This window comes from Rothia sp. HC945, assembly GCF_051370785.1.
Classification (GTDB): Bacteria; Actinomycetota; Actinomycetes; order Actinomycetales; family Micrococcaceae; genus Rothia.
The window spans coordinates 1557133-1614803 of the sequence record NZ_JBFCSN010000001.1; the positions used below are offsets into that span (position 1 = coordinate 1557133).

48 protein-coding genes (1 of these 48 running past the window's edge) are annotated in these 57671 nt (G+C 65.2%); 29 read left to right on the forward strand and 19 right to left on the reverse strand.

Annotated elements, in window-relative coordinates; translation table 11 throughout:
• The 5 genes from AB0Y14_RS06900 to AB0Y14_RS06920 all read left to right on the forward strand — a co-directional run.
• A protein-coding gene (locus tag AB0Y14_RS06900; RefSeq protein ID WP_436588441.1) for an amino acid adenylation domain-containing protein crosses the window boundary here: on the forward strand, positions 1-4709 show its end. The gene continues 6013 nt to the left of window position 1, outside the view; the window shows 4709 of its 10722 coding nt (coding positions 6014-10722); its start codon lies beyond the left edge, outside the window; the stop codon is at positions 4707-4709.
• A gap of 132 nt (positions 4710-4841) precedes the next feature.
• The gene (locus tag AB0Y14_RS06905) at positions 4842-5054 is read left to right on the forward strand and encodes an MbtH family protein (RefSeq protein WP_436588442.1); all 213 of its coding nucleotides are present in this window, start codon (positions 4842-4844) and stop codon (positions 5052-5054) included.
• On the forward strand, positions 5051-6055 hold the full coding sequence (locus AB0Y14_RS06910) for an ATP-binding cassette domain-containing protein (protein ID WP_436588443.1): 1005 nt from the start codon (positions 5051-5053) through the stop codon (positions 6053-6055). Before AB0Y14_RS06905 ends, AB0Y14_RS06910 begins: the two co-directional genes overlap by 4 nt.
• Complete coding sequence (locus AB0Y14_RS06915; protein ID WP_436588444.1) at positions 6052-6849, forward strand: ABC transporter permease; 798 nt, start codon at positions 6052-6054, stop codon at positions 6847-6849. The genes AB0Y14_RS06910 and AB0Y14_RS06915 overlap by 4 nt, the downstream gene beginning before the upstream one ends.
• 26 nt (positions 6850-6875) lie before the next feature.
• Positions 6876-7685, forward strand: coding sequence for a 4'-phosphopantetheinyl transferase family protein (locus tag AB0Y14_RS06920; RefSeq protein ID WP_436588445.1), 810 nt, complete (start codon positions 6876-6878; stop codon positions 7683-7685).
• A 140-nt stretch (positions 7686-7825) separates the two neighbouring features.
• Here the strand turns inward: AB0Y14_RS06920 and AB0Y14_RS06925 are convergent, their stop codons facing one another.
• On the reverse strand, positions 7826-8653 hold the full coding sequence (locus tag AB0Y14_RS06925; RefSeq protein WP_436588446.1) for a helix-turn-helix domain-containing protein: 828 nt from the start codon (positions 8651-8653) through the stop codon (positions 7826-7828).
• Positions 8654-8835: 182 nt separating this feature from the next.
• Between AB0Y14_RS06925 and AB0Y14_RS06930 the strand changes: the two genes are divergently transcribed.
• Together AB0Y14_RS06930 and AB0Y14_RS06935 are read left to right on the forward strand one after the other, a co-directional pair.
• Positions 8836-9615 (forward strand): SDR family NAD(P)-dependent oxidoreductase, encoded by a 780-nt coding sequence (locus tag AB0Y14_RS06930; protein WP_436588447.1) that lies wholly within the window; start codon positions 8836-8838, stop codon positions 9613-9615.
• A 39-nt stretch (positions 9616-9654) separates the two neighbouring features.
• A complete protein-coding gene (locus tag AB0Y14_RS06935; protein ID WP_436588448.1) occupies positions 9655-10491 on the forward strand; it encodes an NAD(P)-dependent oxidoreductase in 837 nt (278 codons plus the stop codon).
• A gap of 175 nt (positions 10492-10666) precedes the next feature.
• On the opposite strand, the gene AB0Y14_RS06940 is transcribed toward AB0Y14_RS06935, so the two are convergent.
• From AB0Y14_RS06940 to AB0Y14_RS06960, 5 genes are read right to left on the reverse strand one after another with little or no spacing between them, the layout of a single operon-like run.
• A complete protein-coding gene (locus AB0Y14_RS06940; RefSeq protein WP_436588449.1) occupies positions 10667-12589 on the reverse strand; it encodes a BglG family transcription antiterminator in 1923 nt (640 codons plus the stop codon).
• A 16-nt stretch (positions 12590-12605) separates the two neighbouring features.
• On the reverse strand, positions 12606-14063 hold the full coding sequence (locus AB0Y14_RS06945) for a glycoside hydrolase family 1 protein (protein WP_436588450.1): 1458 nt from the start codon (positions 14061-14063) through the stop codon (positions 12606-12608).
• Positions 14060-14425 carry a PTS lactose/cellobiose transporter subunit IIA gene (locus tag AB0Y14_RS06950; RefSeq protein ID WP_436588451.1) on the reverse strand — a complete coding sequence of 122 codons (366 nt, stop codon included), beginning with the start codon at positions 14423-14425 and terminating at the stop codon, positions 14060-14062. The genes AB0Y14_RS06945 and AB0Y14_RS06950 overlap by 4 nt, the downstream gene beginning before the upstream one ends.
• A gap of 5 nt (positions 14426-14430) precedes the next feature.
• Complete coding sequence (locus tag AB0Y14_RS06955; RefSeq protein WP_436588452.1) at positions 14431-15789, reverse strand: PTS sugar transporter subunit IIC; 1359 nt, start codon at positions 15787-15789, stop codon at positions 14431-14433.
• Entirely contained in the window at positions 15786-16112 is a 327-nt protein-coding gene (locus AB0Y14_RS06960; protein ID WP_129316417.1) for a PTS sugar transporter subunit IIB, read from the reverse strand. Before AB0Y14_RS06960 ends, AB0Y14_RS06955 begins: the two co-directional genes overlap by 4 nt.
• A gap of 420 nt (positions 16113-16532) precedes the next feature.
• On the opposite strand from AB0Y14_RS06960, the gene AB0Y14_RS06965 reads away from it, so the two are divergent.
• The 4 genes from AB0Y14_RS06965 (at position 16533) to AB0Y14_RS06980 (ending at position 20551) form a co-directional block, all read left to right on the forward strand.
• Complete coding sequence (locus AB0Y14_RS06965; protein ID WP_436588453.1) at positions 16533-16700, forward strand: hypothetical protein; 168 nt, start codon at positions 16533-16535, stop codon at positions 16698-16700.
• 97 nt (positions 16701-16797) lie between these two features.
• Entirely contained in the window at positions 16798-17331 is a 534-nt protein-coding gene (locus AB0Y14_RS06970) for a Dps family protein (RefSeq protein WP_436588454.1), read from the forward strand.
• Between the two features lie 267 nt (positions 17332-17598).
• Positions 17599-19236 carry a class I adenylate-forming enzyme family protein gene (locus AB0Y14_RS06975; protein WP_436588455.1) on the forward strand — a complete coding sequence of 546 codons (1638 nt, stop codon included), beginning with the start codon at positions 17599-17601 and terminating at the stop codon, positions 19234-19236.
• Positions 19237-19312: 76 nt separating this feature from the next.
• Positions 19313-20551: an acetate/propionate family kinase gene (locus AB0Y14_RS06980; protein ID WP_436588456.1), complete on the forward strand. Its 1239-nt coding sequence runs from the start codon at positions 19313-19315 to the stop codon at positions 20549-20551.
• Positions 20552-20564: 13 nt separating this feature from the next.
• On the opposite strand, the gene AB0Y14_RS06985 is transcribed toward AB0Y14_RS06980, so the two are convergent.
• Positions 20565-22046 (reverse strand): MFS transporter, encoded by a 1482-nt coding sequence (locus AB0Y14_RS06985; RefSeq protein ID WP_436588457.1) that lies wholly within the window; start codon positions 22044-22046, stop codon positions 20565-20567.
• Between the two features lie 112 nt (positions 22047-22158).
• On the opposite strand from AB0Y14_RS06985, the gene AB0Y14_RS06990 reads away from it, so the two are divergent.
• From AB0Y14_RS06990 to AB0Y14_RS07000, 3 genes are all read left to right on the forward strand, one after another.
• Entirely contained in the window at positions 22159-23082 is a 924-nt protein-coding gene (locus AB0Y14_RS06990; protein WP_436588458.1) for a helix-turn-helix transcriptional regulator, read from the forward strand.
• A 126-nt stretch (positions 23083-23208) separates the two neighbouring features.
• Positions 23209-24132 (forward strand): class A beta-lactamase, encoded by a 924-nt coding sequence (gene bla, locus AB0Y14_RS06995; protein ID WP_436588459.1) that lies wholly within the window; start codon positions 23209-23211, stop codon positions 24130-24132.
• Between the two features lie 176 nt (positions 24133-24308).
• The gene (locus tag AB0Y14_RS07000; RefSeq protein WP_436588460.1) at positions 24309-25490 is read left to right on the forward strand and encodes an ABC transporter ATP-binding protein; all 1182 of its coding nucleotides are present in this window, start codon (positions 24309-24311) and stop codon (positions 25488-25490) included.
• Between the two features lie 52 nt (positions 25491-25542).
• Here the strand turns inward: AB0Y14_RS07000 and AB0Y14_RS07005 are convergent, their stop codons facing one another.
• The gene (locus AB0Y14_RS07005; RefSeq protein ID WP_436588461.1) at positions 25543-26661 is read right to left on the reverse strand and encodes an ROK family protein; all 1119 of its coding nucleotides are present in this window, start codon (positions 26659-26661) and stop codon (positions 25543-25545) included.
• Between the two features lie 250 nt (positions 26662-26911).
• Here AB0Y14_RS07005 and AB0Y14_RS07010 point away from each other — a divergent pair, with 250 nt between their 5' ends.
• The 6 genes from AB0Y14_RS07010 (at position 26912) to AB0Y14_RS07035 (ending at position 33299) form a co-directional block, all read left to right on the forward strand.
• The gene (locus AB0Y14_RS07010) at positions 26912-28180 is read left to right on the forward strand and encodes an extracellular solute-binding protein (protein ID WP_436588462.1); all 1269 of its coding nucleotides are present in this window, start codon (positions 26912-26914) and stop codon (positions 28178-28180) included.
• A 47-nt stretch (positions 28181-28227) separates the two neighbouring features.
• Positions 28228-29154, forward strand: a complete 927-nt coding sequence (locus tag AB0Y14_RS07015) for a carbohydrate ABC transporter permease (RefSeq protein ID WP_436588463.1) — start codon at positions 28228-28230, stop codon at positions 29152-29154.
• Positions 29154-30074, forward strand: coding sequence for a carbohydrate ABC transporter permease (locus AB0Y14_RS07020; RefSeq protein WP_436588464.1), 921 nt, complete (start codon positions 29154-29156; stop codon positions 30072-30074). Before AB0Y14_RS07015 ends, AB0Y14_RS07020 begins: the two co-directional genes overlap by 1 nt.
• A gap of 45 nt (positions 30075-30119) precedes the next feature.
• Positions 30120-31793 carry a glycoside hydrolase family 13 protein gene (locus tag AB0Y14_RS07025; RefSeq protein ID WP_436588465.1) on the forward strand — a complete coding sequence of 558 codons (1674 nt, stop codon included), beginning with the start codon at positions 30120-30122 and terminating at the stop codon, positions 31791-31793.
• Between the two features lie 20 nt (positions 31794-31813).
• Positions 31814-32443, forward strand: a complete 630-nt coding sequence (locus AB0Y14_RS07030) for a DJ-1/PfpI family protein (RefSeq protein ID WP_436588466.1) — start codon at positions 31814-31816, stop codon at positions 32441-32443.
• Between the two features lie 190 nt (positions 32444-32633).
• Positions 32634-33299 carry an HAD-IA family hydrolase gene (locus AB0Y14_RS07035; protein WP_436588467.1) on the forward strand — a complete coding sequence of 222 codons (666 nt, stop codon included), beginning with the start codon at positions 32634-32636 and terminating at the stop codon, positions 33297-33299.
• A 513-nt stretch (positions 33300-33812) separates the two neighbouring features.
• Here the strand turns inward: AB0Y14_RS07035 and AB0Y14_RS07040 are convergent.
• From AB0Y14_RS07040 to AB0Y14_RS07070, 7 genes are all read right to left on the reverse strand, one after another.
• A complete protein-coding gene (locus tag AB0Y14_RS07040) occupies positions 33813-35051 on the reverse strand; it encodes a hydroxymethylglutaryl-CoA synthase (protein WP_436588468.1) in 1239 nt (412 codons plus the stop codon).
• Positions 35052-36098: a hydroxymethylglutaryl-CoA reductase gene (locus AB0Y14_RS07045; protein WP_436588469.1), complete on the reverse strand. Its 1047-nt coding sequence runs from the start codon at positions 36096-36098 to the stop codon at positions 35052-35054.
• A gap of 11 nt (positions 36099-36109) precedes the next feature.
• Complete coding sequence (gene fni / locus AB0Y14_RS07050) at positions 36110-37213, reverse strand: type 2 isopentenyl-diphosphate Delta-isomerase (RefSeq protein ID WP_436588470.1); 1104 nt, start codon at positions 37211-37213, stop codon at positions 36110-36112.
• Positions 37210-38400 carry a phosphomevalonate kinase gene (locus AB0Y14_RS07055; protein WP_436588471.1) on the reverse strand — a complete coding sequence of 397 codons (1191 nt, stop codon included), beginning with the start codon at positions 38398-38400 and terminating at the stop codon, positions 37210-37212. Before AB0Y14_RS07055 ends, fni begins: the two co-directional genes overlap by 4 nt.
• Positions 38397-39389 (reverse strand): diphosphomevalonate decarboxylase, encoded by a 993-nt coding sequence (gene mvaD / locus AB0Y14_RS07060; protein WP_436588472.1) that lies wholly within the window; start codon positions 39387-39389, stop codon positions 38397-38399. The genes AB0Y14_RS07055 and mvaD overlap by 4 nt, the downstream gene beginning before the upstream one ends.
• Entirely contained in the window at positions 39386-40357 is a 972-nt protein-coding gene (gene mvk / locus AB0Y14_RS07065) for a mevalonate kinase (protein ID WP_436588473.1), read from the reverse strand. The genes mvaD and mvk overlap by 4 nt, the downstream gene beginning before the upstream one ends.
• A 322-nt stretch (positions 40358-40679) precedes the next feature.
• Positions 40680-41954: a glucarate dehydratase family protein gene (locus tag AB0Y14_RS07070; RefSeq protein WP_436588474.1), complete on the reverse strand. Its 1275-nt coding sequence runs from the start codon at positions 41952-41954 to the stop codon at positions 40680-40682.
• A 285-nt stretch (positions 41955-42239) separates the two neighbouring features.
• On the opposite strand from AB0Y14_RS07070, the gene AB0Y14_RS07075 reads away from it, so the two are divergent.
• Complete coding sequence (locus AB0Y14_RS07075; RefSeq protein ID WP_436588475.1) at positions 42240-43025, forward strand: YoaK family protein; 786 nt, start codon at positions 42240-42242, stop codon at positions 43023-43025.
• Positions 43026-43088: 63 nt separating this feature from the next.
• Here AB0Y14_RS07075 and AB0Y14_RS07080 read toward each other — a convergent pair whose 3' ends face one another.
• Positions 43089-44444 carry a gluconate:H+ symporter gene (locus tag AB0Y14_RS07080; RefSeq protein ID WP_436588476.1) on the reverse strand — a complete coding sequence of 452 codons (1356 nt, stop codon included), beginning with the start codon at positions 44442-44444 and terminating at the stop codon, positions 43089-43091.
• A gap of 174 nt (positions 44445-44618) precedes the next feature.
• Here AB0Y14_RS07080 and AB0Y14_RS07085 point away from each other — a divergent pair, with 174 nt between their 5' ends.
• The 5 genes from AB0Y14_RS07085 to AB0Y14_RS07105 all read left to right on the forward strand — a co-directional run bounded on the left by AB0Y14_RS07085 (position 44619) and on the right by AB0Y14_RS07105 (position 50662).
• Positions 44619-45524, forward strand: a complete 906-nt coding sequence (locus tag AB0Y14_RS07085) for a LysR family transcriptional regulator (protein ID WP_436588477.1) — start codon at positions 44619-44621, stop codon at positions 45522-45524.
• A 114-nt stretch (positions 45525-45638) separates the two neighbouring features.
• A complete protein-coding gene (kdgD, locus tag AB0Y14_RS07090; protein WP_436588478.1) occupies positions 45639-46592 on the forward strand; it encodes a 5-dehydro-4-deoxyglucarate dehydratase in 954 nt (317 codons plus the stop codon).
• Positions 46589-48160 (forward strand): aldehyde dehydrogenase (NADP(+)), encoded by a 1572-nt coding sequence (locus AB0Y14_RS07095; RefSeq protein WP_436588479.1) that lies wholly within the window; start codon positions 46589-46591, stop codon positions 48158-48160. Before kdgD ends, AB0Y14_RS07095 begins: the two co-directional genes overlap by 4 nt.
• Positions 48161-48184: 24 nt before the next feature.
• On the forward strand, positions 48185-49516 hold the full coding sequence (locus AB0Y14_RS07100) for an enolase C-terminal domain-like protein (protein WP_436588480.1): 1332 nt from the start codon (positions 48185-48187) through the stop codon (positions 49514-49516).
• Positions 49517-49525: 9 nt separating this feature from the next.
• On the forward strand, positions 49526-50662 hold the full coding sequence (locus tag AB0Y14_RS07105; protein WP_436588481.1) for an L-talarate/galactarate dehydratase: 1137 nt from the start codon (positions 49526-49528) through the stop codon (positions 50660-50662).
• Here the strand turns inward: AB0Y14_RS07105 and AB0Y14_RS07110 are convergent.
• Positions 50655-51974: an MFS transporter gene (locus tag AB0Y14_RS07110; protein ID WP_436588482.1), complete on the reverse strand. Its 1320-nt coding sequence runs from the start codon at positions 51972-51974 to the stop codon at positions 50655-50657. The two genes, AB0Y14_RS07105 and AB0Y14_RS07110, sit on opposite strands and share 8 nt — an antisense overlap.
• A 72-nt stretch (positions 51975-52046) precedes the next feature.
• On the opposite strand from AB0Y14_RS07110, the gene AB0Y14_RS07115 reads away from it, so the two are divergent.
• Positions 52047-52952, forward strand: a complete 906-nt coding sequence (locus tag AB0Y14_RS07115) for a LysR family transcriptional regulator (protein ID WP_436588483.1) — start codon at positions 52047-52049, stop codon at positions 52950-52952.
• Between the two features lie 212 nt (positions 52953-53164).
• Positions 53165-54136, forward strand: a complete 972-nt coding sequence (locus AB0Y14_RS07120; protein WP_436588484.1) for a hypothetical protein — start codon at positions 53165-53167, stop codon at positions 54134-54136.
• Positions 54137-54217: 81 nt separating this feature from the next.
• Here the strand turns inward: AB0Y14_RS07120 and AB0Y14_RS07125 are convergent, their stop codons facing one another.
• Positions 54218-55288 (reverse strand): lipoate--protein ligase family protein, encoded by a 1071-nt coding sequence (locus AB0Y14_RS07125; RefSeq protein ID WP_436588485.1) that lies wholly within the window; start codon positions 55286-55288, stop codon positions 54218-54220.
• Positions 55289-55840: 552 nt separating this feature from the next.
• Between AB0Y14_RS07125 and AB0Y14_RS07130 the strand changes: the two genes are divergently transcribed.
• Positions 55841-56410, forward strand: coding sequence for a GNAT family N-acetyltransferase (locus AB0Y14_RS07130; RefSeq protein WP_436588486.1), 570 nt, complete (start codon positions 55841-55843; stop codon positions 56408-56410).
• A 39-nt stretch (positions 56411-56449) separates the two neighbouring features.
• On the opposite strand, the gene AB0Y14_RS07135 is transcribed toward AB0Y14_RS07130, so the two are convergent.
• Entirely contained in the window at positions 56450-57457 is a 1008-nt protein-coding gene (locus AB0Y14_RS07135) for a hypothetical protein (protein ID WP_436588487.1), read from the reverse strand.
• Between the last annotated feature and the right edge of the window lie 214 nt (positions 57458-57671).

Below are 57671 nucleotides of genomic sequence, written 5' to 3' on the forward strand. Positions count from 1 at the left end.
ACGGCGTCGACTCTGTCATCGTTCGGGTGGTGGCCCCTGGAGGGGCTGAGACCGCCCAGCTCGCGGCTTGGTTGGTGACCGATCGTGAGCTCGAGGTGGTGCTGTCCGAGGCGGCTCGGCTCCTGCCCTCGTACATGCTCCCGACGCGTCTGACGCGCATTGACTCGGTCCCTCTGACGGCGCACGGCAAGGTTGATGATTCCTCTCTGCCGGATCCGCAGGACCGGGCGAGCGACTCCGCCCCCAGAAACGAGCACGAGCGGAAGGTATGCGACCTCATGGGAGAGGTCTTGGGGATCTCCGGGGTGGGTCCCGAGGACGACTTCTTCGCCCTGGGCGGGCATTCGTTGCTGGCTGTCTCGCTCGTGGGGCGGTTGCAACACGAGCTGGGCCTCGACGTGCCGTTGCGCGCGGTCTTTGAGGGTGGGTCCCCTCGTCGGCTGCTCTCGCTGGCTTCCGCGCCCGGTCGCCCTCTCCGGGATGAGGATGCCGGAGAACGCGGCACCGACACCGCACCGGATGTCGTGCGGGAGGTGCTCGACCAGCCCTTGGCGGATTGGGCGAAGGAGCATCCGCGTGACTCCGTCGACCCCATGCCGCTGACTGCCGGCCAGCACCGCCTCTGGTTCCTGAACCGCCTCGATCCCGAGAGCGCCGAGTACAACGTGGTCCTGCATGTGCGGCTCGACGGTGAACTCGACACCGGGGCGATGGCGGCCGCCGTGGACGATCTCGTCGCTCGGCACGAGGTGTTGCGCACGAGCTACCCTGCGGAGCTTTCTGGGGACAGCGGTGAGCCGATTCCGGTTCAGCGCGTCCACGATCCCGTGACGGGAGTGCTTGGAGAGACGCCCCTGGATCTTTCGTCCGGCTTCGATCTGACCCGCCAGACACCTTTGCGCGCCGCGCTGGTCCGTCTCGGCGAGAACAGCTGGCGGCTGGAATTGGTGATTCACCATATCGCCACGGACGGCGCGTCCCTCGGCCCTCTGGTCCGGGATCTCGGCGCAGCCTACGCCGCCCGACTCTGCGACGAGACCGCTCTCCTCCGCCCCCTGCGGGTCCAGTTCGGCGACGTCGCACGCCGGGAACGGCACGCTGTGGCCCAGCGGGATGATGCCGGCCGCGCCGAGGACGCCGCCCTGGAGCGCTGGGCGGACCGCCTGGCCGGCATCCCAGAAGAGCTTCAGCTGCCTTTCTCGGGCAGGGGCGCGGAGTCGGCGCGCCAGCCCGCGGGACAGGTGTCCTTCGCACTTCCCGCCGGGTTGGCGGCCCACATCGCGGAGCTCTCCGCGGCCCGGTCCGCGAGTGGCTTCCACGTTTGGCTCGCGGCCCTGGCGGGGTATTTTCGCCGCATCGGGGCTGGGCCCGACATCGTGCTCGGCACTCCTTCGGCCGGACGGCGAGACCCGGATATGCAGGATCTCATCGGGTTCTTCGTGAACACGCTGCCGATCCGTCTGCCGTTGGACGGCGAGTCCGCGAACTTCTACGACGCCGTCGATATCGCCCGGGGCCAGACTCTGGACGCGCTCGAGGACGAGCACGTGCCGTTCGAACGTATTGTGGAGCGTCTTGAGCCGGAGCGGCGGCTGGGCCGGCATCCGATCTTTCAGACCATGCTCTCGGTCGAGGAACCCTCCGATGTGAAGCTGGATCTGCAAGGCGTGACGGCAACCGTCCTGGACCCTGGGACCACGGGCGACGCGAAAATGGACCTGTCTTTCACCCTGCGTCCGGGCAGGGAGCCGGCGGAAGAAATCGGCGGCGTATTGGAGTACAACGCCGCGAAGTTCACCGCGGCCTCCGCCCGCAGGCTGGTGGAAGGGTGGATCCAGTTCGTTGCGGAGGCCGTTCAGCAGCCGGAGAGGCCTGTTCTCGAAACTCCCCTGACGGGGCTGGCGTCTCCGCTGAGGCCCTGGCCGTACCGTGGATCGGTGCACGAGACTGCTACCGCCCGCCCCGGTGCGGAACAGCCGCAATCCTTGACGGAGGCGACGGACACTTCCGACGTTTTCGACGCGACACTGCGCCAGGTCCCCGACCATACGGCCCTGGTCGCACCGGACAGGACCCTCACCTTCTCCGCAGTGGACGAACGCGTCCGTCAGCTGGCCAACGGGCTCACCGCCGAGGGAGTTGAATCCGGCGACGTCGTCGCCCTGTGTCTGCCGCGGTCCGCCGACACGATGGCCGGGGTGTTGGCCGTGTGGCGAGCCGGCGGCGTCGCGCTTCCCATAGACATCTCCCTGCCGGAGACCCGGGTGGCCGACATGCTGGCCGTTTCGGGGGCACGCCTGGTCATTCACAGCGACGAAGAACCTCCCGCCGGCTTGAGTTCGTCCTCGTCCCTGGCCCGCGACGCCGCCGGCCTCGGAGGAATATCCGGGCAACGAGTGCTCGGCATCGCGGCGTTGATCGAGTCCGGGCGGCCGACCCGGGAAGCGGATATCGCGGCCGGACGGACGTCACGTGCCGTCCACAACCGCCCGGACCAGGCCGCTTACGTGATCTTCACTTCGGGGACCACGGGCAGGCCCAAGGCCGTCCAGGTCCCGCACCGTGCCCTGAACCATCTGCTGGTATCCCACCTCGGGACGATCATCCCGAACCCGCGGGAGCAGCGGGTGCGGCTGGCCCACACCACCGGGGTGGGCTTCGACGCCGCTATGGATCCCGTCCTCTGGCTGTTGGCGGGCCACGAGGTGCATCTGGTCGGCGACGAGACCCGACGCAATCCGGAGGCCCTCGCGACCCTTTTCGCCGACCGGGGCATCACCGCGTGGGAAAGCACGCCGAGCTACGTCAGCGCACTGACCGCGCATTCCCGACTGCCCGATCTGCTCGCATCACAGACGGTGGAGAACCCGTTTACCCTTCTGTTGGGCGGAGAACCGGTGGATCCCGGCCTGTGGACCTGGCTGCGTGGATTCAGCGGTGTCCGCGCGTGGAACCTCTATGGCCCCACAGAGGTGGGGGTCGATGCGCTCGTCGCCGATGTGTCAGCGGATCCTCGGCCCGATCTCGGTTCGCCGACCGCGTCCACGCGGGCGTATGTCTTGGACGATCGGCTCCGACCGGTGCCGGACGGGGCCACGGGTGAACTGTGGCTGGCCGGTCCGCAGCTGGCCGACGGCTACGCCGGTCAGCCGTCCATGACCGCCTCGTCCTTCTCACCCGACCCGTTCTCCAAGGACGGCAGCCGCATGTACCGTACCGGCGATCTGGTGCTCGTGGAGCGGCCCGATGACGGTGGCGACGAACCACCCAAGCCACCCCTCGATGAGCACGGAGCACACCGCCGGCTCCGAGATCTCGCCCCACGCATCCGCACGCTCGGGCGAGCCGATTCGCAGGTCAAGATCCGGGGCTACCGGGTGGAACCGACCGAGGTCGAGGCTCTGCTGCGCGCCGAGGCCGACGTCGCCGAAGCCGTGGTCCGGGCCCGCGAGACACACCGTGGGACCGAGTTGATCGCCTGGATCGTTCCGCAGGGACGCCAGTGCGATGATTCGCAGGAGTTCTCCACAGAACTGCTCCACGAGCTCGGACGCCAGCTGCCCGGCTACATGGTCCCGGCCACGGTCCAGTGCCTGGCCGAAATCCCCTTGACGCCTCACGGAAAGGTCGACGACGCCGCTCTCCCCGAGCCGGAACGGTTGAGCCCTGCTCGACCGGGCCGCGCTCCGAACACTCCCGCCGAACGTTCAGTGGCGCGGGCCTTCGAAACCGTCCTGGGAGTCACCGAGGTCTCGGCGACGGAGTCGTTCTTCGCCCTCGGCGGCCATTCGTTCCTCGCTCAGCCCACGATTGCGGCCGTCAACTCGGAGCTCGGTTCCGAGCTCCCGGTCCAGGCCATCTTTCAGGGGCCCACGGTGGAGGCTCTGGCGGCGCTGGCCGAATCGGGGCGGCATGAAGTCTCCAATAGCCTCCGACCGGTGCTTCCGCTGCGTTCCGAAGGGCACGGCACACCGATCTTCGCTGTTCACCCAGTGAGCGGCCTGTCCTGGGCATTCTCCGCGCTCCTGTCACATCTGGAGACGGAGCGACCGCTCTTGGGGCTTCAGATGCACGGCCTGGCCCCGGATGAACCCGAGATCACGGAACCGGCGTCGATGCAGGAGCTCGTCTCCCGGTACATCACCACGATTCAGGAAGAACAGCCTCAGGGGCCGTACCACCTGGTCGGATGGTCGCTCGGAGGCCGGCTGGCCCACAGGATCGCCGCCGAGTTGCAGCACCGCGGTCACCAGGTGTCGACTCTCGCGGTGATGGATGCCTATCCGGAAGGAGATTCCGCGGCCGCCTTGGAGACCGACCAAGACCTCTGGCGAAGCCTCCTCACAAATATCGGAGCCGAGGTCCCGGAGGACGAGGTGCTCGACGTTCATCGCGTCGCGGAGCTCATGGAAGAGGCGGGAAGCTCTCTGGCGGCCGTTCCGGAGGCAGTCATGGACACGATCATCCGGAGGTTCCGCACCATTGCGGGTCTCCTGGACACTGCGCCCATCCCCGTTGTCGACGGAGACATGCGCGTCATGGAGGCGACGCACAACGTCCCTGCGGGGCGCCCCACCCCGGATTCGTGGTCGTCCTATGTGAACGGGCACGTGACCGTGGACAAAATCCCGGCGGCACATGCGGACATGCTCACCCCCGAGTCGGCACGCCACGTGGCGGCCGCCCTTCAGCGGTGGGGAACCCTGTGAGCCCCGGGCGGGGTCCGAGGGTGCGCATCAGAAGGCGTCACGGCAATCCGATTGCGCAACCGCTCCGAACTGACTATGTACCTGCCTGACCTGATCGGGACCCAAGAACAACCAGCTATCCCAAGGAGTCCGATGATGTTGAATCCATTCGATCGCGACGACATTGCCTTCAGGGTCGTCATCAACGACCTGGGCCAGCACTCGCTATGGCCCGATTTCTCCGCTGTGCCTGACGGCTGGGTCGCAGTCTACGGGCCGGCGGAACGTCAGGAATGCCTGGACTACGTGGAAGCGCACTGGCCGGATATCACCCCGAGCGCAGAGCGCGACAGGGCCATTTCATGAGCCCCGGCTCCCTGACGGAACCGCGCGGCCCCATGATCTCGCTCCAGTCGCTCCGCAAGAGTTTCGGACAATTTCGTGCGCTCGACGGCGTCGACCTGGAGGTGTCCGCCGGAACCGTGCAAGGGCTGCTCGGCCCGAATGGGGCCGGCAAGACCACGACGGTACGGGTGCTCACCACGCTGCTGAATCCCGACGGCGGCGACGCCGTGGTCGACGGATACAGCGCACGCCGCGAAGCTCATGAGGTGCGTAGCCGGATCGGCGTATCCGGTCAGTACGCCGCCGTCGATGACAAGCTCACCGGCATGGAGAACCTCACCCTGGTGGGGCAGCTCTACGGAATGCGCCGCCGGTCCGCCAGGATCAGGGCCCGGGAGCTGCTCGAACAATTCGGGCTCGACGGCGTCCCCGCCAAACGACGGGCCGGAACCTATTCGGGAGGTATGCGACGGCGTCTCGACCTCGCGGGCGCCCTGGTCGCCCGACCGCCAGTGATTGTCCTGGATGAGCCCACCACGGGCCTTGATCCCCGCGGCCGCCGCGATACCTGGAACGCGATCTCCTCACTGGCCGAAGACGGCACCGCGGTCTTGCTGACCACCCAGTACCTGGAGGAGGCCGATGAGCTGGCCGACTCCATCGCCGTCATCGACGGGGGACGCATCATCGCCGAGGGCACCGCAACCGACCTCAAGTCTCTCGCCGGCGGCGTCAGGATCGATCTGACCCTGGATCGCCTGGAGGCTGTGCCCGTGGCACGCACCCGGCTGACCGATTTGGGCCTGGATGTCACCGTCGGAACGCGGTCCAGGCGGCTGACCTCCACGGCTCCGGACGGCGAGGACAGCCTCGCCGCGGCCCTGCGCGTCCTGCGCGAGGCCCGGATCGGGATCGATGAGGCTGCCTTGAGGCAACCGACCCTGGACGACGTTTTCCTGAAAATCACCGCGAAGCCGGCCGGCGTGCGCGCCGACGAGCCGGAACAGAAATTGAGCCTATGACCCTCATGTCGAGTCTGCGCGACGGCGCTATCGTTGCTGCCCGCAATTTCACCAATGTCCGCAGGACCCCGGGGGCGCTCGTCACCGGAGTGGCCCAGCCCGTGATCTTCGTGCTCATCATCGGGTTCGTCTTCGGCGGAGCCCTCGGAGGCGCCGAATACCGCGAGTTCCTCATCGGCGGGCTGCTCGCCCAGACACTGACCTTCAATTCCTCCTTCACCGCGGTCTATCTGTCCAAGGACCTCCACGAGGGAATCGTTGACCGTTTCCGGGTGCTGCCGATGTCCCGCCTCGGAGTCATTCTGGGGCGCACCTGGTCAGACCTGATCACCAGCGTCATTTCCACGGCCGTCCTGGTGATCTGCGGACTGCTGATCGGCTGGCGTACGAGCACCGATCCGTTCAGCGTGATCCTCACTTTCCTCATCCTGCTGCTCTACGCTTTTGCGATTGCATGGGTCGGCGCCGTCGTCGCGCTCACCGCTCGCAGCGTGGAGGTCGCCCAAAGCCTCGGCCTGCTCTGGCTGTTCCCGGTCTGCTTCATCTCCGGCGCCTTCGTTTCCGCAGATGCTCTCCCCGGCCCGTTGCGCAGCATCGCCGAGTGGAACCCGGTGACCGCCATCGCGACGATGGCCAGGCAGGGTTTCGGCAATACCGCACCAGAGAACTTCAGCGCGGCCGGCGGCTGGCCCGCGGAACATGCGGCGCTCTACGCCCTCCTGTGTTCCGTCACGATCATTGCCGTCTTCGCACCGATCGCCGTGACCCAGTACCGCCGGATCAGCAACCGCTGATCCCGTCCGAAACCCTCGGGGCAGAGATGATCAGTGTTCTGCACGCCTCCTGCCCGGAACTGGAAGCGCAGTTGCCGGCGCGCAACGGCGGTGCCCTGAGCGGCCTCGAGGACGCGGTTACCGCCGAGGATACCGCGTACGCCGACCTCAAGATCGCAACCACGGACAAACGACGAGCTCTGACCTCGCGGGCCGCCCTGCGACTGCTGCTGGCGCATCGATCCGGTATGGAACCCCTACAAGCGGCCGACCTGATGATCGACCGCCAGTGCCCCCTCTGCGGGAGCCCCCATGGTCCGCCGAGGTCCCAGGCTGCGAGCCTGAGCAGCTCCAGGTCCGAAAACGCCGCTCTCGCCGGGGTGGCGCGGACCGGCCTGCGACTGGGGGTTGATATCGAGCGCATCCCTGATCGGCTGTTCCCCGGATTCGATCACTATGCGCTCCATCCCGTCGAGGCGGGCGCCCTCGACGTCGTCCCGCCGGGTTCGCGATCGACGCCACCGGCTGCGTCCACGGATCCCGGCACCAGGATCCGTGATCGGATCGACCGCTGGGTTCTCAAGGAAGCGGTGCTCAAGGCCGCCGGCCTGGGACTGGATCATGCTCCGCACGATCTTCTCCTGGGCGAGCCACGCACGCTCACACCGTGGAAGGACGGAACGGTCACCCACGACCTGAGTTGGCACCCGGTGGTCGAGGCCGCCTCCGCAAGGGTTCACGGGCTGTGGGCCTGCCTCATTCCCGGTCCCGCTGGCCACGCCGCGGCCGTCGCCGCTTCCGTACCGACGGAAATCCACCAGGTGAACATCGAACAAGTACTGAGCCCCAAGGCCTGAAGTCACCGTCCGGGCTCGTCGCCGTCTCGTAGATGATCATGCGGCCATGCCGGGCCATGCCGGGGCATGCCGGTAACCCACCCTTGCACTGCTCATCGCTGACGCTCCGCATCAGGCCCCATTCTTCGTTCCGACCTGGTTCATGGCTTGTGAATGGTCGATGCCAGTGTCCGCATTTTCTCCTGATCAGCAGAGCCGGGTTCAGGATGATAAATCGCAAGCGAGAGTCCACGATCGACGTCGCCCAGCACCATTTTTTCTCGAAGCAAGGTCATCTCGCCCATCGTGGGGTGCTGAATGGTGAAGTGCCAGCTCTGCCTCGGCTGAACCTCCTGCCGCGCCCACAGCGCGCAGAATCGTTCACTGGCCAGGGACAGTTCGCCGACGAGGTCAATGAAACGAGCATCGTGAGTATCCGAGCCGACCGAACGGCGAAACCCAGCAACAAGCCTTGCGGTGGTGTCCTCCCAGTCCTCAAACAGTTGCTGTTCATCGGGATCGAGGAACACCGACCGGAGGCGGTTCTTTCCCACGGTCAGCTCCGGCGAGACCGCCGTCGCGAGTTCGTTGGCCGCAAGCACATCGAAGTACCGCCCTTCGACGAATGCGGGCAGGTTGATCGTGCGGAGCAACTTGGCGACGGACTCCGGCACAACCTCTCGTTGGGGGCGACGCCGTGCCGTAGTCCCCTTTTGCTCCGCGAGGGACAGCAAATACGCGGTACCGATGGCATCGAGGCCGAAGACTCCTGCGAGGGCCTGAAGCACCTGTGACGAGGGCCTTCGGTCGCGCCCCTGCTCGAGACGGAGATAGTAGTCGGCACTGATGTCGGCCAACAAGGCAACCTCTGCTCGGCGCAGTCCGGGAACTCGCCGGTTCCGCTGACTGGGCAGACCAACCTGCTCGGGCCTGGTTCCTTCTCGTTGTGCACGCAAGTAATTGCCCAGCATATTTTCCCGATCGGCCATGAATACAGCGTAATGGTCCACCTACTTTCCGACAGTGGTCCTGCTGGGACCACTGTCAAGAGGGCATACCAGCACGCTCTCGATCGGGAACAGGATAGGAACAGATCGACTCGTCATCGCGTCCGAATCGATCCCCATCGATCAATTCGGCGCCAATCAGGCCGCAGGAAAGGAATACCATCATGAGTGGACTAGCAGTAATCACAGGGGCTTCGTCGGGAATCGGGCAAGAATATGCTCGGCGCCTCGCACAACGGGGAACATCGCTGATCGTCGTCGGACGCCGAGAAGAACGCCTCGCCGAACTTGCCCATGAATTCCCTGAAGTCCGGATACAAACTGTCGCCGCGGATATCTCCACGGAGAGCGGGCTTCAAACCACAATCGCCGCTATCGGCGATCAGCCCGTGACCTTGCTGGTCAACAACGCCGGCGTCGCCCACTACGGGCCGTTCGCCGAACTTGCACCGGCAGATGCAACGGAACTCATCGGAGTGAAAGTTCTTGCTCCCACGCGGCTCGCACGCGCAGTGGTGCCGGGCATGATTGCTCGTGGTCAGGGGAACATCGTCAACGTTGCCGGGATGATCGCGTTCAGCGGACCCGCGACTCTCGAGCAGGTCGGCCTGCGTCGGTCCGTGTACGCCTCCTCACTGGCCTACACGCTCACCTTTTCTCAAACACTCCAGTCAGAAATGTCCCAGTACGGCATCGGTGTGCAGGCCTTGCTTCCAGGCGTGGTTGCGACCGAGTTCCACGAACGACAAGGCATGGATCTTTCCCAAGCCTCGCGGATGACGGCCGGCGACGTCGTCACCGCCAGTCTGCGGGGCATGGAACTTGGGGAAATCGTGACCGCACCCGGGGTCGAGCAAGCGCAGGTGTTGCAGGAAGTCTTTGATGCCGACCTCGCGGCGTTCGGGGCACAGTCCACGGAACTGGCCGCGCGTTATCGGAACTAGCCCCACCCTCCAACCGGATTCGGACGCAAGGAGAACGTCTTGAACAATTCCACCATTGCGAAAGTCGGGTTCATCGGACTCGGCGTCCAGGGCCTCCCGATCGCAACAGCGATCATGGACGCCGGATTCGATCTGCACGTCTGGGCGCGACGGCCGCACTCCTTGCGACCTCTGTCCGACACCCCCTGTACCTCTCACGATTCGGTCGCCTCGCTGGCTTCGGCCGTCGATACCGTGATCCTGTGCGTCAGCACCGACGACGTCGTGGACCAGCTCCTCCGGGAGGACCTGTTACCGAACCTGCGAACCGGTGCCACGGTGATTAATCATGGAACGGGGTCACCAGGCACGGCGCGGCGGTTGCACCGGCTGGGCAGAGCGTCGGGCATTTCCGTGATCGATGCCCCCGTGAGTGGTGGGCGTCCCGGGGCAGAATCCCGGAGGCTCACCGTGTTCGTCGGAGGGCCCCATGGCGCCGTCGACTCCGCGACACCGGTGCTGCAAGCCTGCGCAAACAACATCGTGCATCTGGGAGGTCCGGGGACCGGCCAGATGGCCAAATTGCTGAACAATACGTTGCTGGCTCTCAACCAGGCCGCAATCGCTGATGTGCTCGAGCTGGCCACGCCAATGGGCCTGTCCGCCGTTACGCTCAAGGAGGCGCTTTCTCTCGGTTCGGCCGACAGCCGTGCCCTGCAGTTGATGAACACCATGGTCACTCCGGACACCGTCGACCACCTTGCATCGGTGGAAGCACTCGACCTAGAGATCTTCGACGACGCCATGGCCGAGGAGCACATCGACGCCTCTGCGATGACCGACCGGGCTCTATCAGGAGCGCGCCGCCTCCCAGGTGTCATAGAGCAACTCGCCTGACGCAGTGCCTCTTCGCGGGCTTCCAGCACAGTTTCATCGCGGGAGCACCTGGTTCCCCCGTTCCGGCTCCTCGGCCGGCGGGCGACCACTGACTCCGAGCTTCACCACGAGCTCGCACCGTCGACGACGCGGCGCGAAGGGCCACAAGAGATCGACAGGAGGGACACCCCCTCTGTCACGCGACGACGCGGTCGAGAGCCCGGACGAAGTCGGCTTTGCTGCCCGCCGCGTCCACGAATTCCTCGAAACGTTCGGTATCCGTGAGTACCTGACTCAGCACGTCGAGAACTTTCCGGAAAACGACGAGACCGTCCGGGGCAACCGCGAACAACAGAATCAACCGCACCGGTTCGCCGTGCCACATCATCGACCGCTCCGGCCGCAGAATACAGACGCCGGACCTGAGCGCATCGGTATGCAGGGAGTGCGGTATCGCGAAACCGTTCCCGAAGGCCGTGGACGAGCGCCTCTCCCTGTCCATGACGTCCTCCGCGTAGTCTCCCTGCACGTACCCCGCACGGTGAAGGGCCTCAGAACCGACCTCGATCGCGGCCTTGGGGGAGGTCTCCGCGCCGATCTCCAGAAACAAGTCGGCATCGAGCATGCGCAATATGCTCTCCTTCACCTGGTGACGCCGCTGTCGTTGCTTCTCCTGGCCGATGGCCCCGGCAATGGCCGACGCGTCGGCGGCGTCGACGAACGGGGAGACCTGGACGACCGGAATGTCCCCCGCGTCCGGGACAGGGACGCTGCTGATGATGATGTCGCTGGGGACCGCCGTGACGTCGTGGGACAGGTCCATGATGGTCCTGTCGCAGACCGCGTCGTCGGAAGCCGCCCGCACGATCCGATCGATCGTTGTCTCGGACAGGCGTCCGTAGGAGGGCGTGACAATGGTGTAGGTGACACGTGGGCCGGCGTCGATGTTGTCCTGGAAGGCAGTGCCCAGGTGGAAGGACAGGTAATCGATCTCCCCCTCGCTGAGCGCTGCCCCGAGATGGCTCTCGAGGGCCTGCGACAGGTGCAGAGTGATTTCGTGGACCACGGGGTGGGCCGCTTTGAAGCCTTGACCGAGCGGGTTCAGCCACTGGTTTCCGCTACGAACCCGCCGACCGAGACTCTGGATGTGGACCAGAAGCGCGTCCAGGGTTTCGTCCCGCGGGTGGCCCAGCCCGAAGAGTCCGCACACGTGGTCGACGGTTGTGCGCGCGACAACGCTCAGTGCCTCGTCCTCCTCCGCGCCCGACGACGCATCTCGGTCCCGGCCCGCATCGAGGTACGCCCGCAGGACGTCGAGTTCTTCGGGAGGAAGGGCCCAACCGTAGACCTTCCGGAAGGACTCCGCGACCGCCTCGGCCGCTGATTCATCGGCTACTGGCCCACCGGCCGCCGAGTCACGGCGAGCGGGGCCCGTCTCGCCGACCGTCCCGTCGTGACCGAACCGTTCGGCGACGAGGGACAGGTGGGTCATGAGTTCACCGAGCACGTACTGGTTGGGGAGGTGACCGTAATGTTCCAGCCCAGTCATCACGAGTCGGTGCAGCCGCGCCACGGCGGAGTCGGGCTCGCTGCGGATTCCTCGCATGACCTCGAGACCCGCACTCTCCGAGGCGTTGTAGAGCAATGATCTCAAGAACCTGCGCTTCTGCCGCTCGGTCCCTTCGATCCCAATTCGGTCGCCCTCACGCACCAGCGTCAGGCCATATTCCGCGAACAACGGCCGCGCCCTCGCGACGTCGGCCTCGATGGTCGAGACGCTGACGCACAGTTGCTCCTCAAGATCGAAGACGTCGACCGAAGCGGACCTGACCAGGGCCACCATGAGCGTGTCCAGCCTCTCTTCCGGAGCGCTGGAGATGCGCAGGTGACCGTCGGAGCGGCGTCGCACCTCGTCGTAGAGCGTGCGATCGAGCCTGATCCCCTCGGAAGAACTCACCAGCAGTTCGGCGCCGAACCTGTCGTTGACCGAGCGAACGTAATTGCGCACCGAGCGTTCCGTGACGGCGAGCGCACGCGCCAGGGTAGACGCCGACACGGCGTGCCGTTCGCGAGCGAGGATGCCCACCAGCTGTTCTTCTCGACGAGTTCGTGCTGACACCTGTCCTGCTCACGTCTTACGAGGATGCATTCTTGCGCGTCGCCGACCGGGCTGCGGTCACGTAATCGCGGTACCACCAGTATGAGTCCTTGAGGGTACGGGCACCGCTCCCCCGCCCGTAGTCGTCCTGATCGACATGGATGAACCCGTATCGCTTGCTCATCTCGGAGGACGAGCAGGAGATGATGTCGATCGGACCCCACGCAAAGTGGCCACGCACGTCCACGCCGTCCCCGATGGCTTCGGCCACGGCGTCGAGGTGCTCCCGCAGGTAGTCGCTGCGGTAGGGGTCGTGCACGGACCCGTCGTCCTCCAACACGTCCTGGGCACCGAATCCGTTCTCGGTGATCATGATCGGAACCTGGTAACGGTCCCAGTACGCGTTGAGCGCCATCCGCAGCCCGGTGGGGTTGATCGCCCACCCCCAGTCGGACTCCTCGAGGTGCGGGTTGGGTCGGCCGTCGACGTCGCCCGCGGCCCAGCAGGCCGCGTCCATGATCCGCGTGTAGTAGTAGGAGAAGGTCATGTAATCCGCGGTACCTTCACGGAGAACGCGCTCATCCTCGGCGGTGATCTCGACGTCGATGTCCCGGTCCTCGAAATACCGGCGAGCATATCCCGGGTACACGCCGCGCAGGGCGATGTCCGAGTAGAGGTACTGCATCTGGTTCTGACGGAACGAGGCGAAGACGTCCTCGGGTTTCGGCGACGCCGGGTCCGTCAAGGTGTGGCAGAGCATCACGCCGAACCGGTTCTCGGACGAGATCGAGCGTCCCAAGCTCGTGGCGGCCGCGGCGGCGACCATCTCGTGGTGCACCGCCTGATGCTTGGCGGAGACGATGTCCTCCACCTTGTCCTCCGCGACGCCCAGGTGGTTGAAGGACTCGTGAGTGATCAGGTTGATCTGGTTGATCACGATCCAGTACTTGACCCGGTCCGAGTAGCGGCGCAAAACGGCTTCGGCGTACCGGAGGAACAGGTCGATCAGTTCCCTCGAGTACCACCCGGCGTACGCGGTTGTCAGGTGCAGCGGCATTTCGTAGTGCGACAGCGTAATCACCGGCTCCATCCCGTGAGCGATCACGGAATCGATGAGCCGGTCGTAGAAGGCCAGGCCTTCTTCATTGGGGCTCTCCTCGTCGCCCTGGGGAAAGATCCGTGCCCAGTTGATGGACGTCCTGAAGGAGGTGAATCCTGCCTGGGAGAGCAGCCGCAGGTCGTCGTCGTACGTGTGGTAGAAATCGATCCCGTGGCGCTTGGGGTACACGCCGTCCTCGTCCGCCACGTGGGCGGCGATCTGGTCGGTGGTCATCTCCTTGTTCGACTTCTTCTTCAGTGCGACGTCGTCCCGGAACTGGTTGATGTCGGCCAGGCACCATCCCTTGCCGCCTTCTTTCCAGGCGCCTTCGGCCTGGTTCGCGGCGATGGCTCCGCCCCACAGGAAGTCGGCGGGGAATGTGTTCTGTGGGCTCATGGCTGTGCAACCTCGCGTTCTTCCAGCGCCCGGAGGCGCGTCTCGTAATTCTCGAAAATGGGGAGCATCTTCCGGACCAGACGCAACTCGCCGTAGGCCGTCATCAGGGTGTCCTCGGCGTGAGTGAACAGCATCGAATACGCGGTCGATTCTCCGCTCGCCTCCTGCTGGATGCGATCCGTGTGTACCACGTGGGCTTCGCTGACGCTCTTGTCCGCGCTCTCGAGCAGCTCTCCCGCTCGCCGAAAGTCTCCTTCGGCGACCGCGGAGAGGGCCGCGTACGTGTCCGTGCGACCCTTGCCGGCGTTGATGATGATCTTCATGGCTTCGTCGTTCGGAGCCTGGGATGGGGTGGTCGACATAATCTTCATTCCTTCGTCGGATCGGGTCGGGGCGAGGTTCCGTGGTCTGGGGCCGGTGTGTTCATGGGTGGACGTTTGCGTTTGATCTTGCGCACCGTCGTCGTCCGTCCCGTCTCCGGGGCCTTGGCCCCCGCGGCCGCCTTCTGGCCCTCGGCCTCGCTCTGCTTGACGAGCTGTCGGTCGTAGACCCTGAGGAAAGGAGACCAGATGGCGCCGGAGACCAGGAACACGATCAGGGCCACGAGGACCGCCGAGAACGATCCGGTCGAGAGCCACGTGGAGATCGGGTACGGCATGTACCAGAGGTCGAATTGCTTGTCCGGGATCGGACCCAACGGGATGACCTTGGTCAGCAACCAGAGGAGCAACGGGAGGATGATCCCCTGCAACCACAGGGGGACCATGAGGGTCGGGTTCCAGGCCACGGCACCGAAAATGACCGGTTCATTGATATTGAAGACCGATGGCACCAGCCCGGCCTTGCCCAAGGCGCGAAGCCTGGTGGACTTGGCCCTGAGCATGAGGAGGACCAGCGGCAGGGTTGCTCCGACGCCGCCGATCCAGAGGTAGGTCGAATACACGGACGAATAGGTCACGAGATGGTCGGCGTGACCGGCCACGTTCTCGGCCATCGCCGCGTACATCGCGGGAAGCAGCACGGGGGAGAGCACCCAGACCGAAATCCCCATCGAGTAGATGAAGCAGGACAGGAACATCATGAGCGCGAACCCGTACGGCGTCTGAATAATGTCTGCGACCGGGGAGAACACCGCCTGGATACCGCGGAACAGGTCGACGCCGATCACGTCGATCAGGACCCAACCGAAGACGACGACGACGGCTACCGGGAGCATCGCGTCGAACCAGTTGCGCACGAAGTCGGGTATGGCGGAGGAGTTCTTGAAGAAGGTGAAGGAGGCGAAGAGCTTCATGACCCACCCGGTGATCAGACCGGTGATGATGGCCGCGAACATGCCGCCAGCTCCGAGCGCTTCGTTCTTGAACCCCGGTTTGCCCGCGTCGATCACGGCGGGAGAGACCGTGATCAGGAAAAGCACCAGACCCGCGATGCCCGCGATGAGCCTTTGCTTTGTCGCGTGCAGACGCTCCATGAGGTTGAACGGGATCAGGAACGCGACGAACAACGAGATCATGCCCATGGTCCACGAGTAGAGCCCGTGGAAGTCGGGCCAACCGGAGAAGATCTCGTTGAGGATCGAGAGCATCGAGAACAGGCTGCCGAGGAAGATGAACGGCAGGATCTGCATGATCGAGTCCTTGAGGGCGACGATCCACAGATTGCTGTTGACCTTGTTCATGCGCGGGCTGAAGGAATGCTCCAGCCAGCTCAGCAGGCCTTTCATGACTCGTCGTCCTCGTCGAAGACCTCAAGCATGTGTTCGAGCGCCGCCTTGCCGTCGAGGGTCGAGTAATAGTCCGGTTTCATCAGCACGACTCCGATATCGGCATCGCCGATATAGCTGTCAATGTCGTCGAACAGGTACTCCAGATGCGGGCCGATCATCAGGACGTCGATCCGGTTCAGGTATTCGCTGATCTCGCTCTCGCTGCGGGCGATGATGTCGACATCCAGGCCCATGTCCTTCGCGGCTTTCTTCATGTTCGCAGCCATGAATCCTGTGCTCGCTCCTGACCCGCAAGCGAGCATCACGGTGAGAGTCTCCATCTCGTCCTCCTGGTGTGTGATCCGATGTGCTGTTGTCGGACCATGCTTCTGGATTCCGATGTGGACCGCCACGAGAAAACTTTCCGCCGGCCGGAAACTCGGGGCGCCTGAGTCGGGATGGGCTCGCCCCCCCCCGGCGTCGAGGTGGCAATCCCGTGCACAACCGCCCCTCTCCGGCGCCGAGGTGGCACTGGCGTGCGGCGAAAGAGCCGAAAAACTGCACGCCACTGCCGCCTCGAGCGGGGACGACGCACAAAACTGCCGCCTCGAGCACCGTCCACCGACAGCTGACACCCCTTTCCTGCCCCTCGGCCGCCGAGTATCGTCGAAAACGTGACCTGACGTGGGAAAACGAAGGCCGGCCCGGCAACAGGGGACGTGAGACATCGCCCGGCCCGCCGAGAACCAAGGAGGTGCACGATGAGCCGTACGAACGACCCCGAAGAATCCCGAGAAAAGAAGATCGGCATGACTCCCGAGGAGGAGGAAGCCTATCGCCGGGAACCGGGTGCTCAGGGCGAACCCGGTGACGAGGCGATCGGCGACATGACCGACTTGCAGGGACGGCGCCCGGCCACGGACAACTGACCCGCCGTCGTGCGAGACAGTATCGAACCACGACGAATCGCATCGAAACGGACCACATCGAGGCCCGAACGTGGGCCCATCAATGCAAGGAGATGCAATGACTGACACCATCAAGGCACCGCAGCCCGCCGGAGACACCGCAACCCGCCGCGAGAACGCCGAGAAGGGTTTCGTCGCGCCCAGGGAACTGCGGGACGACTTGCAGAAAGTCCTGGTCGACCTGATCGCGTTGCACATGGTCGGCAAGCAGGCCCACTGGAACATTGTGGGCCCGAACTTCCGCGACCTGCACCTGAACCTGGACGAGGTCGTCGATATCGCCCGTGATTCATCGGACGACGTCGCCGAACGCATGCGCGCGTTGCACGCCACGCCGGACGGCCGGCCCGGCGTCGTCGCAGCGGACACCACCCTGCCGGAGATGCCGCAGGGCGAAGTGCTGACCACCGACGCCATCGACCTGATCGTTCGGGCGATCGAGGCGACCACGGGCACCATGCGCGAGGTCCACGACGCCGTCGACGCAGCCGACCCGACATCGGCCGACATCCTGCACGGAATCATCGAGAAGCTCGAGCAGCAGTCGTGGTTCATCAGCGCCGAAACCCGAACCCCGGCCGAAGCCAAGTAACCCGCGCTCCCGCGGCTCGTCGAGCCCAGGGAATCATCGTCCGCGGCCCGGTCGCGATGATTGGTTCCCTGGGCTCGGTGCGTTCCGGGACGATGAATCCGAATTCGCTTTGTGCTAGACCGGGTGTCATAGAAATTTCTATGCCTGCCACCGCACCTGTCCGCGTCTCCAACGCACCGCACCCCACCTGCCGGAGTCTCGGACGCGGCGCAGAATATCTATAGTTTAGCTATGTAAATCACTCATTGAAATCAGGAGATGCGGAAGGTGTACGACCCCCAACGCTTCAAGGAATACTTCGAAGGCGCCTTCACCTATGAGGCGGGCTTCCGCCGCAATATTCGTCGGTACGGCAACGATTGGGCAATCATCGATCCGGAGACCGGGCGCAACTGGACCTACGCCGAGCTCGACGCCGACGTCGCCCGCACGGCGTCCGCGCTGGCCGAGGCCGGCGTCGGCCGCGGTGACGCCGTCGTCTACCAATTGCCGAACTGCCCGGAATTCGCGATCCTCTACCTCGCGACCCAGCGCATCGCCGCGGTGAGCGTACCGATCAACTACCGGCTCTCCGCGGGCGAGACCTCCCATATTCTGGACGACAGCTCGCCGAAGGTCTTCGTGTACACCGGCAAGTACCAGCAGACCGCGGAACACGCCGTCGAACTGGCCACCGATACGCCCACCGAGTGGGTCCTGGAGGGCAGAACGGGCGAGAACGTCGTCGACTTCTGGCATGCCGTCGAGAGCGCTCCCGATAACCGCCCGCACGTTCCGGAAGATTTCTCGACCTACGAGGAGTCGACCCGCCTCTACACCTCCGGAACCACCGGGATGCCGAAGGGCATTCCGCTGCCCTCCCTCGTCGAGGTCATGTCCGCGCACGACGTCATCATGCATTTCCCCTTGTCGCCAGATGATCGCACGCTCAACACGACCCCGTGGTTCCACCGCGGGGGTCTCTACTCGGGCGGCCCGAACCCGGTGTTCTACTCGGGCGGCTCCGTGGTCCCGATGCGCGCCTTCGACCCGGACAAGGCCCTGGACCTGACGGAGGAGCTCGGCATCACGTTCCTCATCGGTGCCCCCGTGACACTGGGCATGCTCGCCGCCGCACAAGAGCGACGTCCTCGCGACCTCTCGACGCTGCGGGGCATCGTCACGATGGGTGCACCGCTGTCGCGGGCCGACGCCATCCGCTACCAGGATGTCCTGACGCCGCGCATCTTCAACGGGTACGGCACCACGGAAACATTCTGGAACACGTTCCTCCGCCCCGAGGATCTACCAGATCACGCGGGCACCGCGGGCCGGGCCAGCACGGACGACGACGTCGCCGTCGTGCGGATCTTCGAGGACCGCGTCGCGACGCCCGAGGAGACCGCCGCGCAGGACAACACCGAGATCGGTGAAGTCATCATGCGCTCGCCCAAGTCGGGGTTCTCGTACTACAACAATCCGGATCGGGACGAGGAAAAGTTCCATTATGGGTGGCTGTACCCGGGCGACCTCGCGACGTGGGACGAGCAGGGATTCGTGACCGTGGTCGGCCGCAAGGACGACATGATCATCTCCGGAGGGGAAAATATTCATCCCGTCCAGGTCGAGGAGGTCCTCGAGGAGCACCCGGGCGTCGCGAGCGCCGTCGTCGTCGGCGTTTCGGACCCCCACTGGGGCCAGCGGGTTGCCGCATACATCATCCCGGAGGGTGACGGCGTTGCCCCCGAAGAGCTGGATGAGCTCTGCCGGGCCAACCAGCGACTGGCAGACTTCAAGCGCCCTCGCGAGTACCGGTTCGTGGACGAGGTCCCTCTGACCCCGACGGGCAAGAAGATGCACTACAAGGTTGCGGAGATTGCGGCGGAGGACGACGCCGCGGGCAGGCTTGTCAGGCCGAAGAACTGATATTCACAGGCGTCTTCCTGCGCGTCGTGACGGTGGAATAATGAGCCTCATACCGTCACGACGCGAAGGGAACGCCATGCTCGTCCTCGTTATCAATTCCGGATCTTCGTCGATCAAGTACCAGGTACGCGAGGTCACCACCTCGGAGGAGAACGTCACCCCGTACACGTCCTCGATGCCGGCGATCAACGAGCGGATCACGCTGGAACAGGCGACCCTCGGCGCGGAGGGGGACGAGGTGCTCACCAAGAGTCTGATCGAGAACATCGGTGAGGGCGGGGACATCGCCGATCATTCCCAGGCGCTGGACGTCATGGCGGAGCGCCTGGATCGGGAATTGAACGGCCGGGAGATCGACGCCGTGGGGCACCGGGTCGTGCACGGTGGCGAACGCTTTTCGGCGCCCGTGATCGTGAACAATGAGATCATTCGCGCGATCGAGCGTCTGGCGCCCCTGGCGCCGCTGCACAACCCTGCGGCGGCTCTCGGGCTGAGGGCCATCCAGAAGAAGTGGCCGGAGATGCCGCAGGTGGTCGTCTTCGATACAGCCTTCCACCGGTCCCTCCCGGAAAAGGCCTGGCGCTATGCCATCCCCGATGCTTTCTACCGTCTGCACGGCATCCGTCGTTACGGCTTCCACGGCACCAGTCATGACTACGTCACGGGTAAGGCGGCGGAGTTCCTCGGGGCGGACCGTGAGGATTTCGACGCCGTGATTGCGCACCTTGGCAACGGCGCATCGGTCACGGCCATCCGGGGCGGAGCATCGATCGACACGTCGATGGGTTACACGCCCCTGGCCGGCTTGGTCATGGGGACCCGTTCGGGCGATATTGACCCTTCCGTGCTCACCGGAATCCTGACGCACAACAAAGACGTCGACGCCGAGCGGCTGGACGAGATCCTGAACAAGGAATCCGGCCTGGCCGCCGTCGGCGGAACCAACGACATGAGGGAGCTCGAGCAGCGCGCCGGCTCCGGGGACTCCAGGGCTCAGCTGGCCATGGACATGGCGGCCTATCGCCTCGCCAAGTACATCGGCGGCTACCACGTGGCGGTCGGCGGGATGCAGTGCCTCGTTTTCACGGCCGGGATCGGCGAGAACTCGTCGGCGTTCCGGAGGCTCGTGGTGGACGAGCTGAGTGCCCTCGGCATCACCCTCGACCCGGACGCGAACGAGGTCCGCAGCGCAGAGACGCGCGTGATCTCCGGCAATGATTCCGCGATCACCGTGCTGGTGGTTCCGACCGATGAGGAGCGCGCTATCGCGGAGGCCACCGCCGGCCTGGTCGGGGCGAGGATCGACCACCGGTAACCGCCCCGCAGGATCAGGAGCAGCGAACCCCTGATGGTGTCGGCGCCGGCTGCTCGATCCCCGTTGGGTTTTCGACCCGGCCCGGATACTCGGTCGTTGCAGGTACCGAGGTCTCGGAAGCGGCTGACTTGGCGGCCCGTCGAAGCACGACGGCGCCCACGGCGAATGCCGCGACCAGTGCCACTTGCCCGACCGAGACGATGCCGAATGCCTGGGTGGGCGTGAACAGGGACTGGAACCAGGTGTAGGCCGCGCCGATCGTGGCGACACCGGCGGCAATCCCGGTTTGCTGCATCGTCGAGATCAGACCACCGGTCAGTCCCCCGACACGTTCCGGGACTTCCGCCATCACGGTCGAGACCAAGGGACCGAATTGGAGCGCTTGACCGACGCCCAGCACGACGGCGGGCACCTGGAACCACCATTCCCAGCCGGCGTCGGACACCAGGGAAACCAGGCCGACGCCGACCAGACCAATGCCCTGGAGAAGGGCACCGACCAGCATGGTGCCCGGCCCGCCCAGCCGGGCGGTGATGCGGTGGTACTGCAACGACGCCAGGAGGAAAGCCACGCAGAAGGGAACGAGCACGGTCCCGGACAGCCAGGCGGGCTCGCCTCGGCCGGACTGGGTGAGCACGGCGTAGTTGAACGTCCATGCCCCGTATCCGCCGAAGAACACCATGGCCATGACGCCGCCGGTCGCCAGAGGACGGGCACGAAGAACCTCCGGAGGAAGCAGGGGTTGCCCACCGCGCCGAGCGGTGCTCCTCTGTTGGAGGACCAGCCCGGCGAGTGCCACCACGGCAACGACTATCAGGGCCACGCACCAGTTCGGCCAACCCGCCTTGGGCCCCAGCGAGAGCCCGGTGATCAGGCTTCCGAGCGCGGTCAGCAGCAGCAATGCCCCGACCGGGTCGGTCTGCAGCTGCGGTTTCCCTCCATCGGCGGGCAGACGGAATGCGTTCAGCCCGGCCAGAACGCAGAGGACAGCGAATACGGCGAACGCCAGCCGCCACCCCAGGTCGGGACCGCCCGCAGAGACAAGGAACCCGCCGATGACCTGACCGGCCACGGTGCCCACGCCGGCCGCGGCCGTGTAGACCCCGACCGCACGGATCCGATCCGTGCCGGAGACGGCGGACTGGATGATCGACAGGATCTGCGGCATCATCGCCGCGGCGGCGAAACCTTGCGCGACTCGGGCCGCGATGGCCGTACCGGGGCTCCACGCGCAGGCCACACCGACGGAGCACACCGCGAGCCCCAGCATGCCGATGATGAACAGCCGGCGTCGCCCGAATTTGTCCCCCAAACGGCCGCAGAAGATGATCCCGGAGGCGAACGCGGCGGCGAAAATGCCGACCATGAGCGCACTCTGGCCGCCGTCGGCCCCGAGTGATTCCTTCATCTGGGGAGCCGTCATGGACCCGAGGGAAAAGACGAAAGTGGACAGCAGGGCCGCCAGGTGCAGCGGCCAAAGGATTGGTTTGTTCATGTCACCACCATGCTGCCGTGGGGAAGACAGTGGCAGTGCCGGGCCATGCTGGTAGTGCCACTACCAGGCTGAGGGCTTCCCACCTGGTTCTCAACCTTGCAAGAATGTCCTCATGACAAGGACGACCTCCCAGGAGCTGAGCAATCACGAGCTAGGCGCATTCCTGCGCAGCCGCCGCGATCGGCTCACGCCTCGGGACGTCGGCCTGCCGTGCGGACCGCGACGCCGCGTGCCGGGATTGCGCCGCGAGGAGGTCGCGGTTCTGGCCCACGTCGGGACCACTTGGTACACGTGGCTCGAGCAGGGCCGCGAAGTCCATGCCTCCGTGGACGTCCTGACCGCCATTGCTGACGCGCTGTTGCTCGAGCCCGAAGAGCGCGCCCACCTTTTTCGGCTCGGTGGCTACCCCGCGCAGGCCCAACGCCCGGGCACAAGCATCATCGACGACCGGCTCCGTGCGATGCTGGACAAGGCCATGCCGTACCCCGCGATGGTCCACGATGAGCTCTACCGGTGGCGCGTCTACAACCCGGCCTTCCGTTTTCTGTTCGACGACGCGGACAAGGTGGCGGATCGCTCCTGCGTCCACCAGCTGCTGGAGAACCGAACGTGGCAGAACGCCTACCGGAATGATCCCGAGCAGCTTCGGATTCTCGTGGCCAAGTTGCGCGCGTCATTCGGCGAATCCCCCGAGCACCCCGACTGGGGAGCACATCTGGACAAGCTCCGTACCCACGCCGAATTCCGGAGGCTCTGGGATTCCGGTGACGTGGTGCGCGAGGCCAACCACGTCAAGACCGTGGACAACCCCTGGGTGGGGACCTTGCGCCTGAGCAACCTGACGCTCGTGGTGCAGGAAGATCGCAGGCTCGCTCTCTCGATCCACCAGCCGGAAGACCAAACGACGGCCGCCCGTCTGGAACGTCTTCAGAAACTCATCGACACGGGCGAGATAGAGTGGGCCAGGAAACATCGGTCGCCCGCGGCCGCGGATGACGACGTCGTGCGTCGGTTGCCGTTGCGCCCGGTCGGATGACCCCACGCGCCGTCGGGGCGCCCAGCCTCACGGCCCTCACCCCCAAGAGAAAGGCTGACCATGTCGTTCCGTCTTCCCCAGGAACATTCCGCCCGATCCGCAGGTCGACAGACCGCCTCGAGTTCCATGACCCGCCGAACGATACTGGCGGGCGCCGCCGCCGCGATCCCGGCGACCCTCATCGCCACCGCCGCGGGAGCATCGGCCCCGGGCCCTGCACAGTCCGGCGGCGGCACGCAGGCTACTGGCCGCGCGCGGCAGTCCGACGTGGTCTCCGAGCTTCGTGAACTCGAACGCCAGCTCGACGGCGAGATCGGTGTCCACGCCATCGACACGTCGACCGGTGCGTGCTTCGGCTACCGGGATCAACAACCCTTCCTGCTCTGCTCGGTGAGCAAGGTTCTGGTGGTCGCGACGGTCCTGAACCTCGCCTCCCAGGACCCGAAGTTGCTCGGGCGGCACGTCGACATCGCCCAGGAGGACCTCCTGGCCTACGCTCCGGTGACCAGCCAGCACCTGGAGGACGGGATGACGGTCGAGGAACTTTGCGTTGCCGCTCTGACGGTCAGCGACAACACGGCGTCGAACCTGCTGATGGAGCAGTGCGGCGGCCCTGAGGCCGTGACCGACTTCGTGCGCTCCACGGGCGACCTCACGACCCGGCTCGACCGGGTCGAGCCCGACCTCAACGATGCCTCCGGCGGTCTCGACACCACCACTCCTGCCGCGTTCTCCGAAACACTGAACCGCCTGGCCCTCGGTGGCGGACTGTCCGTTTCCGGACGCGACAAACTGGTCGGGTGGATGAAGGAGTCGACGACCGGTGCCGAACAGATCCGGGCCGGCCTCCCCGAGGGAACGCTCGTGGGCGACAAGACCGGGTCCGGCACCCACGGCGAGTCCAACGACGTCGCCGTCATCTGGCCGGAGCAGGGCGGACCGATCGTCATGTCGGTCTTCAGCACGTCGCGCCGCACAGACGACACCGACGCCCAGAAGGCCGCCATCGCCGGCACCGCACGCGCAGTGTTCGAGGGGATCACCGGCTGAGGGCGATGCGGTCCGCCGCGAGGTGGACCGCATGCGCCTCGGCGCCCCAGGGCTGGCTGCACGCCAAAAAAACTCGCGTCGAGTGTGATGTGGGCTATGAAATTTGCCGCACAGAGTTTATATTTGGCCTAAATAAATTCCCACCGGGGGCACGGCGCCCCACGTCAGGAGTTCCGATGGCGAGTGTCAGCCTTTCGAACGTCACATGCAGGTACCCGGGTGCGATGAGAGATTCGGTCTCTGACCTGAATCTCGACATCCACGACGGAGAGTTTCTGGTCCTCGTCGGGCCGTCCGGATGCGGGAAGTCCACGGTCCTGAGAATGTTGGCGGGCCTCGAAGAAGTGAGCGACGGCCGGATCTGGATCGGAGACCGGGACGCAACCCCTCTCCACCCCAAGGACCGCGACATTGCCATGGTGTTCCAGAACTACGCGCTCTATCCGCATCTGACCGTCCGCGAAAACATCGGCTTCCCGCTCAAAATCGCCAAGTTCCCCAAGGCCAAACGCGACCGGCGAATCAAGGAAGCGGCCCGGCTACTCGATCTCACCGATTACCTGGACCGCCGACCCAAGGCGCTGTCCGGGGGCCAACGTCAGCGCGTGGCCATGGGCAGAGCCATTGTCAGATCGCCTGAAATCTTCCTGATGGACGAGCCGTTGTCCAACCTCGACGCGAAACTTCGGGTGCAGACGAGAAGCCAGATTTCCGAGCTGACGGAGCATCTCGGTGTCACCACGGTCTATGTCACTCACGACCAGACGGAAGCCATGACCATGGGCGACCGCGTCGCCGTGCTGAAGGACGGCCGACTCCAGCAAGTGGACACTCCGGCCAACCTCTACGACCACCCCGCCAACGAATTCGTGGCCGGGTTCATCGGTTCCCCCTCCATGAACGTCCTTTCAGGCACCGTCGAGCCCTGCGGCGTACGGCTTGACAACGCAACCATCGAATTCCCCGACGAGATGCGTGCACGGACCCTGAGCCCGACCGTGCACCTGGGGATCAGGCCAGAAGATCTCGAGGTCGTCGAGGCATCCGAGGGTTTCGAAGCACAGGTAGAACTCGTGGAGGAGCTGGGTGCGGACGCGTATGTCCACGTCTCGCTCCCCCGCCGATCGCCCATCACCATTGTTTCTCCGAACACGGAACGGCCGGCCCACATCATCGTCAGGACCACGGGACGAAGTCCGCTCAAACGGTTCGACCGCGTATGGTTGGCGCCGACCGGGCACTGCCACTTCTTCGACTCCGTTTCGGGGCACAATCTCGCTCACGATGAAGCCGCAGTCTTCTCGAACGACGAGCGGAGCACGGAGGTGGCACGCGCCAAGGGGTCCTCCGCCGCCTGAGCGTGTCCGCCGCGGCCAAGGCCCGGGTACGGCAAAGAGGCCGCCGAGACCGCTAAAGCCCCTTGAGGGCCCGCTCCCGTACCCCTTCGATGGCCGCGAAAACAGCGCCATTGCACACGGCGTCCGCACCAGTGGCAGAAGCTGAGATCTTCAGCCACGGGGCATACAAATAATTCTGGACGGACTCCTGGATGCGCGACACCAGGCTGCTCAGCGCTGGGGCCATGCCCCCGGAAATCACTACCCCTTCGAGCCCGAGCGGCCCCGCCAGCAGAGCACAGACCCGAGCAATCCGATCGGCGACCTTGTCCACGATCTCTCGTGCGACGTCGTCCCCCTGGTCTGCCATCATGAAAACGTGCTCGGCGCGAATAGTCCCTTCCGACCACATCGACAGGCTTGTGGACGGGCCGGAACCTGCCTTTGCCCGCTCGATGGCTTCAACGGCAAGGACCTGAGCGCTGTACCCGGCGCCGTCGGCCCCTCCGACTCCATCCACCATGTGAAGAATCTCCAGCTCGCCAGCATTGCCCCGACGTTGCCTCAGGAGCTGCGAGTTCAATACGATCCCGGCCCCATACCTCCTCCCAACCAGCAACGCCGCGAAGGATGATTCCCGCAATTCCGGGTTGCAGTTCAGCTCGTTGAAGGCGGCCATGTTGGCGTCGTTCTCGACCCGAGCGAGCCATCCCCTGTCGTCGACCAGCCGGTTGAGACCGGGATTCATCGTGTGCCAGTACTCGTTCGGACCTTCGGGAGACATCCCGTCGAGATCCACGGGAGCAGGGACGCCGAAGACCACCGAATCCACCGCGGTGGGCGAGACCGCAGCATCGACGAGCGCTTGGTCGATGGTTCGTACGATGGCATCTCGGCGCTGCTGCGGCGTTCCCCAACCGTGGCCCATCGAGTTCTGGGCCGTACCGAGGGAGGCGGCGGACAAATCTGCCACCGTCGCCTTGAGTCGATGCTGCCCCGCATCGACACCCACAACGATCTTTTTCCGCGCATTGAAGACATACCGCAGAGATGGGCGCCCCTTGGTGGAGGTGCCCGCATCCCTGGAGTTCTCGGCCTCGACCAGCCATCCTTCGTCCGCCAGGTCCTTGCAAAGAGCCAGGACGGTAGCCCGGGTCAGACCGGTACTCTGCATCAGGGAGTTTGCCGTCATCGGCTCACCCTTCCACATCGTGGCGAGTACCGTCCGGGCGTTCATCGACCGAACGATCTGAGAGGACCCCGCTCTGCTTGATCTGCCACTCACTGCCCGGCCTCCATTCTGCGCTCCCCGGCTCTGCCCTCGCCCTTGTGGATCTGTATTAGTCCAGGGTATTGCCTCTCTTTTATTTAGTGGATATATTTAATGCCACTGATAAACGTGTTCTGGAACACAGGAGGCCAACGTGGAGGGCAAGGGTGTCATGAGTGCGCACACGCTGACTCGGCGAGCCATGATCGGCGCTTCGTTGGGCGCCCTCGGTCTCGGCCTCGCGGGATGTGGGTGGACGAATCGCTCCAGCGAGGTAAGGCTCTACCAGTCGAAGCCAGAAGCTATTCCCTACTTCAGAAAAGTTGTGGATCGCTTCAATGCGGCCCAGGGAGACGTCCTCAAGGCCGTGCACGATACGGCGTCCAACCTCTCATCGGGCTTCGCTCGGGCTGCTCCCCCAGATCTCGGATTGCTGAACTACAACTACGAGATGGCTCGGTTCCAGGAGCGTGGAGAGCTCTCGGACTTGTCCGACATAGCCCGCGAGGCGGGGATCGCTTCACGCTTCATGGAGCTTGTAGACCAGTACCCCACGTATCCGGATCGAGTAAGCACGATTCCATACTCCGTTACCTCGGCTGCAACTCTCTACAACAAAGAGATCTTCGACAAACACGGTCTGGACGTCCCTCGGACCCACTCAGAGTTCCTTGACGTGTGCGATGCCCTCCTGGAAGCCGGTGAGACCCCCATCTGCCTGACGTCTGCCGCGGCGTGGACCGTCGCCCAGGGCATCGTCGACTACAGCATCGGTGGCTCGATCGACGTCGCTGACTTCTTCAGCACATTGCGCGAGCAGGGCGACCAAGTGGACCCGGACTCGGAGTATTCCTTCAGCCGGAACTTTCGGGAGCCCTTGCGCAAGGCTCTGACCATCGCTGACAAATACGCCAACAAGAATGCAACCGGACTCAAGTACGGAGACGGAAACGTCGCCTTCGCCCGAGGGAAGGCGGCAATGTATTTCCAAGGCCCCTGGGCGCTCCCGGACATTCTGAAACTGAATCCCCAAGCAGAGCTCGGAGTGTTCCCCCTGCCGATGACGGAGCGCGCGGAAGACCTCAAGGTCAGAGTCAATCTGGACCTGGCCTTGTGGATCCCGGAAAAGGCCAAGAATCCCGATGCCGCCCGGAAGCTTCTCCGCTACCTCATCACCCCCGAGGTGGCTGACGACTACAACGAAAAGAACCTGGGGTATTCCGTCCGAGAGGGCGCTCCAGCGGCGACCGACCCGCGCCTGGGGGACATGCAAAAATACGTCGACCGAGCGGCCTTCTACCAAGGTGTCTCCACCGCGGTGCCCAAGACGATCCCGTTTGAGAGCTATATGCAGGGTTTGTTCACCGGAGACGACCTGGAGAAGACCTTGAAAACCCTCGATGGAGATTGGCAACGTCTCGCTCGCCGTCAGACGACGTAGCTTCTTCCGCACCCGCCCTGCGAGACGTCTAGACCGAAAGACGAGTCATGACAACTGATACCTCACCATCTCGGACCAATCGACGCCGGAGTCACCGGCTTGCTCAACCTCGAACAAGACGACGCATCGAACCGGTTTACTATCTGTTCCTCCTCCCTGCCCTGGCCCTGTTCACTCTGTGCATCACCTTTCCGGCTCTCATGGGGATCTTCTTCAGCTTCACCGATTCGGTCGGATTCGGCGGCTTCCACTGGATCGGCCTCAAGAACTACGCGGTGCTGTTCTCCGATCCCAGTATGTTGAGGGTCTACGGATTTACCATCGGGATCGCGCTGGCCACCGTCGTCGTCGTCAACATCGTCGCACTGTTCCTGGCGATCGGACTGACCAGCAACATCAGGTTTCGCACCCTCCTGCGGACTGTATTCGTGCTTCCGATGGTCGTCTCGGCCATCATTATCGCCTTCGTATTCCAGTTCATCTTCTCCACCACGCTTCCCGGAATTGCCGAGAGCATCGGATTCGCGCCGCTGACGCATTCGATCCTGGCCGATCCGCATCTTGCGTGGATCGCGATCGTCTTGGTCACTGCCTGGCAGGCGACGCCCCAGGCAATGCTCATCTACATTGCGGCTCTGGTGACAATTCCAGATGACGTCTACGAGGCCTCGTCCCTCGACGGCGCAAGTCCCTGGCAACAGCTGTCACGCATTACCGTGCCCATGATTTCCGGATATGTACTGATCAACGTGATTCTCGGTTTCAAGAACTTCCTGAGTTCCTACGACATCATCGTCGGTCTGACCGACGGCGGCCCCGGAACCGCGACGAGGTCGGTGGCCATGTCGATCTTCAAGGGATTCGAGACTGGCGATTATGCCTACCAAATGGCCAATTCCGTGATCTTCTTCCTGATCACCCTGGCAATCGCCGTTTTGCACCTGAGAATTTCCCGAGGAAAGGCGAGCATCTGATGTCCGCAACCATGATGACCCCGCCCCCGGAGGATTTGCGCGAACCCGCTTCCTCGGTCCGCCCGACGCAACGAACAGCATCACCGCGGCCCCGAGCAAGCCGAACCACCAGGGCCTGGGTACGGACCCTCGTGCTGGGCGTGTGCTCACTCGCGGTGCTTCTGCCCTTCCTCGTTGGCATCTCCATGGCCTTCAAGACAACAGACCAGGCCGTGGAGGGACAAGCATTCGATCTGCCCCGGCCGTGGTCCCTGGAAGGTTTCCGTGAAGCATGGGAACTGACGAATTTCCCCACGGTGTTCACGGTGTCCTTGACGATCACGGTCATCAGCGTCATCGGTTCGGTGCTGCTGAGTGCTATGGCCTCCTACGCGATCGCGCGCCATTGGCACCGCCCGTTCTTCCGGTTCTCCTGTTACTACTTGTTGGCAGCGATGTTTCTGCCGTTCCCGGTCTTGGCCCTGTCGCAGGTCAAGCTCAGCGGGTACGTCGGGTTGGCGAACCCCGCTGGCGTCATCCTGTTGCACATCATGTTCCAGCTGTCCTTCAACGTCATGCTCTTCACCGCATTCATCCGCGGTCTGCCGGAGGAGCTCGAGGAGAGCGCACGAGTGGACGGCGCTTCAACGGGACGAATTTTCTGGACTCTGATCTTTCCGCTCATGGGGCCGATGACGGCGACCGTCGCCATCTTCACGCTCCTGGCGTCCTGGAACGATTTCATGATGCCGTCAATGATCATCGCCAATCCTGACATGCAGACGCTCCCCGTGGTCCAGAAGATCTTCCAAGAGCAATTCAGCAACAGCTACAACATTGCTTTCGCCTCCTACCTGCTGGCCATCGGCCCATCGGTCATCGCCTACGTGGTCTGTCAGCGGTGGGTCATGTCGGGCCTGACGCAGGGCGCGCTCAAATAGTCACCGCATTTTTGTCTCTCACCCCCTCTCCCGAAAGGACCTCAGTTGGCAGTCTCAACAACCGAACAATCCCTCGCAACGGCTCCCTCCCACCAAGGTGCTGACTGGTGGCGACAGGCGGTGGTATACCAGATCTACCCCCGTTCATTCGCAGACCAGGACGACAACGGAATTGGCGACCTCCGGGGAGTTGCTTCCCGAGTCCCGTATTTGAAGACCTTGGGGATCGATGCCGTCTGGCTCAGCCCCTTCTATCCGTCGAAACTGGCTGACGGTGGCTACGACGTCTCCGACTACCGGGATGTCGACCCCAAGATCGGCACCTTGCAGGATTTCGACGACATGGTCGCGGCGCTGCACGAGGCGGGTCTCAGACTGATCGTCGATATCGTCCCGAACCACACCTCCGACCAGCACGAGTGGTTCCAGGAGGCGCTCGCCTCCGACCGGGGCTCCGCGGCCCGCGACCGGTACGTGTTCCGCGACGGTTCAGGCCAGGATGGCAACGAACCCCCCGCAGACTGGGAATCAATCTTCGGCGGGCCGGCGTGGACTCAAATTGCGGACGGTCAGTGGTACCTGCACAACTTCGCCCCGGAACAGCCCGACCTCAATTGGGAGAATGAGGAGGTCAGGGAAGACTTCCGAAAGACACTTCGCTTTTGGTCCGAACGGGGCGTGGATGGCTTCCGGATCGACGTCGCCCACGGACTCGCAAAGGATCTCTCGGATCCTCTGCCGAGCCAGGCGCAACTCGATGCCATGCCTCATGACGGCAACCATCCCCTGTGGGACCGGGACGAAGTCCACGAGATCTACGCCGACTGGAGGAAAGTCTTCGACGAATTCGATCCGCCGAGGACCGCCGTCGCCGAGGCATGGGTCGAGTCCGACCGCAGGCCCCAGTACGCGAGTCCCTCCGGGCTGGGGCAGGCCTTCAACTTCGATCTTCTGTCCGCAACGTTCGAGGCGGACAGTTTCCGCCAGATCGTGTCCTTCAACCTGGCCCTCGCCGAGGAGTCCGGGTCATCGAGCACGTGGGTCCTGTCCAATCACGACGTCGTCCGCCACGCGACGCGCTACGGGTTGCCGACGCGCGCCGGAAGCACGAACAAGGAGGTCGGCAACGAGTGGTTGCTCTCCGGTGGGCCCGAGAGCCAGCTGGACAGGGAAACCGGGATCCTCCGGGCGCGAGCAGCAACGCTGTTCGAGTTGGCCCTTCCCGGAAGCGCTTACCTTTTCCAGGGCGAGGAGCTGGGTCTCCACGAAGTCGCCGATATCCCGGAGAGCGAGCGTCAGGATCCGACGTACTTCAGAAACCGTGGGGTCGACATCGGGCGCGATGGATGCCGGGTGCCCCTGCCCTGGTCCTCGAGCGGGACGAGTCTCGGATTCGGTGAGGCCGGTTCCCATCTGTCCCAGCCGGCCTGGTTCAGCCAGTATGCCGTGGACGCCGAAGATGCGGATCCGGAGTCGACACTGAACCTGTACCGGCGGGCCCTGGCCCTCAGACGGGAGTGGCTGACCGCCGAATCTCTCACGTGGGTCGAGCACACCGACCCTGATGTTCTGGTCTTCCGCCGCCCCAACGGGTGGGTGTGCGCAACGAATTTCGGAAATTCGCCGGCCGAGCTTCCTGAGGGCGAGATCATGCTGACCAGCTCACCGTTGGAGGACGGCAAGATGGCCGGGAACTCGAGCGTCTGGCTGCGGGGGTAGACCGGAGCTAGTATCGCCGCATGAACAAACCGGTGGATCCACTCCGTCTCAGCGTCGTCCTGTTCGAGGGATTCGAACTGTTGGACGTCTTCGGTCCTGTCGAGCTCCTGAGCAAGTCGCCCCATTGTCGAATCATGTGGTGCGGTCCCGAGGTTGGTCCGGTCGCGAGTTCCCAGGGCGTCGGCGTCGTCTCCGAGATCGCGTACGACGACGTCGCAGGCGCCGAAACGGACGTGCTTCTGGTTCCAGGGGGCGCGGGCACGCGGCCACTGGCGCGGGATGCCGATTTCCTCGGGTGGCTGGCCGGCGTGGGCGCCGCGTGCCCGTTGGTCGGTTCGGTGTGCACCGGCTCGGCGCTGCTGGCGGCCGCGGGCCTGCTCGACGGGTACTGCGCAACGACCAACAAGAAGGCCTTCGAGTGGGCCACCAGTTGCGGACCGGATGTCGAGTGGGTCGCGAAGGCCCGATGGGTCAGGGACCGGGACCGGTGGACGTCGTCGGGAGTCGCCGCGGGGATGGACATGACGCACGCCCTGATGACGGATCTCCTGGGCGCGGAGGACGCCGACGCCGCAACCCGGGCCATCGAGTACGAACCGCATCGTGACAGTTTCTGGGACCCCTTCGCGAAGGTCTACGGGCTGGCGTAGCGGCTGGCGGGAGGCGCTGCCGGGAGCCGCGCGGAAGCTGCGGTCAGGCGGTTCGGACGGGCGGTTCGGGCTGACAGTTCGGGCGGGCGGGTCGGACGGGCCCGGTCGAGGGCCGGACCCCGGCGGAGAACCGCCCGCCCGACACCCATGACGTACCGTGAGGTGAGTGATAGGTCACTATGAGGCAATTTTGTTCGATATCGACGGGACACTCGTCGATTCCACGGCCGCCGTCGAACGCACGTGGAGGACGTGGGCTGCCGAGCACGATCTCGACGCCGCCCACATTCTGAGCATCTGCCACGGGGTTCGCTCGGAGGACGTCGTCGCCAGGTATCTGCCGGCATCGGAAATTCCGGCCGCAACCATCGAGCTGGAAGACATGGAATTACAAGATCTGGAGGGGGTGACGGCCCTCCCCTGCGCGGCTGATGTGTTGGGCCGACTCCCCGAGCCTCGTTGGGCCGCGGTGACCTCCGGATCCGGGCGTCTGATGCGCAAGCGACTCTCTGCCGCGGGCCTGCCGGTTCCCGACATCTTGATCGCCGCGGACGACGTCGTCGCGGGCAAGCCCGATCCCGAGGGTTACCGCAACGCAGCCGAGGCTCTCGGCTCACCCATCGACCGGTGCCTTGTCATCGAAGACGCCCCGGCCGGCATCGCCGCTGGTCGCGCCGCGGGTGCGACCGTGCTCGCCGTGTGCACCTCACACCAGCGGGCCGAGGTCGCCGACGCCGACGTCGTCGTCGATTCCCTGACCGACGTGTCGGTCACGGTCGGACCCGACGGCATCCAGGTTGAGGAGGCTCCGGCCGACCGGGCTCCGGCTGACCGGGCTACGGTCGAGGACGGATGAGGACACCGCCTGATAACGGCTGAGGCTCTGGGCTCTGGGCTCTGGGCTCTGGGCTCTGGGCTCTGGGCGGAGTCTGGCGCATGTGTTCAGAGGCGGTTACCCGATTCGGTGCCGCTTACCGCCGTTAGGAGGCGGTTGAACCAGCACCTAACGGGGGAAAAGGCCTGACAATCGGGTAACCGCCACCCAACGGGATACGAAAGCGCTCAATTCACGGCCAACGACGACGGGCAACCCCACCCAATCCGGCAAGCCCCACCCAACGGGATACGAAAGCGCTCAATCCGCGGCCGGCGTCGACCGGCAGCCCCCACGCCATCCGGCAAACCCCACACAAAAAGGCCGCAGACACACGCGATATCGCCAACGAACCCGCGTGAGGTGGCAATCCTGCGCGGTCCGAAGCGCGAAGTGGCAACCTTGTGCAGTCTTGCCCTCGAAATCCGCTCAACAATGCCACCTCAGCCCGGAGTAGCGCTCACAACTGCCACCTCGCGCTCCGGCCGAGCCCGCTCACGCCCGGCCGTACAGCCTCGAGCCTTCGTCGACGCCTTCGAAACGGAACGGGGACCGGGTCCGGCGCTCGGTCGTGAAGTTCTCCTGAGCCTGGACGAACGTGCCCGGGTGCAGGGCGCGGTACTCGTCGTAGCCGATGGGTTCGCGAGCGTCCAGGATGCCCTGGTGCTCCTCGGCGCGAAGGTGGTCGCGGTAGTCGGGCTGGATGACACCCACAAAGAACTCGGAGACCGCGCCGGAACCGTAGGAGAAGAACCCGACTCGCTGACCGGCAATCTCCTCGTCCGAATCCAGCAAAGCCAGGAAGCCCAGGAAGATCGAGGCCGTATAGCTGTTGCCGAGCTGTTGGTTGTATCCGAACGTCGGTGCCAGGGCGGCCGCGGCTTCGGCCTTCTCCAGGGGCGTGCCAGCCTCTTCGGTCAGCCGCACGTGTGCCTTGACAGCCATCTTGGTGAAGGGCTGGTGGTAGCAGAACCAGTCGATGTCGTCGAAGTCCACGCCGCCATGGGCGCGGTAGTCGTGCCACGCGCCGACCAGGGCGTCCAGGTAGGCGCCGACCGAGAACTTGCCGTCCACCAGCGCCGTGTTGCGGTAGTTCGGCCGCCAGAAGTCCTGGACGTCCAGCGTGTACACGCCCTGGCCCGGTTCGATCGCCAGAATGTCCGGGTCGGACTGAACCAGGAACGCGACGGCGGCTGCACCCTGCGTGGGCTCGCCGGACGTGTCCACGTCGTACCGGGCGACGTCGGCGGCGATGACCAGAACTTTCTCTTCCGGGTTCCGGGCCACGATGCCGAGCGCCATCTGGAGCGCACCGATTCCGCCGTAACAGGCCATCTTGGTCTCGATGGTGCGAACCTCGCGCGGAAGGTTCAACAGCCCGTGCACATAGACTCCGGCCGATTTGGACTGGTCGATGCCCGACTCGGTCGCGAACAGCAACGTGCGGATCCCGTCCGTGCCGTTGCGGTCGATGATGCGCTGCGCGGCCGCGGCGCCCATGGTCACGATGTCCTCGTCATCGGCGGGCAGGCTCATCTTCTCCTGGCCGATGCCGATGTAGTACTTGTTGACGTCGATCCCCTGCTTCTCGGCGAGATGCGCGAGATCGAAGGAGTAGTGACCGGTCGCGAAGGCAATGTCCTGGATGCCGCTGGCGGCAGTGGACGACGCCGCTGAGCGCGCGTCGTCGTGGCCGGCGCCTCCGGGGAAAGTCTGGGTGTTGTCAGTGCTCAACTACTGATTCCTTTCGATCTTCACGTGGGCTTCCATGAGCTCACCAGGATTGGTCTGAGCGGCCAGGAGGGAGAGTTCCCCGCACAGGACCGATGCGGCGCAGAGCACCGCGAGACGATGTGCGTTCCCGCCCGGCTCCCGGTCCTCGCGGCAACCGAGCTTCCGCAGGTTGTCCTCGACCACGCTCAGGCCCGCGCCCTTGCCGTTTCCGACTGTTCCCACAATGAGATTGGGCAGATTGCACGAGAAGTACAGATCCCCGTCTCGGACCTCGGCCGTCGTGATGCCTTGTGATCCTTCCACAATATTCGCCGCGTCCTGGCCTGTCGCAAGGTAGAACGCCAACAGCATATTTGCGTAGTGGGCGTTGGCGGCGCGGAGGCCGCCGGCAAGATTCGTGCCCACGAGGTTCTTCCGGGTGTTGAGGTCCGCAACCTGTTCGGGCGTGGTCCGGAGCAACCGGGCGACGACGTCGCGCGGGATCAGGATTTCGGTGACGACGCTCTTCCCACGGCCGAGGATGCCGTTGACCGCGGTGGGTTTCTTGTCGGAACAGAAGTTCCCGGAGATCGACCCGTACTGGAGTTCCGGATACTGCTGGAGAATCCACGGCATCAGGTTGTCGGCCGCGAGCGTGACCATGTTGTGCCCCGAGGCGTCACCGGTGGTGAAGTCGAAGCGCACGTACAGGAGGTTGCCCGCGTACTGGAAATGCAGGTCAATGAGCTTCGCGTAGCGCGACGCCCCGGAGACCACGGCCTGGAGGTCGTCGCGGCGCGCATCGAGTTCTTGGGCCACGCGGTGCGCGGTCCCGGCGTCGGGGGCTTCGAAGTAGACGGAACGGGTCATGCGGTCATCGACCAGGGTCGCCCGGATTCCGCCCTCGACCATGCGGGATATCTTGGACCCCCGTTTGACCGAGGGCCACAAGGGCGTCTCGTAGGTGGCCAGGGGGACCTCGACCTCTTCGTTTCCGATCACGTTCCCTGACACGCGGATCGGACCGATCCACTGGGTCGGGACGGGTGTCTGAAACGGTTCCTGCATTTTTCCTCCGGTCATTTGCTGGTGCCGCGCCTGGTGGCCAGGGACCCGAGGTCCGCCCCGCGCAGCCGTGCGGATTCGGCGAGGTCGCCGCTGATCAGCACGTCGGTTGCGCTCAGGTCCTGGGTCGTGGCCGCCCCGAACATCGCGTACATTTCGGTCAGTCGGTCCCGCCAGTCGGTGATCTGCTGGACGAGTCGCTCGGTACCGTCCGCCCCGGCGTCGAGGCCGGTCTCGCCCAGGACCGTGTGCAAGAACGTTCCGGCGACACCGACGGCACGCGCGCCGAGGGCAAGCCCGCGGACGACGTCGTAAGGGTTGCGCACCCCACCCGAGGCCAGCAGTGCGGGGCGCTGCGTCGTCTCCGGGAGGGTGGTCGCATCGAGCAGCGAGAACGGCGCCGATTGGCCGAAATCGGCCAGGAACGAGTAGTCCTTGCCGGCTCGTCGATCGTTCTCGACCCGAGCAAAATTGGTTCCACCGTTGCCCGCCGTGTCCGCGACGGTCACGCCCAAGGAAGCGAGCCGGGCGATGGTCTCACGGGTCATTCCGAAACCGACTTCCTTGACGATCACCGGAACCGATGTCGCCTCGACCACGGCCGCGATGTTCTCGCTCCACGCCCCGAACCCGCGTGACCCTTCGGGCATCACGGTCTCCTGGACCGAGTTGACGTGGATCTGGAGCGCATTTGCCTCGAGCGCGTCGACCACGCGGCGGACCTGGTCCGGCGTGGCATCGGCGCTGAGGTTGCCCATCACGAAACCGTGCGGATTCTTGTCCCGGAGCACGCGGAACGTCGGCAGAACGGTCTCGTCGCGCAGGTAGATACTCATCGATCCGGTCGCGATGGCGATCCCGGTTTCGGCCGCAGCTTCTGCGAGGGCCGCGTTGACGCGTCCCGTGGTCTCGGTCCCGCCGGTCATGCCGTTGATGTAGAACGGGAGGGGCCAGCGGATGCCGCCCGGCAGAGAGGTCGAAATGTCCACGTCCGCGGCATCGATTCCGGCGAGGGCATGGTGGACCAGCCGGACGTCGTCCCACGGCGTGCGGTGCGGTTCCTCGCGCTGCTGGGCCGCGGCGAAGTTCAGGTGGTCGTCCTTGCGGTTTCCGGTCATGCGGAGTCCCTCGGGTTGGTGGGGCGTGCGGTGTCGGTCAGGATCTTCTGGCCGCGCGGTGATACACGGAGCGGCAGCGGGCGAATATTGGCCGAGATCCAGGTTCTTTCGAGTTCGCGGTCGTCGCGCCCCGCCGGGCCGACCGCGATACCGCAGTCACCGCCTCCTGATCCCGAGGACTTGGCTGCCCACCCGGTCTTCAGCGCGGATTCGACGAGCTCGGTCAGCTCGGGGGTTTCGATGATGCTCGCGCGCTGCTGGGCCAATTCTCCCAGAAGAGCCCGTGCCGCGGCCACGATATCGGCCACATTATCAGTGTTTCCACTAGTCAAGGCGTGTTCCAGGCGTTCGACGAGGTCGTCGCTGCGGTCCAGGAGATCCGCCGGCAGGGCCGTGTCCTTGCGGAGACGACCCACGAGTTCTGGCGTGTCCGCAGGTTCGCCGGTCCAACCGACGCGGACCGTCAGCGGCGATTCCTCTGCGGACTCGACATCGCCCGGTTCCGCGAACCCGGCGGTCGAGGGGACTGCCCGATCGTCGCCGTCAGGGTCGAGCTCGTCCAAACGGTCGAGGCGCAGGCCCGGCCAGGGGGCATCCAGAAGCTCCGCGACGGAACGCTCGCGCGAGGCGTCGAACAGCCACTGACGGTCGGGCGAAGCATAGGAGACCCATCCCCCGAGCGCGCTCGCGGCGATGTCTCCTCCCGAGGTCGTGCGGGTGACCTGAACCGTCGCGATCATCGCCAGGCGGTAGACCTGGTCCGGAGTAAGGCCGAGATCGTAGATCGCACCGATGGCGGCGACTGCGGCGACGGTCACGGCCCCCGATGACCCGAGACCGAATTTGGTTCCGGTCGCGGCGTCGTCCAGGTGACTGCTGACGTGCAATTCGTAGTGCCGTGCGGTGATCCCCTTCTCCCGACGCAGCCCCTCGACCGCGTTGAGGGCAGCGATGAGGTAACGGTAGAAGCCCACGGTGTCCTCGTCGACGTCGACGACGTCGCCGGAATGCCGCCATGAGAGGCTCCGGTCGGTGCCCGTAGAGAATAATGTTCCGACCTCCTCGGCCGGTCGGGCCTCGACGCGGACGTACCGATCCACGGCAATCAGGATGGCTCGATGCCCGGGCTCGACGACAGCGTACTCGCCCAGAACATAGAGCTTGCCGGGTGCCTCGGTGACGATCATTCGTTCTCCACCAAGTGCGCGCCCGGTCCGGATCGGGCCGGAATGAGGTCGAGGCCGGGGAAGCGTTCGGCCAACGCACGGTGTGCCCGGTCCAGGTCGGCGTTCCGGCAGAGGACCGCGACGTTGGGACCGGCGTCGGCCGTTCCGTAGACCTCCAGTCCGTCGGCCCGCAGTCTTTCGACCGTGTCGAAGACTTCCACCGAGGTAGGGGCGAGGTAACGAACCGGAGGCCGGGATCCGTTGATCGCGGCGTGCATGCGCAGGGCGTTGGATTCGGTCAGTTCCCCGACGCGGGTGTAGTCGCCCGCCGCGAGCGCCCCACGCATGTCGATCAAATCCTGCGTGGTCCCGGTGACCCAGCCGTCGAAGTACGGCGAGGTCCGGATCGTTTCGCGCATCGCGACTCGGGAGGAGACGGCCTTCTCCGCAGAGGAGACGACCACGATGACCATGGCCAGGTCCGGGCCGGGAATGTTCTCCGCATACGACGCCGCATCGGCCGCCTCGCCCGAACCCTCGCCAGCGTGCCATTCGACGAGATCGCCGATCACGGAGCGGCACGCCGACCCCGAACCGCGCCGGGCGAGGCGGGACAGGGAGACGGTGTCCGTGGGGAGTCCGTAGGCGCGGCTCGCCGACGTGGCCAGTGCGGCGAAGCCGGAGGCACTCGAGGCCAGCCCGGCCCCAGTCGGTACGGAGTTCTCGGATTCGATGCGCGCCCGGACGCGGCTCCCGGACTGCTCGCGGACCAGGTCGAGGAAGGTGCGCACCCGGTCCAGGGGCGTTCCGGTGACCGCGGCACCATTGAGGAGGAACCGGTCTTCGTCCAGGGACGGGTCAAGGGTGAGGCTCGTTCGGGTCGGAAAGACGTCGAGCGTCAGGGACAGGCTGCCGGTCCACGGGAGGACCAACTGCTCGTCCCTCTTCCCCCAGTACTTGATGAGGGCCAGGTTGGGGTGGGCCACGGCCGTGGCGCGCTCTGCGGTCACTGCTCGAGCTCCTCGGGGTTCAGAATCCAGGTTTGGAGCGCCCCAGCCCGCAACAGGTGCGAGGCGAGGTCCTGCCCGTGCTGGAAATCGCTCGCCAGGGCGATCACGCAACCGCCGCGACCCCCACCCGTCAGTTTGGCGCCGAGCGCACCGGCTTCACGCGCCGAGCGTACGAGCTGGTCGAGGTGCGGACTGGAGACCGACAGTTCGTGCAGGGCTTCGTGGACTTCGTACATGCGGCGGCCGAGGGCCACGCGTTCGTCGTTCTTGAGGTTCTCCCGTGCGGCAATGGTGTGGTCGCGGATGGTTTCGAAGTAACGGGCGACGTCGTCCGGGTTGGTCCGGCGCATTTCAGTCACGGCGCCGACCGCGGAGTGGGTATCGCCTGGCTGCCCCGAGTCGGCGACGACGATGGGCGCACCCAGGTTGACCTCGATGCCTTCGGCGGATCCGTTCTGGAACCAGATCGGCGACCGGCTCAGCACGGTGTAGGCGTCCAGGCCGGACGGGTTGCCGTGGGCGACCCTCTCACCCGTCTGGACAAGTTCGTGACGGACGGTTTTGGGCAGGTCGTCGCCCGTGAGATCGAGAATCGCATTGACGATGCTGGCCGCCCCCGCCGCACTCGAGCCGAGACCCCGCTCGAGGGGAAAGTCCCCGATACAGGTGATGTGGAGCCCGCGTTCCGGGCGTCCGATACGTCGGAGTGTCGCGGTGATGGTCGCTCCCAAGGGCGCGAGCATGGGGGGCGCGCCGGACAAGGGGCCGTCGTAGATGTCGACCGTGAGCCACACCGGGCCGGGGGACGGTGTCGCGGTGGCCGTGAGCCCGACCTGGGGCAGAGGAAATGCGATCGCGGGATGCCCGTGGACCACCGAGTGCTCCCCGAAAAGAATCACCTTGCCCCAAGCAACGGACTGGCCGACCGCGGAGGCCTGCAGGGGGTCGGCCTCTTTCAACTTGTGCAAAACTCTGAACTCCGATGGGCAGGGGAAGGTACTTTCCTGAACGGATCAAGCATATTCCGTATCGCCCGAGTGTCACGCACTGGGCCGGGACGGCTTCATTCATGATCCAGGGCATCGGCCGCCGTCGGAGGCGGGGAACGAGTCATCACCGTCAGCGGGGTCAGCCGTCGGAGCGCCGAGATCTCAGGGAACCCCAGGGCGCACCGATGTGCCCAGGATATCGGACCACGGATTTGAGGTCGCTCGACAGGCATGGAGCCCTGTGCCCATCACCATGGCACAAAGTGGCGCACCTCATTCGATGGGCGTCATACCGGCAGCTTCACCACCTGCCGAGGCTCGGATCGAAGGCCGGCTCGAACCGTCGCATGTACCCGGTGTCGTCCCGTTCGTGCATCCCCGAGGCCAAGTATTGTTCGTGCATTCGCTGGAGCTTGTCGCGGTCGAGGGAGATTCCGAGTCCGGGCGACGTCGGGACCGTGACGGCGCCCCCGTCGAAGGAGAACGGCGAACCGGCCACGACGTCGTCCTCGGCGCCCTTCCAGGGCCAGTGCGTGTCGCACGCGTAGTCGATGTTCGGGGTCGCGCCCGCGACGTGAAGCATCGCGGCCATGCTGATCCCCAGGTGCGAATTCGAGTGCATGGACAGTCCCATGCCGAAGGTCTGGGCCACTCCTGCGAGGAGCTTGGTCTGCCCGAGTCCACCCCAGAAGTGGGGGTCGGACAGGACCACGTCCACCGACCCGCGTCGCACGGATTCGGGGAGTTGGTCGAAGGCCACGACCGCCATGTTCGTTGCCAGAGGCATCGGAACCCGCCGTTTCACATCCGCCATGCCCTCCAGCCCCGGCGAAGGGTCCTCGAGGTATTCGAGCTTGCCCTCGAGCCGTTGGCCGACACGGACGGCCGTCTCGACCGACCACACGGCGTTGGGGTCGAGCCGGATCGGCGTCCCGGGGAACCGGTCCGCGAGCGCTTCCACGGTTTCCGCTTCCGCCTCGGGGGAAAGAACGCCTCCCTTGAGTTTGAGCGCGGTGAACCCGTATTCCTCGATCATGGTCTCGGCCTGGACCAGGATCCCGGCCGCGTCCAGCGCCTCGCCCCATCGGTCGGGTTCCGCACCGGGATGCCCCGCCCACTTGTAGAAAAGGTATCCGGTGAACGAGACCTCGTCCCGGACCAGGCCTCCGAGGAGAGTGCTGACGGGGACGCCGTACTGTTGGCCCTGGATATCGAGCGCCGCGACCTCGAACGGGGAGAACACGCGGTCCAGGGTCGAGGACGCCGTGACCATCCCGGCCATTCCGTCTCCGCCTGTTGTTTCGTCGGCGGTGAGAGCTTGTGCCACGGCCTGGCGCAGGGCGTACAGGTTCTGCACGTCGAGCCCGCGCAGAGCCTGCGCGGCAAGCTTCAGCCGGGACACGTGGATTGAGGATCCATAGGATTCCCCCAGCCCGACGACGCCGCCGGACGTTTCGACCTCGACGACGGAACGCAGTGCATAGGGCTCGTGCACGCCGACCGAGTTCAGCAGGGGTGGGTCGGCGAAGGCGACCGGCGTGATCCGGATGTCCGCGATAGTGGTGGTGTCCGTCATGGTGTGCCTTTCTGATCGGGTACTGCGTGGAGGGCTGCGTCGGACGAGGCTGTGTGTGGGGCCGTGCGTGAGAGGCTTCGCCACCCATCGGCGTCGAACGGGGCGTGTCACGAAAGGACCAATAGCCGCCGAACTCTGGTACTCAGACGTGCCCGAATGACAGGGTGAGAACCCCAGAGAAGCCGCATGTGCCCCGGCGTCCGCACCCAGCGGGCCTCATGCGCCGGACCGGCCCCACCACCGCAAAGATCGTGAGGACCAGCCCTGAAGAACTCGACCAGCCCCATGGCAGCCCGCCTGACGAGAGCGTCGCGATATCCCCACGTGGTCTCCGGCCCGCACCGTCACCCGAAATCCGACCGCCACCTGGCCTACTTGCTTGTCCTTCAGGCAGGGGCGCTGAACGCCGTCGGCTTCACGGCCCTCGGGATCTACACCTCCCATATGAGCGGCATGGTGGCCGACCTTGCCCAGCACACGATGCTCGCCGAGCTCGGCTCATTGCTCACGGGAGTGCTGGCGGTAGGGGCCTTCATCGCCGGAACCATGGCGAGCACGATTCTCTTTACTTGGGCGAAAAGACGAAGATTGGCGAGCAGGTATGCGAACGTCCTCGCCGCCGAGGGCCTTCTGGTCCTCGCCGTGGGTTTTCTCGCGGGCGACCTGGACCATGTACGTGCTGATCTCATCCTCGTTCCGGCCCTCTGTTTTGCGATGGGGCTCCAGAATGCGCTCATCACGAAGATCCGGGACTTCCCCGTGCGCACGACCCATGTGACCGGGATGATCACCGACTTGGGCGTCGAGATCGGCAAGTGGATCTACGGCGGAATCCCGCGAAGCGCCTCATCGGTTCGGATGGATCCGCACAAGGCCAAGGTCCTGGCCCTTCTGATCCTGTTGTTCATGGTCGGTGGCTCCCTGGGGATCGTCGGGTTTTGGCTGTTCGACTTCCGCGCACTCATGGTCGGCTCCCTCCTGATCCTTCTTCTGTCCGCCCCTACGAGCATCCGCGATCTCGCACGCGCCGGCCTCCATCCACGCCGCAGACCCGGCGGTACGGCCGCATAAGGCCCCGCACGGGCCCGACGCACCTGGTCGACCCGGGACCCACGGGCGCAGCAACGTGCCGCCTCAAATGATCAGGTTCATGACGAGCACCCCTCCCAGCCCGAGAACCGAGAGGACCGTGGTGTAGGTGGTGCGCGCCTTGAGGGTCTGGACGACCGACAGGTTGAAGTACTCCTTGAACATCCAGAACCCGGGGTCGTTGACGTGGCTGACGGCGATCGAACCGCACGTGGTCGCCAGGACCATGAGCTCCGGAGAGACACCGCTCGAACCAACGAGTGGGGCCGCGATGCCGGCCGCCGTCGTCACCGCGACGGACGCCGATCCCAGGGCGATGCGAAGGATTACGGCGGTCAGCCAGACCAGGATGATGGGGTGGATCGGCCACCCGGAGGTCATGTCCGCGATGTACTGGGCGATGCCGGTCGAGACCAGGACCTCCTTGAAGCCGCCGCCGGCGGCGATGACCATGATGATCATGGCCATGGCTCGGGCCGAGTCGGCCATCGAGACGGCGAGTTCCGTGAGTGGTCGGCCACTGAGGGGACCGAAGATGATGATCGCGACGATCAGGGACAGCAGCAGCGCGATCGTCGGGGAACCGATGAAGGACACCGCGTGCATCAGCGGCGTCCCCTCGGTCCCGACCATGATGTAGATTTCCGCTCCGGCGATCAGCACCACGGGAAGCAGGGCGACGACGACGGAGCGGAGCATGCTCGGCATCTCATCCTCCGTGAAGGACTTCTCGGACACGAGCCCACGGGGGATCTCCGGGTCGATTTTCTTGACGAAGGACAGCCGCGGCCAAACCATCGCGATGATGGCACCGGCGGGGACGGCGATGAAGAGTCCGTAGAGCAAGGCGAGACCAGGTGAAGCCTGGTAGATGCTCGCTGCCGCCGTCGGGCCCGGGTGCGGGGGCAGGAAGGAATGCATCGTGGACAGGGCGATCGACATCGGCAGACCGACCCAGAGCAAGTTCGTGCGCGTCGCCCGGACCAGGGTGAAAACGATCGGAACCACGATCACGAAGGCCGCCTCGTAGAACATCGTCACGCCGATGAGCATGGCCGTGGCGATCATCGCCCACTGGACACGTTTCTCGCCGAGTGCCCCGACCACCTTGAGGGCGATCCGTTGTGCGGCCCCGGCGTCGCCAAGAATGCGGCCGATCATCGCACCGATGCCGATCACAGCAAGGGTTTCTTCGAGCTGACCGCCCATTCCGCTGCCGATGATGTCCGGGATGTCGGAGACATCGGCGGGTTTGTCGTCCACCGTCAGAACACCCGACAGGGCACCCCACCCGGCCACGAGCACCGAGACGATCAGCAGCGCAACGAAACCGTTGAGCTTGTACTTGGTCATCAGAATCAGCAGCAATGCCACTGCGATGGCCACGATGAGTAAAGGCATCGAATTCTCCTTCGAACCCCTGCCGTCCGGGCGATGCCTCGGTGCAGGTCGGATGCGTCAGGTCGTGTTCTGGTTCACAGTGTGATTGAGCTTATGATTCATGTTTCAATATTGTCTAAGACTAGATTTGCATGAAGTAATACTTGAATCGCATCAAACATTCTGGAGGAGCACATGTTCACCCTCGACCAGCTCCGGTGCTTCGTCGCCGTTGCGGAAAACCTGCACTTCGGGCGGGCCGCCGAGGAACTCTCGATGACACAGCCTCCGCTGAGCCGCCAGATCCAGAAGCTGGAGAAAAGCCTGGGAACGGAGCTGGTTCGACGCACCCACAGGAAGGTCGAGCTCACGGCCGCCGGCACCACATTCCTCGACCAGGCACGCCTGGTCCTCTCGCATGCGACCAGGGCCGGAGAATCTGCGGTCCAGGCATCCCGCGGCCTCCGTGGGCGACTCAGCCTGGGATACACCGCGGCGGCCGGACTCACGCTCCTGGGGCCGATCCTCACCCTGGCGAAGGAACGCATGCCCGATGTCACGGTCGAGCTGCACCAAATGGTGACATCGCGACAGCTCGAGGCGCTCGAGGACGGACGCATCAACGCGGGTCTGGGTCGTCTCTCGAGCGCTTCGGAGGACTTCAGGGTCGACCTGATCCACACCGAGGGTCTTGTTCTGGCCGCCCCGACGGGCCACGAGTTGCTGTGCGGGCGCCATTTGCACCGCGAGGATGTTGCCGGCCATCCGTTGATCATGCACTCGGCGGACGGGGCGCGATACTTCTACGACCTCGTCGTCCGGAATTTCTCGATCGACCACTCGGACGTCTCCCACTCCCTGAGCCAGATCACCACGATGATCAGCCTGGTGGCCGCCGGGCACGGCATCGCCTTGGTCCCGGAGTCCGCGACCAAGTTGAACTTCCCCGGCGTGGGCTACCGTCAGTTCGACGACCTGCGCCGGGACATTGTCGAACTGCAGCTCATCACCTCGGCGGACAACGCGACCCCCACAGCATCGCGGCTGAGGGAGCTTCTGGACGCCACCCCCAAAGGGAAGGGCCCGTTGACCTCTGAGTAGTGATGCTTATGATGCATCACTGAATGCGGAATTGCACTTGGACGAGCATGAGACGCAGTTCATAGACTCCGAGAAGTTCCACTTCCAGACGCGCGAATCATTCGAGGAGTTCCCATGGCGCAGTTCTCACCCCACGAGTTGGCGGACCGTCTCAAGGATGGCCTGCTTTCCTTTCCAGCGACCGCGTTCGACCCCCAGGGCGAACTCGCCGAGACCGCATACCGAGATCACATCGAGTGGCAGTCGGGTTTCGACGTCGCCGGGCTCTTCGCTGCGGGCGGCACGGGTGAGGGTTTCAGCCTCACGCCCGAAGAGAACGCGCGGGTCACCGAGTGGGCCGTCGGCTCGACTCGTCCGGAGGTCCCGGTTCTCGGGTCGGCTTCCGGCTCCACGAGGCAGGCCATCCGGTGCGCCCAGGCCGCCGAGCAGGCCGGGGCCGAGGGCATCCTTCTCCTCCCGCCCTACCTGACCGAATGCGATCAGGACGGGCTGCTCGAGCACGCCTCCGCCGTGTGCTCCGCGGTGGACATCGGCGTCATCGTCTATAACCGGGCCAACGCGATCTACTCGGCCGAAACCATTGCGCGACTGGCCGAGAAGCACCCCAACCTCGTCGGGTTCAAGGATGCCCGGGGCGACATCGAGCACCTGGCGCGTGTGACCGCGATGAACGGGGACCGTCTCTTCTACCTCGGCGGACTGCCGACGGCGGAGACGTACGCGCTCCCGCTGCTCCAGATGGGAGTCAGCACCTATTCTTCCGCGATGTTCAATTTTGCCCCGGAATTCGCGCTGGAGTTCTACGCCGACGTCCGAAACCTCGACCACGCCGCCGTCCAAGAGAAACTTCGCAGATTCGTCTTGCCCTATCTCGACATCCGGGACCGCGGCAAGGGCTACGGCGTCTCGATCATCAAGGCCGGCCTGCGCATCGTCGGACACGACTGCGGATCGGTCCGGCCCCCACTGCACGACCTGCGCGAGCAGGACTACCACGATCTCGAACAGCTTGTCCGCGCCGCGAACGTCGCGGACGTTCCCACCACTCAGAAAGGGGAAACACGATGACCACCACTCTCAACGGACAGTCCTTGATCAATGGTGAATGGATCGCCGGGACCGAGGGAGACGTCAGAGCCGTGGACCCGAGCACGGAGGAGGACCTCGATCCCGTGTTCACCCTCATCGGCCCGGACCAGCTCGACGACGCCACCCGGGCCGCCGAGCAGGCGTTCCCTGAATACAGCGCGACCGAGCCCGGAGCGCGAGCACGGTTCCTCGATCGCATCGCGGACAACCTCGACGCGTGCAGGCAGGACGTGGTCGATCGTGCCCGCCGGGAGACCGGCCTGACCGAGGCCCGCCTGAACGGGGAGCTGACGCGAACCGCAAACCAGTTGCGACTCTTCGCCGGCGTGGTCCGCTCGGGCGCGTTCCACCGGGTCCGGATCGACCCCGCGCAGCCTGATCGGGCACCGGCACCGCGGGCAGACATCCGCCAGCGCATGGTTCCGTTGGGTCCCGTGGCCGTTTTCGGGGCCAGCAATTTCCCGCTGGCCTTCTCGACAGCAGGTGGTGACACGGCCTCCGCCCTCGCCGCGGGCTGCCCCGTGGTGTTCAAGGCCCACAACGCCCACCCGGGTACCGCGGAACTGGTTGCCCAAGCGATCCACGAGGCCGTGACGCAGGAGGGCTTGCCCGGCGGAACCTTCTCGCTCGTCTACGGACCCGGGGCGAAAATCGGCCAGAGGCTCGTCGCGGACCCCAGGATCACCGCCGTGGGCTTCACGGGCTCCCGGTCGGGCGGGCTGGCCATCGCGCGCACCGCCTTCGAGCGCCCCTCCCCCATCCCCGTCTACGCCGAGATGAGCTCGATCAACCCCGTGATCGTGCTCCCCGGGGCCCTCGGCTCCGCGGCGTCCCTTGCCGAAGCCTTCGTGGGCTCGGTGACGGGCTCATCGGGCCAGCTGTGCACCCAGCCCGGACTCGTCTTCGTGCCCGAGGGCCCCGGAGGAGACGACTTCGTCAACCGCGCCGTCGAGCACATCGACGCCTCGAGCGGACAGACGATGCTGACACCTTCGATCGCGACCTCCTGGGCGTCGGGCGTGGAGAACTTGTCCGGGCAGGACGGCGTCGATGTCATCGCCCGCGGCGGGGACGGAGAAGGGGCCAATGCCCCCGGGCCCGTGCTGTTCCGGACCGACGCGGAGACCTTCCTCGCGAACGGCGAGCTGCAGAAGGAGATCTTCGGCGCCGCGTCCGTGATCGTTCGCTATGCCGAACCGTCACGCCTCGAGGAACTGATCACGGCACTCGAGGGCCAGTTGACTGTCACGGTCCAGGCTGCGCCCTCGGACCGGGACGACGTCGCGACCCTGCTCCCGCGTCTCGAACGGCTGGCCGGCCGCGTCCTCTACGGTGGCTGGCCGACCGGCGTCGAGGTCGGACACGCGATGGTCCACGGAGGACCGTTCCCGGCCACGAGCGATGCGCGCACGACGTCCGTCGGCACGTTGGCGATCGAAAGATTCCTGCGGCCCGTGGCGTATCAGGACTTCCCCGAAGACCTTCTCCCAGCACCGGCCTCGGATGCGAATCCGTGGTCGGTCGGCCAGTCGGTCGACGGCAAGTAGGACCGAGGAAAGCGAGAACATGTCATGACGTCCGCATCCGTTCCCAGAATCGAACACATCGAGGTCGTGCCGGTGGCCGGCCACGATTCGATGTTGCTCAACCTCTCCGGCGCCCACGCCCCGTTCTTCACCCGAAACATCGTGGTGATCACGGATGGCGAGGGCCGCACAGGGGTGGGTGAAGTCCCCGGTGGTGAGCCGATCCGATCGACGATCGAGCAGGCCGCCGGCCTCCTGACCGGCCAACCGATCACCCGGCACAAGTCCCTGCTGCGGCAGGTCTCTTCCCGTTTCGCCGGCCAGGATGTGGCCGGACGCGGGAACCAGACGTTCGATCAGCGCGTCACGATCCACGCCGTGACGGCCCTGGAATCGGCGTTGCTGGACCTCAACGGGCAGTTTCTCGGCGTTCCCGTCGCCGAGCTCCTGGGCGACGGGCAGCAACGGGACAGCGTCCCCATGCTGGGGTATTTGTTCTACGTCGGAGACCCGGACAAAACCGATCTTCCGTACCTGCGGGAACCCGAGGCCAGCGGATGGGATCGCCTGCGGCGGGAAGAAGCCGTGACGCCGGAGGCCGTGGTCGATCTTGCCAGGGCGGCCGCCGAAAAGTACGGGTTCAAGGACTTCAAACTCAAGGGCGGCGCATTGCCCGGCGAGGACGAAGTCGAGACCGTCAAGGCATTGAGCAACGACTTCCCGGACGCCCGCATCACTCTCGATCCGAACGGCGGCTGGTTGCTCGACGACGCGATCAGATACGGACGCGAGATGGCCCCGTACATCGCGTACGCCGAGGACCCCTGCGGCGCCGAAGGCAGGTTTTCCGGGCGTGAGGTCATGGCCGAATTCCGCCGGGCCACCGGCCTGAGGACGGCGACCAACATGATCGCGACGGACTGGCGGGAGATGGCCCACGCGATCCGGGAGGCCTCCGTGGACATCCCGCTGGCCGATCCGCATTTCTGGACGATGTGCGGATCCACCCGCGTCGCCCAGCTCTGCCACGACTTCGGACTCACGTGGGGGTCCCATTCGAATAATCACTTCGACATCTCCCTGGCGATGTTCACGCAGGTCGGTGCCGCGGCCCCGGGCAACATCACGGCCCTCGATACCCACTGGATCTGGCAGGACGGTCAGCACCTGACCACCCGGCCCTTCGAGATCCGGGAGGGACAGATCGACGTCCCGGAGACGCCCGGTCTGGGCGTGGAGATCGACCGGGACCGGCTCGAGGAGGCCCACCAGCTGTACCTCGAACACGGACTCGGGACCCGCGACGACGCCGCGGCCATGCAGTACCTAGTGCCCGGGTGGTCCTTCGACCCCAAGCGTCCGGCACTCGACCGATAGGAGACCATCATGACCACCACGACTCGGGATTCGATCCGGCACGTCGCCCTCTCGACCGCGCGGCTTCCGCTCTCGGTCCCCATCTCCGACGCCAAGGTCTTCACGGGCCGCCAGAAGCCCATGACGGAGGTGGTGTTCCTCTTCGCCGAGATCACCACCGAGCAGGGCTTCGAGGGCGTCGGGTTCAGTTATTCGAAGCGGGCAGGCGGACCGGCCCAGTATGCCCACGCGAAGGAGATCGGCGAGGGCCTGTTGGGTGAGGACCCCAATGACATCGCCCGGATTGGCACCAAGCTCGTCTGGGCGGGCGCATCCGTGGGGCGCTCCGGCGTCGCAACCCAGGCCATTGCCGCGATCGACCTGGCTCTCCACGATCTCAAGGCGAAGCGTGCGGGGCTCCCCCTGGCCAAGCTGTTGGGCGCCCATCGTGACTCGGTGCGGACGTACAACACCTCCGGAGGCTTCCTGAACGCCTCGATCGAGGAGGTCAAGGACCGGGCGAGCCGGTCGATCGAGGAAGGAATCGGTGGGATCAAGATCAAGGTCGGTCTTCCCGATTCGGCCGAGGATCTGCGCAGGGTCGAGGCGGTTCGCGACCACATCGGCCCGGACGTTCCCCTCATGGTGGACGCCAATCAGCAGTGGGACAGGGCAACGGCCCTGCGCATGGGTCGGCGGCTCGAGGAATTCGACCTGACGTGGATCGAGGAACCGCTGGACGCCTACGACGTCGAGGGCCACGCGGATCTGGCCCGCTCGCTGGACACCCCGATCGCGACGGGCGAGATGCTCGCCTCCGTGGCCGAGCACGAACGGCTCATCGAGAACCGCGCGTGTGACATCATCCAGCCCGATTGCCCGAGGGTCGGCGGCGTAACCCAGTTCCAGAGGCTCCTGACCTTGGCCGATCAGGCCGGACTCGATCTCGCGCCGCACTTTGCGATGGAGATCCACCTCCACCTGGCCGCGACGTATCCGCGGGAACCGTGGGTCGAGCACTTCGACTGGTTGGATCCCCTGTTCAACGAACGCTTGGAGACCAGGGACGGACGAATGATCGTTCCTGACCGTCCCGGCCTGGGCGTGACGCTCAGCGACCAGGCACGTGCCTGGACCACCGACTCGGTTGAATTCGGGGTCAGGTAGCGGCGAGTTCGGATGCGGCGGCGTCGTGCTTTCGGGCGCGACGCCGCCTTTTCCAGAGGACAGCGATGCCTCCCGACGCCGCAACACTCGAGAGCGCGGCGACGGCGCTCATCCAGGAGACCGCGGTCTCCATGGACCACCAGGAGGTCAGCACGCCGACGGCAATCGCCGGGACCCCGGCACCGAGGTAGAACACCAGGTACAGCGAGGCGTTGACCCCTCCCCGGGACTCCGCCGGGGTGACGCCGTCGAGCATCGCCGTCGCACCCCCGTAGGCCAGGCCGTGCCCTGCGCCCGCGAACACCGCGGACCCGAGAACGACGTCGATGCTCCCGCCCCCGTCGAGGGCCAAAACCGCCAGGCTCGCGCCGATCAGCCCTAAGCCGAGAATCTGCATCCGGATCGGGGAGATGCCCACGATCAAGGGCTGGGTCGCCATCGAGAAGAGGAGCATTGCACCCAGGACGCTGCCCGTCATCGCGGTCGTGGCATCCGGGAGGGTCCGTTCGAGAACGGTCGGGATCGTGGCCAAGAAGATCCCGGCCCCGGTCCAGGAGAGGAAACCGGTGGTCGCGGCTGCCAGGAACAGGTGTCGGATCTTTCGCGGGACGCGCGGTGCGGTCGGGCGCCACGTGCGCAACGAGGCGCCGCCGACGCGCGGGAGCCCCGACACCAGGATCCAGCACACGACCAGGAGCCCCAGGTGCACGAGATAGGGCAGAGCTTCCGGCAGCGGAGCCCATTCGGCCAGAACACCGGCGAAGAACGGGCCGGCCGCGGTGCCGGCAACGAAGGCCGAGGTAGCGAGGACGGAGGCCCAGATCTTGTACTTGTTCGCGTGCACCGCCGAATTCTCGATCACGCACGCGGTCGCGGGGCCGGTCACGGCGCCAAGAGCCAGGCCGTGGAAGGCGCGGCCCAGGAACAGCGAGAACGTGCTCCCCGCCCACAGGAAGCACAACGATCCCGCCCCCGAGAGAACGATGCTGGCCAGGAGAACCTTCCTACGGCCCAGGACGTCGGAGGCCGGTCCGAAGAGGAGCAGTGCGGGAATACTGACCAGCGCGAACGTAGCGTAGATCAGAATCATGGTCAGGTCGCTGAACCCCAGCTGAGCCTGGTACCCGGGATAGAGCGGGGACGGAATATAAGCCCCAGCGGTCAGGACGATGAGCAGTGCAACGCCGGTGGCCACCTGCCCCCTGGTCGTGGTCACGTGCTCGTTCCGAGCGCCCCGAGCGGGCGCTACGAGATTCCGACGCCGAGGGACGGCCGGCTTGCCGGATGGGGAAAGCACACGGTGATTCAGCATGCTTCCACTATCGAACGCCGGACTACTGAATAAAAGCAAACGTTTTTTGACGCTACCTTGTATATTTTTTACATGATCGACGCGCGTTTGAGAGTCCTGCAGCTGTTGGCCCATCACGGAACGGTAACCGCCGTGGCCAAGGCCATGAACTACACGCCATCGGCCGTTTCCCACCAATTGCGCCAGCTCTCCGAGGAACTCGGCGTGACGCTCCTGGCCCAGGTGGGGAGAGGCGTCCGGCTCACGAGCGCGGCCCACACCGTATTGCGTCACGCGGCCATGATGTTCGCCCAGGAGGAGCGGGCCCGGGCCGAGCTCGCGGCCGACCCCGAACACATCACCGGCTCGTTCACGATGTGCGGGTTCTCCACGGCCGCAACCCGGCTCCTTCCCCAGGCCGCCGCCCACTTGCGCGACAACTTCCCGGAGACCACGGTCCGAGTCATCGAGGCCGAACCCTCGCGCTGCTTCGACCTGTTGCTTTCGGAAGACGCGGACCTGGCCCTGTACACGGCGACGTCGATGACGCCGTCATCCTCCGATCCGCGCTTCGACCAGGTATACCTGGCCGACGACCCCCTCGAACTGGTGGTTCCGCGGGACCATCCCCTGGCCGGCAAGCCGTCGGTGCGACTTGCTGAGGCGGCCGACGAGCCGTGGATCGTCGGCCGCCCCGACAGCGCCTATTACCAGCTCGTGATGGCGGCCTGCCTGGGTGCGGGCTTCTCGCCGAACGTCGCGCACCGGAGCGACGAATGGGAAACGGGAACGGCTCTGGTCACCCACGGCTTCGGCGTCTTCCTGGTACCGCAATTGGCGAGACTCCACGAGGACTGGCCGGTGGCACGCATCCCGCTCCACGGGGATCCGACGCCGAACCGCCGGATTTTCAGTGCGACGCGCCGCGGGGCCCGCGACCACCGCCTGGTCCAGGCCGCGCTGGACGCCCTTCCCGTCTCCCTGCTCAACGAACGCTGACGATCCGTTGGTCAGATCGGAATGTTCGACTCCGACCTACGGCGCGTTGACCCACGGCACGATGACGGGCTCGCGGGAGACGTGAGGCCGTGACCGGACCGCGACCATTTATTTCAGAATTGAGGCCGAACCTTAACCTGCCGCGGCGCCCGCTTCAGTAGCGTCCGGAGTGTTCGATGAATCACTAGAATTTCACGGATCGGAGACCCGCGATGATGACGAACACGAGAACCCGGACATGTGCCGCACTCGGGGCCGCAGGAGCATTGGCACTCGGGTCCCTGTCCTTGGCGGCGCCCGCACAGGCCGAAGGCACTGGCGGTTCGAGCCTGTGCAACAGACAAGTGCCGGGCAACCCGGATGCACCCCAGACCCACGCCGACACCTGGCTGAAGGAGCATGGCACGGCGCCCCGGGCCTACGACATGTGGCGCGGGGCCGGCGGCCAGCCCCAACTGGTCCAGCAGAACCAAGGATCGACCGACTACAAGCTGACGCTCCCCGACACCGGTACGGAGCAGAAACCCGCGCCCGACGGGAAGTACCAGGTCAAGATCGGCAACGGCCTGTGCGGCGAAAACATCCTCGCAGAGTCGAAGGGCGGGACCCTGGACCTCTCCGGTGCCGAATCCTTCGACCAGTTGCCCGGCAACCTCATGGTCCAAGTTCCGGGTCGGGTTGCCGACGACGAGACCGATCCCGAGAACCCCGCCTACGTGAGCCCCGAGACCGGGGAGCCCTCGGACGAGCCCGGCCTGAGGATCGGAGCCACCTACTCACCGGCCGAGAACACCCTCGCGGTGATGCCCACCCAGGAGGAGGTCTCCTGGGGTTATCCGAATGGTGTCCCGGCCATGCGGGCGGGAAGCTTCGACTCCATGACCATCAACCCGCAGAGCACCCTCCCCCTCTCGGAGGACGGTGAATACCAGGTGGACGTGACGTACCGAGACGCCCCCACGGGCAAGGGCGAAACGGTCACTCTGGACGCCCAGATCACCAAGGACGAGCACGGGCAGCTGCAAATCGAAAGCAAGGACTTCTCGACCTTGCCGACCGGTCGCTACGCCCTGCTCATCCACGATGTGCAGAACCGCACCGGCCAACAAGTCTTCTTCAGCGTCGCGGACCCGGACATTGACTCGGATGACCCCGAGCTCCACCTGTACGGCGACCCCTGGTGATCGTTGCGGAATTGCTGACGTGACGCCTCGGCGTCGAGACCGGTCCGCGGTCGATTTTCGGATCGACCGCGGACCGGCCCGTCACGGGACGCGGTGGGTCCACTCCTCGGTGCCGAATTTTTCGTCCACGAGCCGACGCCCGGCCTCGAGGTCGGCTTCGGACAGCTCGGCCCACGTCGCACCTGTGCGCGCCTCGAAGGTGCGTCCCATCGTGGCGATGATCCCCTCCCGGCTTTCCCCGGTCTGACGGCGCAGCGGGTCCACACGCTTCTTCGCGCTGCGAATCCCCTTGTCCGAAATCTTTGCCTGGCCGATGCGGAGGACTTCGGTCATCTTGTCCGCATCGATGTCATAGGACATGGTCACGTGGTGGAGGATCGCACCGCTGACTCGCTTCTGGGCCGCGCCCCCGATCTTCCCGCCCGAGGACGTGATGTCGTTGATCGGTTTGTACCAGGCGTTGACCCCCAGTTCACCGAGGGCCTGGAGCACCCACTGGTCGAGAAACACGTACGACTGTTCGTAGCTCAGCCCCGCGACCAGCGAGGCGGGGGCATACATCGAGTAGGTCACGCAGTTGCCACCTTCCATGAACATCGCCCCGCCGCCTGAGACGCGCCGGACGACGTCGATCCCGTGCCGTTCGACGCCGTCGGGCTGCAATTCGTTCATATAGGACTGGAACGAGCCGATCACCGTGGCCCTGTCCTCCCAGTCCCAGAACCTGAGCGTCGGCCCCCGGCGGCCCGCCGCGACCTCCTCCAACAGGTACTGGTCCAGGGCCACGTTGAGACTGGTCGGAAGGGGGCCGGGGCGCAAGAGGGTCCAGTCGAAGTCGCCGAAATCCTTCGCCCCCGTGATGGCCCGGCGAACCACGAGGGCGACGTCGCCCGTCGAGAACCCGTGCAGGTCCAAATCGTCACCGAAGGCCGCGAGCGCCGCATCGATCCGGGCGGTGAGGGCCGCGCCGTCGTCGGCGATCGAGGAACCCACCAGGGCGGGCGCGAGCTCGAAAAACGCCTCCTCGGGCTCCAGGAAGAAGTCCCCCGAGATCGTGGCGTTCGTGATCCGGTCACCGTCGACGACGACGTCCGCGACCACGAGCTTGCCGCCGGCCACCTTGTGTTCTGCGTGGAATGTCTGCTCAGCCATGACTACACCCTACGCACGGCGACGACCCCGCCACCATGCCGGTCGCCCGGTAGGGGCTGCCGGTCGCCCAGCTAGGGGCCCGGCTCGATGCGCCCGGGCAGACGTGCGGCTCGATGCGCCCGGGCAGAAGCGCGCACGAAACCCCGCACGCCCCCGTCGTGGGTGGCGGTTACCCGATTCAGTGGCGGTTGCCCGCCTCAACACTTACCCGTTTGGGTGGTTGCCCACCTCGGTTCGGTGGCGGTTACCCGATTCGGTGGCGCCGACCCTCGACAAGAGGCGGTTAAACCCCCACCTTATAAGGGCAAACACCTCGAATTCGGGTAACCGCCACCCAACCGCCCTCCCCACGGGCACGACGGCGTCGTCATCCTGGACGATGCGCCCGCGAGGTGGCAGCCCCGTGCGGTTTTAGCCGCAAGTTCCGCACAAGACCGCCACCTCGCGGCAAGCAGCGCACAAGAACCCCACCCCACAAACCCGCCGCACCCGCCATAGACTGAAGAAACCGCAGCGAACAACGGGATCACAGCGGCCGGGAGGCGAGGACCAGTGACGAACACCGAGCGAGCGGCAACGACCGACCGACCCGAGGACCGCACAGAGCGGCTCGACCTGCACGTTCCACGCATGTCCGACCTGGACGAACTGCACCGGCTGTATTCTGACCCGCGCGTGTGGACGCATTTGCCGAGCGGCAGGTTCGCTGACGTCGGGACGACGCGCGATGTCCTGGCGGGCTGGATTTCAGCCTGGAATGCAGGCCTCGGAACCTGGGTCGCGCGAGAGGACGGCAAGGTGGTCGGTCACGGAGGTTGTGCCCTGCGCGGCGGCGTGTTCTGGAATCTGGGGTACCGGTTTTTCCCCGAGGCCCAAGGGCGAGGCCTGGCCACGGAGCTATCGCGTCGAGCCCTCGATCGGGCGAAGACGCTTCGCCCGGAGACCCCGATCGTGGCCTACCTGCTCGAGAACAACCGGGCGTCGGCCGCAGTCGCCGAAAAACTGGGCCTCACGCTCCGCCACCGTGGACCTGACGCAGGAAACCCCGACCCTTCCGCGATACGCGTGGTCTACGCCGACAGGCCGCTCCCGCCGGATGCACTGAAAGCGACGCAGAAGTAGCAAACGGGCGACGCCGGGACGGGTCCGGAGCGACCGGGCCTACTGGTAGGTGACCACCCACGGCTTGGGATCCATCTGGTAGGTCTGCTCCGGTGTGAACATCGGGGTGTCTTCGTCGTAGAAGTTCTTCCACGACATGCGGATGCCCTGGGGCAGCCCCTTCTGCAATGCCTCCCAGGTCTCTTTCTTGAGTCCCGGAGTACCGTGGCCGTCCGCGTGCAGGGTCAATGCGAGTTCCGGGTGGGATGTATCGATCTGCTCGCGATTCGTGATCATGGATCCGGCGAATTGGTGGATGACCACGGCCTTCTGCGGCAGGTTCTCACGTTTGGTCAGGTCCGCGACGTAGCGGAGGGAATCGTTGATCTCGGAAGCGTCCACGGACCCGATCTGCTCGAGAGGTTTCTGCCCGGGGGCCAGTCGCCATTCCGCGTCCAGACCGACGCCGACGTTCGGGTCCTTGAGGATGTCCTCGTATTCCTTGATCTGGCTCGTGAAGTCCTGCAACCCGGGCTGGAGGTCCAGGATCACGTACACGCCGTTCTTCTTGGCCTCGTCCAGGAACGGCCGCAGCTGCTCGGGAGTCATCTCGTTGGAATAGTCCCCGTCCTCGCCCGGCGCCGCGTCCGCGACCGAGGCGATGACTTCGAAGGCCGGAATAACGGGCTCCTCGCTGTGCGGCTCGTACTGCTTGGCCAGGTCCTTGACCCGTTTGACCGAGGCCGCGGGATCCTGTTCACCGAGCACGCCCAGGGAAGGATTTCCGGGTGCTCCGTACAGCGCAACCATGCGACGATCCGGGAACACGGTCTTCCCGCCGCCGATCAGCTCGTTCTTCTTCGCTTTCTTGGGTAAGGAATCCCCATCCGTCTTCGAGTCCTTGGACGATCCCTTGGAGGCATCGCCGGAGGACTGAGTCTGCGAGGCATGGGGCGACGAGGACTTGTTGTCCCCCGAATCGGCGGAGCACCCTCCCAAGAACAGTGCGGATGTGATGAGAAGTGCGGCCGAGGCGCGCGCGGACAGGGCCTTGCCTGTGCAAGTCATAGTGAGGTTCCCCAGTGGTTCAGAAAGTGGATCAGTACCTCAGAGTACAGAACCATGAGAGTTCGACAAAACGGTTGAATGGCCGGTCTACCAACCTACCATTCACGCCAAACAGTCGCCTGGCTAGGTAAAACGTATCAATTGAAGGCTCCAGGAAACATATCCCCTTCCAGGGAGCTACCGTGCGAGAAATTTCAAGTAAACATTTATCGAA

Excerpts from the sequence above, each read along its gene's own strand:
- AB0Y14_RS06905 (WP_436588442.1), top strand. The coding sequence starts at position 4,842 with ATGATGTTGAATCCATTCGATCGCGACGACATTGCCTTCAGGGTCGTC.
- AB0Y14_RS06910 (WP_436588443.1), top strand. The coding sequence starts at position 5,051 with ATGAGCCCCGGCTCCCTGACGGAACCGCGCGGCCCCATGATCTCGCTC.
- AB0Y14_RS06915 (WP_436588444.1), top strand. The coding sequence starts at position 6,052 with ATGACCCTCATGTCGAGTCTGCGCGACGGCGCTATCGTTGCTGCCCGC.
- AB0Y14_RS06920 (WP_436588445.1), top strand. The coding sequence starts at position 6,876 with ATGATCAGTGTTCTGCACGCCTCCTGCCCGGAACTGGAAGCGCAGTTG.
- AB0Y14_RS06925 (WP_436588446.1), bottom strand. The coding sequence starts at position 8,653 with ATGGCCGATCGGGAAAATATGCTGGGCAATTACTTGCGTGCACAACGA.
- AB0Y14_RS06930 (WP_436588447.1), top strand. The coding sequence starts at position 8,836 with ATGAGTGGACTAGCAGTAATCACAGGGGCTTCGTCGGGAATCGGGCAA.
- AB0Y14_RS06945 (WP_436588450.1), bottom strand. The coding sequence starts at position 14,063 with ATGAGCCCACAGAACACATTCCCCGCCGACTTCCTGTGGGGCGGAGCC.
- AB0Y14_RS06950 (WP_436588451.1), bottom strand. The coding sequence starts at position 14,425 with ATGTCGACCACCCCATCCCAGGCTCCGAACGACGAAGCCATGAAGATC.
- AB0Y14_RS06955 (WP_436588452.1), bottom strand. The coding sequence starts at position 15,789 with ATGAAAGGCCTGCTGAGCTGGCTGGAGCATTCCTTCAGCCCGCGCATG.
- AB0Y14_RS06960 (WP_129316417.1), bottom strand. The coding sequence starts at position 16,112 with ATGGAGACTCTCACCGTGATGCTCGCTTGCGGGTCAGGAGCGAGCACA.
- AB0Y14_RS06965 (WP_436588453.1), top strand. The coding sequence starts at position 16,533 with ATGAGCCGTACGAACGACCCCGAAGAATCCCGAGAAAAGAAGATCGGC.
- AB0Y14_RS06970 (WP_436588454.1), top strand. The coding sequence starts at position 16,798 with ATGACTGACACCATCAAGGCACCGCAGCCCGCCGGAGACACCGCAACC.
- AB0Y14_RS06980 (WP_436588456.1), top strand. The coding sequence starts at position 19,313 with ATGCTCGTCCTCGTTATCAATTCCGGATCTTCGTCGATCAAGTACCAG.
- AB0Y14_RS06985 (WP_436588457.1), bottom strand. The coding sequence starts at position 22,046 with ATGAACAAACCAATCCTTTGGCCGCTGCACCTGGCGGCCCTGCTGTCC.
- AB0Y14_RS06990 (WP_436588458.1), top strand. The coding sequence starts at position 22,159 with ATGACAAGGACGACCTCCCAGGAGCTGAGCAATCACGAGCTAGGCGCA.
- bla (WP_436588459.1), top strand. The coding sequence starts at position 23,209 with ATGACCCGCCGAACGATACTGGCGGGCGCCGCCGCCGCGATCCCGGCG.
- AB0Y14_RS07000 (WP_436588460.1), top strand. The coding sequence starts at position 24,309 with ATGGCGAGTGTCAGCCTTTCGAACGTCACATGCAGGTACCCGGGTGCG.
- AB0Y14_RS07005 (WP_436588461.1), bottom strand. The coding sequence starts at position 26,661 with ATGACGGCAAACTCCCTGATGCAGAGTACCGGTCTGACCCGGGCTACC.
- AB0Y14_RS07010 (WP_436588462.1), top strand. The coding sequence starts at position 26,912 with ATGAGTGCGCACACGCTGACTCGGCGAGCCATGATCGGCGCTTCGTTG.
- AB0Y14_RS07015 (WP_436588463.1), top strand. The coding sequence starts at position 28,228 with ATGACAACTGATACCTCACCATCTCGGACCAATCGACGCCGGAGTCAC.
- AB0Y14_RS07020 (WP_436588464.1), top strand. The coding sequence starts at position 29,154 with ATGTCCGCAACCATGATGACCCCGCCCCCGGAGGATTTGCGCGAACCC.
- AB0Y14_RS07030 (WP_436588466.1), top strand. The coding sequence starts at position 31,814 with ATGAACAAACCGGTGGATCCACTCCGTCTCAGCGTCGTCCTGTTCGAG.
- AB0Y14_RS07045 (WP_436588469.1), bottom strand. The coding sequence starts at position 36,098 with ATGCAGGAACCGTTTCAGACACCCGTCCCGACCCAGTGGATCGGTCCG.
- fni (WP_436588470.1), bottom strand. The coding sequence starts at position 37,213 with ATGACCGGAAACCGCAAGGACGACCACCTGAACTTCGCCGCGGCCCAG.
- AB0Y14_RS07055 (WP_436588471.1), bottom strand. The coding sequence starts at position 38,400 with ATGATCGTCACCGAGGCACCCGGCAAGCTCTATGTTCTGGGCGAGTAC.
- AB0Y14_RS07070 (WP_436588474.1), bottom strand. The coding sequence starts at position 41,954 with ATGACGGACACCACCACTATCGCGGACATCCGGATCACGCCGGTCGCC.
- AB0Y14_RS07075 (WP_436588475.1), top strand. The coding sequence starts at position 42,240 with ATGGCAGCCCGCCTGACGAGAGCGTCGCGATATCCCCACGTGGTCTCC.
- AB0Y14_RS07080 (WP_436588476.1), bottom strand. The coding sequence starts at position 44,444 with ATGCCTTTACTCATCGTGGCCATCGCAGTGGCATTGCTGCTGATTCTG.
- AB0Y14_RS07085 (WP_436588477.1), top strand. The coding sequence starts at position 44,619 with ATGTTCACCCTCGACCAGCTCCGGTGCTTCGTCGCCGTTGCGGAAAAC.
- kdgD (WP_436588478.1), top strand. The coding sequence starts at position 45,639 with ATGGCGCAGTTCTCACCCCACGAGTTGGCGGACCGTCTCAAGGATGGC.
- AB0Y14_RS07095 (WP_436588479.1), top strand. The coding sequence starts at position 46,589 with ATGACCACCACTCTCAACGGACAGTCCTTGATCAATGGTGAATGGATC.
- AB0Y14_RS07100 (WP_436588480.1), top strand. The coding sequence starts at position 48,185 with ATGACGTCCGCATCCGTTCCCAGAATCGAACACATCGAGGTCGTGCCG.
- AB0Y14_RS07105 (WP_436588481.1), top strand. The coding sequence starts at position 49,526 with ATGACCACCACGACTCGGGATTCGATCCGGCACGTCGCCCTCTCGACC.
- AB0Y14_RS07110 (WP_436588482.1), bottom strand. The coding sequence starts at position 51,974 with ATGCTGAATCACCGTGTGCTTTCCCCATCCGGCAAGCCGGCCGTCCCT.
- AB0Y14_RS07115 (WP_436588483.1), top strand. The coding sequence starts at position 52,047 with ATGATCGACGCGCGTTTGAGAGTCCTGCAGCTGTTGGCCCATCACGGA.
- AB0Y14_RS07120 (WP_436588484.1), top strand. The coding sequence starts at position 53,165 with ATGATGACGAACACGAGAACCCGGACATGTGCCGCACTCGGGGCCGCA.
- AB0Y14_RS07125 (WP_436588485.1), bottom strand. The coding sequence starts at position 55,288 with ATGGCTGAGCAGACATTCCACGCAGAACACAAGGTGGCCGGCGGCAAG.
- AB0Y14_RS07135 (WP_436588487.1), bottom strand. The coding sequence starts at position 57,457 with ATGACTTGCACAGGCAAGGCCCTGTCCGCGCGCGCCTCGGCCGCACTT.